The 57,671-nt window shown below is 47.6% G+C and carries 51 protein-coding genes, 1 other RNA gene and 1 pseudogene (1 of these 53 running past the window's edge); 13 read left to right on the forward strand and 40 right to left on the reverse strand.

All coding sequences use genetic code 11. The annotated features are described in order from the left end of the window. Together Q0Z62_RS02610 and mnmD are read right to left on the reverse strand one after the other, a co-directional pair. Window positions 1–620, reverse strand: a pseudogene (locus Q0Z62_RS02610) (glycoside hydrolase family 31 protein); the annotation flags it as partial. A gap of 109 nt (window positions 621–729) precedes the next feature. After that, entirely contained in the window at window positions 730–2,556 is a 1,827-nt protein-coding gene (gene mnmD, locus Q0Z62_RS02615) for a tRNA (5-methylaminomethyl-2-thiouridine)(34)-methyltransferase MnmD (RefSeq protein ID WP_298050529.1), read from the reverse strand. Between the two features lie 97 nt (window positions 2,557–2,653). On the opposite strand from mnmD, the gene Q0Z62_RS02620 reads away from it, so the two are divergent. The 4 genes from Q0Z62_RS02620 to mgtE all read left to right on the forward strand — a co-directional run bounded on the left by Q0Z62_RS02620 (window position 2,654) and on the right by mgtE (window position 6,763). Further along, window positions 2,654–3,505, forward strand: coding sequence for an inositol monophosphatase family protein (locus tag Q0Z62_RS02620; RefSeq protein WP_298050530.1), 852 nt, complete (start codon window positions 2,654–2,656; stop codon window positions 3,503–3,505). 96 nt (window positions 3,506–3,601) lie between these two features. Beyond that, on the forward strand, window positions 3,602–4,798 hold the full coding sequence (locus Q0Z62_RS02625; RefSeq protein WP_298050531.1) for a M20 aminoacylase family protein: 1,197 nt from the start codon (window positions 3,602–3,604) through the stop codon (window positions 4,796–4,798). Window positions 4,799–4,884: 86 nt separating this feature from the next. Beyond that, a complete protein-coding gene (locus Q0Z62_RS02630) occupies window positions 4,885–5,286 on the forward strand; it encodes an acyl-CoA thioesterase (protein ID WP_269900387.1) in 402 nt (133 codons plus the stop codon). Window position 5,287: 1 nt separating this feature from the next. After that, complete coding sequence (gene mgtE, locus Q0Z62_RS02635; RefSeq protein ID WP_298050534.1) at window positions 5,288–6,763, forward strand: magnesium transporter; 1,476 nt, start codon at window positions 5,288–5,290, stop codon at window positions 6,761–6,763. Between the two features lie 129 nt (window positions 6,764–6,892). Here the strand turns inward: mgtE and secA are convergent, their stop codons facing one another. After that, window positions 6,893–9,619 (reverse strand): preprotein translocase subunit SecA, encoded by a 2,727-nt coding sequence (gene secA / locus Q0Z62_RS02640; protein WP_298050536.1) that lies wholly within the window; start codon window positions 9,617–9,619, stop codon window positions 6,893–6,895. Window positions 9,620–9,750: 131 nt separating this feature from the next. Then, a complete protein-coding gene (locus Q0Z62_RS02645; protein WP_269900393.1) occupies window positions 9,751–10,647 on the reverse strand; it encodes a M23 family metallopeptidase in 897 nt (298 codons plus the stop codon). Between the two features lie 16 nt (window positions 10,648–10,663). Between Q0Z62_RS02645 and Q0Z62_RS02650 the strand changes: the two genes are divergently transcribed. Beyond that, a complete protein-coding gene (locus Q0Z62_RS02650; protein ID WP_298050539.1) occupies window positions 10,664–11,155 on the forward strand; it encodes a DciA family protein in 492 nt (163 codons plus the stop codon). A 27-nt stretch (window positions 11,156–11,182) separates the two neighbouring features. On the opposite strand, the gene lpxC is transcribed toward Q0Z62_RS02650, so the two are convergent. The 16 genes from lpxC to rnpB all read right to left on the reverse strand — a co-directional run bounded on the left by lpxC (window position 11,183) and on the right by rnpB (window position 29,793). Continuing rightward, window positions 11,183–12,106 carry a UDP-3-O-acyl-N-acetylglucosamine deacetylase gene (gene lpxC, locus Q0Z62_RS02655; RefSeq protein ID WP_298050541.1) on the reverse strand — a complete coding sequence of 308 codons (924 nt, stop codon included), beginning with the start codon at window positions 12,104–12,106 and terminating at the stop codon, window positions 11,183–11,185. A 123-nt stretch (window positions 12,107–12,229) separates the two neighbouring features. Then, a complete protein-coding gene (ftsZ, locus tag Q0Z62_RS02660; protein WP_298050543.1) occupies window positions 12,230–13,432 on the reverse strand; it encodes a cell division protein FtsZ in 1,203 nt (400 codons plus the stop codon). 94 nt (window positions 13,433–13,526) lie between these two features. Then, entirely contained in the window at window positions 13,527–14,753 is a 1,227-nt protein-coding gene (gene ftsA, locus Q0Z62_RS02665) for a cell division protein FtsA (RefSeq protein ID WP_298050545.1), read from the reverse strand. A gap of 12 nt (window positions 14,754–14,765) precedes the next feature. Further along, entirely contained in the window at window positions 14,766–15,572 is an 807-nt protein-coding gene (locus Q0Z62_RS02670) for a cell division protein FtsQ/DivIB (RefSeq protein ID WP_298050606.1), read from the reverse strand. 5 nt (window positions 15,573–15,577) lie between these two features. Further along, window positions 15,578–16,522: a D-alanine--D-alanine ligase gene (locus Q0Z62_RS02675; protein WP_298050547.1), complete on the reverse strand. Its 945-nt coding sequence runs from the start codon at window positions 16,520–16,522 to the stop codon at window positions 15,578–15,580. Continuing rightward, complete coding sequence (gene murC, locus Q0Z62_RS02680; protein WP_298050549.1) at window positions 16,519–17,925, reverse strand: UDP-N-acetylmuramate--L-alanine ligase; 1,407 nt, start codon at window positions 17,923–17,925, stop codon at window positions 16,519–16,521. The genes Q0Z62_RS02675 and murC overlap by 4 nt, the downstream gene beginning before the upstream one ends. Continuing rightward, complete coding sequence (gene murG / locus Q0Z62_RS02685; RefSeq protein ID WP_298050551.1) at window positions 17,922–18,992, reverse strand: undecaprenyldiphospho-muramoylpentapeptide beta-N-acetylglucosaminyltransferase; 1,071 nt, start codon at window positions 18,990–18,992, stop codon at window positions 17,922–17,924. The genes murC and murG overlap by 4 nt, the downstream gene beginning before the upstream one ends. Beyond that, a complete protein-coding gene (ftsW, locus tag Q0Z62_RS02690) occupies window positions 18,989–20,176 on the reverse strand; it encodes a putative lipid II flippase FtsW (protein ID WP_269902199.1) in 1,188 nt (395 codons plus the stop codon). The genes murG and ftsW overlap by 4 nt, the downstream gene beginning before the upstream one ends. Before the next feature lie 5 nt (window positions 20,177–20,181). After that, window positions 20,182–21,645, reverse strand: a complete 1,464-nt coding sequence (murD, locus tag Q0Z62_RS02695) for a UDP-N-acetylmuramoyl-L-alanine--D-glutamate ligase (protein WP_298050553.1) — start codon at window positions 21,643–21,645, stop codon at window positions 20,182–20,184. Continuing rightward, window positions 21,642–22,814: a phospho-N-acetylmuramoyl-pentapeptide-transferase gene (gene mraY, locus Q0Z62_RS02700; protein ID WP_269900402.1), complete on the reverse strand. Its 1,173-nt coding sequence runs from the start codon at window positions 22,812–22,814 to the stop codon at window positions 21,642–21,644. The genes murD and mraY overlap by 4 nt, the downstream gene beginning before the upstream one ends. Then, entirely contained in the window at window positions 22,804–25,569 is a 2,766-nt protein-coding gene (gene murF / locus Q0Z62_RS02705; protein ID WP_298050556.1) for a bifunctional UDP-N-acetylmuramoyl-L-alanyl-D-glutamate--2,6-diaminopimelate ligase MurE/UDP-N-acetylmuramoyl-tripeptide--D-alanyl-D-alanine ligase MurF, read from the reverse strand. Before murF ends, mraY begins: the two co-directional genes overlap by 11 nt. A 2-nt stretch (window positions 25,570–25,571) precedes the next feature. Then, window positions 25,572–27,305 (reverse strand): penicillin-binding protein 2, encoded by a 1,734-nt coding sequence (locus Q0Z62_RS02710; protein ID WP_298050609.1) that lies wholly within the window; start codon window positions 27,303–27,305, stop codon window positions 25,572–25,574. Further along, window positions 27,305–27,613 (reverse strand): cell division protein FtsL, encoded by a 309-nt coding sequence (ftsL, locus tag Q0Z62_RS02715; protein WP_298050557.1) that lies wholly within the window; start codon window positions 27,611–27,613, stop codon window positions 27,305–27,307. Before ftsL ends, Q0Z62_RS02710 begins: the two co-directional genes overlap by 1 nt. Beyond that, window positions 27,610–28,680: a 16S rRNA (cytosine(1402)-N(4))-methyltransferase RsmH gene (rsmH, locus tag Q0Z62_RS02720; protein WP_269900405.1), complete on the reverse strand. Its 1,071-nt coding sequence runs from the start codon at window positions 28,678–28,680 to the stop codon at window positions 27,610–27,612. The genes ftsL and rsmH overlap by 4 nt, the downstream gene beginning before the upstream one ends. 11 nt (window positions 28,681–28,691) lie before the next feature. Further along, entirely contained in the window at window positions 28,692–29,120 is a 429-nt protein-coding gene (gene mraZ, locus Q0Z62_RS02725; protein WP_269900406.1) for a division/cell wall cluster transcriptional repressor MraZ, read from the reverse strand. 276 nt (window positions 29,121–29,396) lie between these two features. Then, window positions 29,397–29,793, reverse strand: an RNA gene (gene rnpB / locus Q0Z62_RS02730) — RNase P RNA component class A. Between the two features lie 58 nt (window positions 29,794–29,851). Here rnpB and Q0Z62_RS02735 point away from each other — a divergent pair. Then, on the forward strand, window positions 29,852–31,666 hold the full coding sequence (locus Q0Z62_RS02735; protein ID WP_298050559.1) for an ATP-binding cassette domain-containing protein: 1,815 nt from the start codon (window positions 29,852–29,854) through the stop codon (window positions 31,664–31,666). A gap of 75 nt (window positions 31,667–31,741) precedes the next feature. On the opposite strand, the gene pyrC is transcribed toward Q0Z62_RS02735, so the two are convergent. Together pyrC and Q0Z62_RS02745 are read right to left on the reverse strand one after the other, a co-directional pair. After that, window positions 31,742–32,800: a dihydroorotase gene (gene pyrC / locus Q0Z62_RS02740; protein WP_298050560.1), complete on the reverse strand. Its 1,059-nt coding sequence runs from the start codon at window positions 32,798–32,800 to the stop codon at window positions 31,742–31,744. A gap of 3 nt (window positions 32,801–32,803) precedes the next feature. Then, complete coding sequence (locus Q0Z62_RS02745; RefSeq protein ID WP_298050561.1) at window positions 32,804–33,394, reverse strand: M20/M25/M40 family metallo-hydrolase; 591 nt, start codon at window positions 33,392–33,394, stop codon at window positions 32,804–32,806. 219 nt (window positions 33,395–33,613) lie between these two features. Here Q0Z62_RS02745 and Q0Z62_RS02750 point away from each other — a divergent pair, with 219 nt between their 5' ends. Together Q0Z62_RS02750 and Q0Z62_RS02755 are read left to right on the forward strand one after the other, a co-directional pair. Continuing rightward, window positions 33,614–33,841 (forward strand): SWIB/MDM2 domain-containing protein, encoded by a 228-nt coding sequence (locus Q0Z62_RS02750; protein ID WP_298050611.1) that lies wholly within the window; start codon window positions 33,614–33,616, stop codon window positions 33,839–33,841. Between the two features lie 59 nt (window positions 33,842–33,900). Next, entirely contained in the window at window positions 33,901–34,701 is an 801-nt protein-coding gene (locus tag Q0Z62_RS02755; protein WP_298050562.1) for an alpha/beta hydrolase, read from the forward strand. Here Q0Z62_RS02755 and Q0Z62_RS02760 read toward each other — a convergent pair. From Q0Z62_RS02760 to mog, 6 genes are all read right to left on the reverse strand, one after another. Further along, on the reverse strand, window positions 34,694–35,698 hold the full coding sequence (locus Q0Z62_RS02760) for an L-threonylcarbamoyladenylate synthase (protein ID WP_298050563.1): 1,005 nt from the start codon (window positions 35,696–35,698) through the stop codon (window positions 34,694–34,696). The two genes, Q0Z62_RS02755 and Q0Z62_RS02760, sit on opposite strands and share 8 nt — an antisense overlap. Next, on the reverse strand, window positions 35,691–36,860 hold the full coding sequence (locus tag Q0Z62_RS02765; protein ID WP_298050564.1) for a 5-(carboxyamino)imidazole ribonucleotide synthase: 1,170 nt from the start codon (window positions 36,858–36,860) through the stop codon (window positions 35,691–35,693). The genes Q0Z62_RS02760 and Q0Z62_RS02765 overlap by 8 nt, the downstream gene beginning before the upstream one ends. Window positions 36,861–36,862: 2 nt before the next feature. Beyond that, window positions 36,863–37,366, reverse strand: a complete 504-nt coding sequence (gene purE / locus Q0Z62_RS02770) for a 5-(carboxyamino)imidazole ribonucleotide mutase (RefSeq protein ID WP_269900413.1) — start codon at window positions 37,364–37,366, stop codon at window positions 36,863–36,865. A gap of 4 nt (window positions 37,367–37,370) precedes the next feature. Beyond that, window positions 37,371–38,252 (reverse strand): phosphoribosylaminoimidazolesuccinocarboxamide synthase, encoded by an 882-nt coding sequence (locus Q0Z62_RS02775; RefSeq protein ID WP_269902202.1) that lies wholly within the window; start codon window positions 38,250–38,252, stop codon window positions 37,371–37,373. Window positions 38,253–38,302: 50 nt separating this feature from the next. Next, window positions 38,303–39,367: a class II fructose-bisphosphate aldolase gene (gene fba / locus Q0Z62_RS02780; RefSeq protein ID WP_269900414.1), complete on the reverse strand. Its 1,065-nt coding sequence runs from the start codon at window positions 39,365–39,367 to the stop codon at window positions 38,303–38,305. Window positions 39,368–39,447: 80 nt separating this feature from the next. Next, entirely contained in the window at window positions 39,448–40,062 is a 615-nt protein-coding gene (gene mog / locus Q0Z62_RS02785; protein WP_269902203.1) for a molybdopterin adenylyltransferase, read from the reverse strand. 152 nt (window positions 40,063–40,214) lie between these two features. Here mog and Q0Z62_RS02790 point away from each other — a divergent pair, with 152 nt between their 5' ends. After that, window positions 40,215–41,048: an NAD-dependent epimerase/dehydratase family protein gene (locus Q0Z62_RS02790; protein WP_269900415.1), complete on the forward strand. Its 834-nt coding sequence runs from the start codon at window positions 40,215–40,217 to the stop codon at window positions 41,046–41,048. A 3-nt stretch (window positions 41,049–41,051) separates the two neighbouring features. Continuing rightward, complete coding sequence (locus Q0Z62_RS02795; protein WP_298050565.1) at window positions 41,052–42,359, forward strand: MATE family efflux transporter; 1,308 nt, start codon at window positions 41,052–41,054, stop codon at window positions 42,357–42,359. Window positions 42,360–42,447: 88 nt separating this feature from the next. On the opposite strand, the gene Q0Z62_RS02800 is transcribed toward Q0Z62_RS02795, so the two are convergent. Genes Q0Z62_RS02800 through tkt form a run of 3 tightly spaced genes read right to left on the reverse strand, consistent with a single transcriptional unit; the run spans window position 42,448 to window position 46,778 of the window. After that, complete coding sequence (locus tag Q0Z62_RS02800; RefSeq protein ID WP_269900417.1) at window positions 42,448–43,644, reverse strand: phosphoglycerate kinase; 1,197 nt, start codon at window positions 43,642–43,644, stop codon at window positions 42,448–42,450. 57 nt (window positions 43,645–43,701) lie between these two features. Beyond that, window positions 43,702–44,718, reverse strand: a complete 1,017-nt coding sequence (gap, locus tag Q0Z62_RS02805; protein WP_269900418.1) for a type I glyceraldehyde-3-phosphate dehydrogenase — start codon at window positions 44,716–44,718, stop codon at window positions 43,702–43,704. A gap of 14 nt (window positions 44,719–44,732) precedes the next feature. Then, complete coding sequence (gene tkt, locus Q0Z62_RS02810) at window positions 44,733–46,778, reverse strand: transketolase (protein WP_298050568.1); 2,046 nt, start codon at window positions 46,776–46,778, stop codon at window positions 44,733–44,735. A 168-nt stretch (window positions 46,779–46,946) separates the two neighbouring features. On the opposite strand from tkt, the gene Q0Z62_RS02815 reads away from it, so the two are divergent. Then, entirely contained in the window at window positions 46,947–47,693 is a 747-nt protein-coding gene (locus Q0Z62_RS02815) for a 16S rRNA (uracil(1498)-N(3))-methyltransferase (protein ID WP_298050570.1), read from the forward strand. On the opposite strand, the gene Q0Z62_RS02820 is transcribed toward Q0Z62_RS02815, so the two are convergent. The 3 genes from Q0Z62_RS02820 to Q0Z62_RS02830 all read right to left on the reverse strand — a co-directional run bounded on the left by Q0Z62_RS02820 (window position 47,694) and on the right by Q0Z62_RS02830 (window position 51,659). Next, on the reverse strand, window positions 47,694–48,167 hold the full coding sequence (locus Q0Z62_RS02820) for a barstar family protein (protein WP_269900421.1): 474 nt from the start codon (window positions 48,165–48,167) through the stop codon (window positions 47,694–47,696). Between the two features lie 203 nt (window positions 48,168–48,370). Beyond that, window positions 48,371–50,665 (reverse strand): NADP-dependent malic enzyme, encoded by a 2,295-nt coding sequence (locus Q0Z62_RS02825; protein ID WP_298050572.1) that lies wholly within the window; start codon window positions 50,663–50,665, stop codon window positions 48,371–48,373. 118 nt (window positions 50,666–50,783) lie between these two features. Next, on the reverse strand, window positions 50,784–51,659 hold the full coding sequence (locus Q0Z62_RS02830) for a hypothetical protein (protein ID WP_298050574.1): 876 nt from the start codon (window positions 51,657–51,659) through the stop codon (window positions 50,784–50,786). A 61-nt stretch (window positions 51,660–51,720) separates the two neighbouring features. Here Q0Z62_RS02830 and Q0Z62_RS02835 point away from each other — a divergent pair, with 61 nt between their 5' ends. After that, window positions 51,721–52,878 carry a pyridoxal phosphate-dependent aminotransferase gene (locus Q0Z62_RS02835; protein ID WP_298050576.1) on the forward strand — a complete coding sequence of 386 codons (1,158 nt, stop codon included), beginning with the start codon at window positions 51,721–51,723 and terminating at the stop codon, window positions 52,876–52,878. Here Q0Z62_RS02835 and Q0Z62_RS02840 read toward each other — a convergent pair whose 3' ends face one another. After that, the gene (locus Q0Z62_RS02840) at window positions 52,879–53,712 is read right to left on the reverse strand and encodes a lytic transglycosylase domain-containing protein (RefSeq protein WP_298050578.1); all 834 of its coding nucleotides are present in this window, start codon (window positions 53,710–53,712) and stop codon (window positions 52,879–52,881) included. It abuts the gene before it with no gap. 77 nt (window positions 53,713–53,789) lie between these two features. Between Q0Z62_RS02840 and Q0Z62_RS02845 the strand changes: the two genes are divergently transcribed. After that, a complete protein-coding gene (locus Q0Z62_RS02845; protein WP_298050613.1) occupies window positions 53,790–55,334 on the forward strand; it encodes a UbiD family decarboxylase in 1,545 nt (514 codons plus the stop codon). A gap of 84 nt (window positions 55,335–55,418) precedes the next feature. On the opposite strand, the gene Q0Z62_RS02850 is transcribed toward Q0Z62_RS02845, so the two are convergent. The 5 genes from Q0Z62_RS02850 to dacB form a co-directional block, all read right to left on the reverse strand. After that, a complete protein-coding gene (locus Q0Z62_RS02850) occupies window positions 55,419–55,847 on the reverse strand; it encodes a hypothetical protein (protein ID WP_298050580.1) in 429 nt (142 codons plus the stop codon). Between the two features lie 2 nt (window positions 55,848–55,849). Further along, window positions 55,850–56,236, reverse strand: a complete 387-nt coding sequence (locus tag Q0Z62_RS02855) for a phage holin family protein (RefSeq protein ID WP_298050582.1) — start codon at window positions 56,234–56,236, stop codon at window positions 55,850–55,852. 60 nt (window positions 56,237–56,296) lie between these two features. Next, window positions 56,297–56,614 (reverse strand): YqjD family protein, encoded by a 318-nt coding sequence (locus tag Q0Z62_RS02860; protein WP_298050584.1) that lies wholly within the window; start codon window positions 56,612–56,614, stop codon window positions 56,297–56,299. A gap of 195 nt (window positions 56,615–56,809) precedes the next feature. Then, complete coding sequence (gene upp / locus Q0Z62_RS02865; RefSeq protein ID WP_298050586.1) at window positions 56,810–57,451, reverse strand: uracil phosphoribosyltransferase; 642 nt, start codon at window positions 57,449–57,451, stop codon at window positions 56,810–56,812. A gap of 87 nt (window positions 57,452–57,538) precedes the next feature. Continuing rightward, a protein-coding gene (gene dacB, locus Q0Z62_RS02870) for a D-alanyl-D-alanine carboxypeptidase/D-alanyl-D-alanine-endopeptidase (RefSeq protein ID WP_298050588.1) crosses the window boundary here: on the reverse strand, window positions 57,539–57,671 show its 3' portion. Its footprint extends 1,301 nt past the window's final position; the window shows 133 of its 1,434 coding nt (coding positions 1,302–1,434); its start codon lies off the right edge, out of view — the gene reads right to left on this strand; its stop codon occupies window positions 57,539–57,541.

A 57,671-nucleotide genomic window follows, 5' to 3' on the forward strand; every position in this document is an offset into this window, starting at 1 on the left:
GCATGTACTGTTGCCGTGTACGTGTCAGCTGCGGTTTGAGCCACATCATGCTCTACACGATCAAAGGTATTGAAATAAATACCCCAGCCCCGATTGCTCCAGGCCAGAGGTAATACTCGGTCAGCTGGATTATCCGAAACCAAACGAGTGCCCCGACGATTTAAGTCAGCAACGGTTTCGCCTAAGCCGTAAATCCCCTCGGTGGGTTCTAGGGCCAATGACAACGCCCAGTTCTCAGCATGTGTCAGTGCCTGGCTTTGCAGTAACAGTTGATCTGCACCATACACACGCAAAGCAAAGGTGTCTTTATCAATCTCAACAGCACAATCACCCTGCTCTACACGCCACCCTGTAGCGATTTCAGACAGCTCCAATTCACCTACCGCATCCAATCTAGCCAACAGCATTTCGGCATACTGTTGCGCTCGCGGCGTGACGCGATCCGGCTGAATATGTTTTAACGACCCGAAACGTAAGCGAAATACGCCGGGAGCATGGGCTTCGATACGAAGCAGCTGATCCTCTGCGGCCGCAAAATCAGCAGCAGAGGACTTAGTAGAAATAGAACTTAGAAGATTAAACAATTGCGTCACATCATCAGAGTGAGTTTTGGACGGCACAGTGCGATCCTCAAGGGCAAAGCCCAAAACCTTAGATTAAAAATACTATTTTGACGATCTATTTGCCACAAAGCAAACAAACCTCAAACCAATTGATCATTCATTACTATTATCGCAGGTATATGGATTGTAATAAATCACGTTCTACTACGGCTGGCTCTGCACAAAGATTTGTGCTAATCACATCTGCCGCTAACGCTGCCCAGCTAAATCCATACGAGCCATACCCCACGTTTATCCACAACCCCGGTTTGGCTTGGCACACCATTGGTAAATGATCTTTTACCGCAGCCCGCTGACCAAACCACATCGACTGAGGTTGAGCCAACGAATCCGCCACCGGAACTAATTCTGCTAGCTTATTCATAATGTCCTGATGAGCTGGCAGGCTCACATCACGATCTGTTAAGGAATAGGTACTACCCACTGCATAATGCGTATTCATTACGTTAATAACATAACCGTTCCCAGCGACAATCCCCTGAACAGAATCAGTCAGAACCTGTTTATCGATTACCTCACTTTGGCCACCCAGAATGTCCATATCAAATAATCGCGGAGCCAACGGAGCGAGTTCTGGAATAATAGTTGGAGCTGCACCCGCATTTGCGACCACCACCTGCGTGGTATCCCACATTATTTTATCATCCGTTACCAGTTGCCACTGATTTTCTGCGGCATGAATCGCCACAACCGACTGGGCCACCGTAGAGATCAACGGATGATCTAACAGTTGTTGTAGTAGTAACTCGGGGCATGCATACGCGCCATTCAAAAAAAACAACGCGCCTTGTCTCAATTCCGTTTGCGCCAACCGGCTGGCGCTATGCTTATCCTTATATTGTACCCAATCTGAAGCAAAGCCGAGCCCCTCTACTGTTTTTTGCGCTGTTTTTGCCTCTCCCTCTGTTGATTGGACGACTAATGAGCCACAAAAATGCAAACTAGAACCTATAAATGCATGCCAACGTTGCTTAGCTCGCCACAGCCCTGCTCGACTTAAACGAGCCCGAGGCGCATCATCGCTAGTAATCAATGGGGTAAGTGCAACCGCAGCATGCCCTTGATGTGCCGCGCCCAACCCCCGCGAAAAGACCGGATCAAAGACGACCGTGGCCACACCTCGTTGAGCTAAGGCGTATGCCGTTGCCGCTCCGGCAATGCCGCCCCCAATAATTAACACCGGTTTACTTGGTCGAGGGGCATAGTCGTGGCCTAAATGTGGTCGCAACCAAGCCCGTGTCATATGACGTTTTCCTGCAAAACCGGGATGACGCTCGACCACAAAACCCGAGTCCTGCAAATTTTTACGTACCTGAGCGGCAGAACACCACGTCGCCGCCGTCGCGTTAACTGCCGCCATACGGACCAATTGCCCAAACACCTCTTTAGACCACATCGCCGGATTCACCCGAGGCGCAAAACCATCTAAGTAAAACGCATCGGCCTTGCAGTCCATCCGTTTGGTGGCTTGGGCTATATCCCCAAAGAACAACGTTAAAGTCACGGCTGACTGCTCAAACTCTAAGCGATGAATTCCGGGTAACAAAAGTGGCCATTGTGCTATTAACTGATCGGCTAAGTCTCGTAACTCAGCCGGCGTATTTTGTAGCATTTGAATCAAATGCACTGCGGAAAAAGGATGCGCCTCAAAGGAGACAAAATGCAGACGACGGCTACGCTGCGAATCGGTTTTCCACGCATGCCATGTGGTTAAAAAATTATTCCCTAAACCAAAGCCGGTTTCAACGATGGTGAACTGATCTCGCCCTTGCCACCGCTCCGGTAAACCATTGCCCTGCAAAAATACATACTGAGCTTGCTCCATTGCTCCAGAAGCGGCGTGATATACATCTTCGTACTGATCGCTATACGCTAAGCCACTATCAGTAAAAGTAGGTGTAGCAGGGATAAGGGGTTGAAATGCGCGCGTCATATAATTACAGTTAAATGATAGGTTACCCGTATCATCTCATTTATCTGGATGTCACGAGGACACCACCACGTTAAAGTCATTCTATTTAGGTTGTGTTATGCAAACATCCTTAGCGTTAAGCAGCAGCTTAGAAGCTGCTGTTCAAGCCGCCCATGCAGGCGCAGCTATTTTACAAGCCTACGCCTCAAACCGCAGCGAATTAGTCATTGACGTAAAAATGCGTAATGATCTGGTTTCCCAAGCTGACCGCGAAGCAGAGTTTGCTGTAATCGATATTTTACGCAGTCAAACCCCAGAGTTTGGAATTATTGCCGAAGAAAGTGGGGGCCAAGCTAGCGGTCAAGCCTCTTGGTGCATTGACCCTCTGGATGGCACTACAAATTTTCTGCATGGAATTCCTCACTATGCGGTTTCTATTGCGCTCATTGCCCACGCAGGTACGCAAGTCAATGGCGAAATTCTCGCGGTTGACACGCCTGTGATTGGCGTAGTCTATGACCCCAATCGCGAGGAAATGTTTACTGCCATGTACGGTGCAGGCTCATGGTTAAATGGACAACGCATCTACTGCTCACATGCTGACTCACTGGCTAACAGCGTAGTCGCCACAGGATTTCCTTTCCGTGATTTTAGCTTTGCCGATCAATACATGCCCGCCCTCCATTATGCGATTGAGCATACCCGTGGCATTCGTCGCCATGGTGCGGCGGCCTTAGATTTAGCTTGGGTCGCATGCGGTCGTTTTGACGCCTATTGGGAAATGGGGCTCGCCCCGTGGGATGTTGCAGCAGGTACCATTCTCGTAAGAGAGGCCGGCGGCATCAGTGAAGATATCTATGAACAACTGCCTTGGCCTAGCCGTGGCTATGTTTACTCAGGCGGAAAAACAGTCGCCCCTGAACTACTTGATATGCTCAAGCCACACCTGAAATACCCACAAAAACCATAGGGTTTATGGTGAACACGGATTCCCACAGCAAATAACTACGGAATACTATAGGTTTCTTATCTATTTGTTCTGTACGCTAAAGCTCAAGGTGAATCCATGACCACACTCCCTCCGCTGTCTGACTGGCACGACGAATTCATTACCATACGTCGCGACCTACACCAATTTCCAGAACTGGGCTACGAGGAGCTTCGTACCGCTGACAAAATAGCCCAGCTATTACAAAGTTGGAATATCCCTATTCATCGTGGCTTAGGCATAACAGGTGTTGTGGGTATATTACAAGGCACACAAGGCCCAGGAAAAACGATCGGCTTACGCGCCGATATTGATGCTCTGCCTATGCCTGAGCAAAATAATTTTGCACACAAAAGCCAACATGAAGGCAAAATGCATGCGTGTGGCCATGATGGTCACACAACCATGTTGCTAGCCGCAGCTAAATACCTCGCCTCTCATAATGACTTTATGGGTACAGTGTATTTTATTTTTCAGCCTGCCGAAGAAGGCTTAGGCGGCGCCAAAAAAATGATCGAAGACGGGCTATTTACCTTATTTCCGATGGATGCGGTATTTGGCATTCATAATTGGCCTAATATGCCTGCAGGCCATTTTGGTCTACGTTCGGGGGCGATTATGGCCTCTAGCAATACGTTTTCCATTCAAATCCAAGGCAAAGGTGCTCATGGTGCCATGCCGCATTTAGGGGCTGACCCTATTTTGGCTGCGGTGCATATTGCCCAAGGTATTCAATCCATCATCAGCCGCAATATCGATCCCTTAGATCATGCTGTCGTCAGCATTACTCAAATCCATGCAGGCTCAGCCGATAACGTCATTCCTGATAGCGCTCAAATCCGAGGCACTGTACGCACCTTTAGTACAGAAACCTTAGATCTCATTGAGCAGCGCCTTCAGCTCATCTGCCAAAGCAGTGCCTCCGCACTGGGCTGCTCTGCGACCATGGACTTTGATCGTCGCTACCCCCCCACTATCAACCATGCCGCCGAAACTCTTTTTTGTGCTGATCTTTTAAAAGACTGGTTGGGGCCAGATCGTGTGATTGATCCTGTCACCCCCTCTATGGGGGCTGAGGACTTTTCTTTTATGTTAGAGCAAGTACCCGGTTGTTATTTATTTCTGGGGAATGGTTCTGGGGATCATCGAATCGCTGGCCATGGTTTAGGGCCATGCACGTTGCATAATGGCAGCTATGATTTCAATGACGACCTGATCCCTATCGGGGCGACCTATTGGGTCAAACTGGCGACTGAATGGCTAAAACCAGCCTAATTTTCAGCTTTAACAAAACTTTGGGGGCAACTCTGCTAGGCTTCTAGGTACAATAATAGCCATTTTCTTTGTATTTAGGAGTCCCCATGAGCTCAGCGCTAATTTCCATCCCCAAAGACCGCGACCCCGTCTTGCGCGTCATACCTATGCCTGGCGATGCCAATATGTATGGCGACGTGTTCGGGGGCTGGATCATGGCTCAGGTGGACGTAGGCGGATCGGTAGCCGCCTCACGACGCGCTCATGGCCGAGTTGCCACCATCGCGGTCAACTCCTTTACCTTTAAGCAGCCTGTTTTCGTCGGTGATTTGCTTAGTGTCTATGCCGAAATCATCAAAACAGGAAATACCTCTATTACGGTTTCCGTAGAGGTCTTTGCGGAGCGCAAATTACTCCCCGACGAAACGGTCAAAGTCACTGAGGCCGTCCTCACTTATGTCGCCACCGATGATCAGCGCCGCAGCCGCCCCCTACCCGCTATAGAATAATATGACTCAAACCGCTTCAGCCACCCCTTCCGCCCGTCCAAAACTTCGTCGATTAGACCCCGAAGACGCTCAGCTTGCGCTGCATCGCCTCCAAAGCATTTTAAAGCGCCAAGAGGTCGTCAACCTTCTCACTGAAAAACAGACGTCCGGGGATGATCGCTCTGAAATCCTCTCTAGTCTTACGCATCGTCGTCACGAAAATGAAATTCGTGCCATCATTAATAACCTGCACCCTGCAGATATCGCTTTTATTCTTGAGTCCTTACCCGAGGCGGAGCGCCAGCTTGTTTGGGATCAAGTTGAAAAAGAACATGATGCGGATGTATTACTAGAGATCGAAGACTGGGTTCGTGAATCCTTAATCAAAGCCATGGATGCCGATGAGCTAATCGCCGCTGCGTCCAACATGGATGCCGATGAGATTGCAGAGCTGGCCTCTGACTTGCCTGCTGATGTGATGGCAGAGGTGCAAAAAGGATTAACTGAGGCTGAACGAGCCCAATTAATAGCGGCTATGGGCTACCCCGAGGACACGGTGGGTGCCATTATGGACTTTGAGATGGTACGCGTCCGAGAAGACGTCTCTCTAGAGGTGGTGTTACGTTATTTGCGCCGCCTACAAGAACTACCCAACCACACGGATCAAGTATTTGTTGTAGATAGAGAAGACCGGCTCCAAGGCACACTATCTCTCACGACCTTACTGGTTTCTGATCCTGATAGTTTGGTCTCCTCGGTCATGAGCACCGATTATTTTAGTCTGCACCCTTTAGATCCAGACACAGATGCCGCCAGTGCATTTGAACGCTATGACTTGGTTTCTGCTGCGGTGGTTGATGATTTTGGGCGTCTAATTGGACGAGTCCCCATTGATGAGGTGGTGGACGTACTTCAAGAGGACTCTCAAGAACAAGAATTATCTCGTGCAGGTCTACAAGAAGAGGATATTTTTGCTCCGGTACTCAGTGCTTTGCGCAACCGAGCGCCGTGGCTACTCATTAACTTATGTACTGCAGCCACAGCCTCTTTTGTAGCCTCTCGTTTCGAGGACACGGTCAGCCATATCGTGATTTTGGCTTTTCTTATGTCTATTGTGGCAGGGATTGGCGGTAACTCGGGGAACCAAACCATGACGATGGTAATTCGTGCAATGGCAATGGGACGCATTACGGGGGTTAATATTTGGCCTTTAGTCAAACGCGAACTACTCGTGACCTTTTTAGTTGGTATGTGTGGCAGTCTGGTCACGGCAGGATTTGCTTGGTTTATTTCACGCTCCATTCCTATTGCTTTAGTGATGATGGCTGCCATGATTGGTAATATGCTTGTCGGAGCCACGCTGGGGGTTTTAATCCCTACATTACGTAGCCGCTTTGGCAAAGACCCCGCCATGGGGTCTTCGGTATTGCTCACCTTTGGTACTGACTCATTAGGCTTTTTCCTATTTTTAGGACTGGCAACCGTATTTTTACTGTAATGCGGGTGTCACTATACACAGCTCTTGCATCTGTTGCTGCAAGAGCTGTAGAGCCGCCTCATTACCACCAATAAAAAGCCCCGATTGATATATATCAATCGGGGCTTTTTACCAAAACAAGGGTACTAATTAGGCTAAACGACCATGACAATGTTTGTAGCGTTTGCCACTACCACAAGGACAATCGTCATTACGACCGACTCGGGGGATATCTGTATCGTTAGCATCGGCTGTCGCTATCCCGGGGTCTTCACCACTGAGAGCCGCATCATAATCAGAGTGATGATAACTGACGTTTTCTAATTCCACTGCTGGTGTTGGTTCTGGTTGAGGTGCTGTCTGAATCTGCACCGTCAACAATGTTTTAATCACCTCATCACGGATACGATCTAACAAATCAGAAAACAGCTCAAAAGCCTCACGCTTGTATTCTTGCTTAGGGTCTTTTTGAGCATACCCACGTAAGTGAATACCTTGACGCAAATGATCCAATGCCTGTAAATGGCCACGCCATTGCGTATCAATGGATTGCAGCATAATAGAGCGCTCAAAACCACCCCATTGCTCTGCTCCAACCAGTGCCGTTTTTTGCTCTAGAATCTCTTTAGATAGATCTAAAACACGATCCAAAAGGTCTTCTTGAGTTAGATGCGTCTCTTTTTCGACTAAGCTAACTAAATCAATATCCAAGCGGAACTGTTTAGCCAAAGCGTCTTGTAGGCCTTTAATATCCCATTGCTCCTCCATGCTTTCTTCGGGCACATACTGATGGAATAAATCCGTTACAGACGCCTCGCGCATAAAAGCAATATTTTCGGTGATATCAGAAGACTCTAGAACCTCATTACGTTGTGCGTAAATGACCTTACGCTGATCATTAGCCACATCATCAAACTGCAATAACTGTTTGCGAATATCGAAGTTACGGGCCTCGACTTTACGTTGCGCAGACTCAATCGAACGCGTTACCATGCGCGCCTCGATGGGCTCGCCCTCGGGTAAGCGTAGACGCTCCATAATGTTACGTACACGGTCTCCCGCAAAAATGCGCATCAGCGAATCATCTAGGGACAAGTAAAAACGTGAGGAGCCCGGATCACCTTGTCGCCCCGCCCGACCACGTAACTGATTATCAATACGACGCGATTCGTGACGCTCTGTCCCAATAATACGTAAACCACCTGCCGCTTTTACCTGTTCGTTGATGGGCTTCCACTCAGCTTGAATGGCATCGATGGCTTGAGTTTTTTGCTCTGGCGTTAGGCTTTCATCATGTTGAATTTCAGCAATTTGACTAGCCAAAGAACCACCTAGCACAATATCTGTACCCCGGCCCGCCATATTAGTGGCAATGGTGATACTGCCAGGTTTACCGGCGTCCGCCACGATTTGTGCCTCGCGTTCGTGTTGCTTTGCATTCAACACCTCGTGTTTTAAACCGGCTTTTTGCAATAGGCCAGACAACAACTCGGAGTTTTCAATACTGGTTGTACCCACCAATACAGGCTGACCGCGTTCGTGACAATCTTTAATGTCAGCCAAAATAGCATTGTATTTTTCTTGATCGGTTTTAAAAACCTGATCATTTTGATCGATACGAACCATCGGTCGGTTCGTTGGAATAACGACGGTTTCTAGGCTGTAAATTTCTTGGAACTCAAACGCCTCTGTATCCGCTGTCCCTGTCATACCCCCCAGTTTTTCGTACATACGGAAGTAGTTCTGGAACGTAATCGACGCCATGGTCTGATTTTCGTTCTGAATGGCGACGTTTTCCTTGGCCTCTACGGCTTGGTGTAGGCCCTCGGACCAACGGCGACCCGACATCAACCGACCCGTAAACTCGTCAACAATCACAATTTCATCGTTTTGCACTACGTAGTGTTGATCACGATTGAAAAGGGTATGTGCGCGCAATGCCACCATAATATGGTGCATTAGCGAAATATGACGCGGCTCGTATAAGGACTCGCCCTCGGGGAGCAAGCCTAAATCAGACAGAATTTTCTCTGCCTTTTCGTGCCCAGCCTCTGAGATATGGACCTGCTGTGCCTTTTCGTCAACCCAGTAGTCCCCCTCGGGTTCAGGTTCTTGGGGCTTAGGCTCCTCTGTCATGCGCGTTAGCATGGGCGGAACGGCATTAATCGCCTGATATAGCACCGTATTATCATCTGCCTGACCGGAGATAATTAACGGCGTACGGGCCTCATCAATAAGAATAGAGTCCACCTCGTCAACAATAGCAAAGAACAAGCCACGTTGGCGACGTTCTGCCGCGTGGTATTCCATATTGTCACGTAAATAGTCAAAGCCAAACTCGTTGTTCGTACCGTAGGTAATATCTGACTGATACGCCGCCTTTTTTTCCTCGTTAGGCTGGTTAGGGACGACTACACCTACCGACAACCCTAAAAAATTATAGAGTTTCGCCATGGTTTCGGCATCTCGGCGAGCTAAATAATCGTTCACCGTTACAACGTGAACGCCTTTACCTGCGAGAGCATTCAAATAAACGGCTAAGGTCGCCATTAGGGTTTTACCCTCACCCGTGCGCATCTCTGCAATTTTACCGTTATGTAAGGCAATGGCCCCTAACATCTGCACATCAAAGTGACGCATGTTATAGACGCGTTTAGCCGACTCTCTTACCACGGCAAATGCCTCTGGCAATAGGGAGTTTAAGGACTTTCCATCCGCTATACGTTGGCGAAATTCGTCTGTTTTAGCCCGTAGCGCCTCGTCACTAAGTGACTGGTATTCGGGTTCAAGCGCGTTGATTTGTGCAACTTGCTTGCGGTACTGTTTAAGCAGCCTATCGTTGCGACTGCCAAAAAGCTTTCTGAGCAAAGAAACCATTCTTGTATCGTCTAGGTAAGATTCACAGTACACACAAAAAAAGTGTGTACCTACTCCCATTCCTATTATTCGGGTTAAGAGAAAACTGGCAACATAACAATACAGTTTAACGCAGCTTGATGCCAATGGTATTATTCTGTTTTTTCAGCCTGTGCAATCAAACTGTCAGAATGACCTCCTGGTAAAAACAACATTGGGTCTAAAGGCTGATTTTCAAGGCGCACCTCGAAGTGCAAATGCGCCCCTGTAGTACGACCTGTGGCCCCGACCCGAGCAATCATTTGTCCTTTTTCAACCACATCACCCAAGCGCACTAAAATAGATGAAGCATGCGCATAACGGGTAATCAATCCATCACCATGTGCAATTTCAACCGTTTTACCATAACCGCTAAGATAACGAGCCTCTGTCACTATACCACCCGAAGCCGCCACAATTGGGGTACCTACAGGGGCTGAAAAATCAATTCCCTCGTGCATTTTTTGACGGCCCGTAATCGGATGTCGGCGCCAACCAAAATTAGAGGTGGCATAGCTGACATCCACAGGGTGCGTGGTGGGAAAGCGAGCCTGATTAGCTAAACGATGACTCAAGACCGTATCCAGCATAGTTAGCCAATCTTGCCGTTGTGATAAGCTATGATTTAGATCATCTAATTGTCGACCTAAGTCTTGGGCATTACCTATGAGCGGGTAGTCCTCGCCCATCTCCATGTGATTGGTGACCTCGGGGTCTGTGTACATGACCCCAGCACTATCCGCTACACGTCGTCCCAGTTGTTCCATTTCGATGACTTTAGCTTGTAAATCACCTACGCGTTGGGCTAAGTGCTGCACACTTTGTTGTAAATACAGTGCATCGCGCTCTTGGGCTTGATTGAGCAACTGCAACTGTTCAGGGGCTAATTGCTTTACACCTAGTTTGGACTGCACCAAAGCCCCTGCTGCTGCCGATAAGCTCAGCCCCACTACGATCAGCACTAAGCGGCTCAAAAAGCCATTGTGTGCCGTCCTTGCTTTTACTTTCATTAAATAAATAATCCTTATGTCTAGGGCTTTTTTCCAACGATTTAACTCTCGATCCAGTGAACCGGCTAGTCCTGTGATGGGATGGCTGGAAAAAGATCCCCAACAACTACTGCAAACAGCACAACGCTATTTGCAACTAGAGCAATTGATCCAACAAGCCTTGCCTGACGGATTACGTCATTGCCGCGTGGCTCAGATAGATAGACAAGCCGTAACGATTGCAGTTCCCAGTGCTGCCCACGCAAATAAGTTACGCCAACTCACCCCTAGCCTTTTGCTTCATTTGCAACAGCATAAATGGCAGATTAATCAACTACAGATACAAATCCAATCCGTACTTTTCACAGGGGTTAAACCCTTAGGTGAAGTCCGCAGGGGAGGAGCAGGTATTGATGCGACTGGACTCGCGGCGTTTGAGGAGTTAGGACAAGGTCTGAGTGAAGGACCTTTGGCTGAGGCAGTACAAAAACTATTACAACGACACCAAAACAAAAAGGCTGAGCCATAAATGACCCAGCCTTTTAACTTGCTGTTTTTACGAAAATTTCCACTCGCGAACATAAGGTTGAGAGGCGACCTCATGCTCGGCATAGTTAACTAGCTCCCAGCTATCCTGAGCCGCTAATAAGGCGCGTGCCAACTGATTGTTCAGCCCATGCCCTGATTTACACGCCACATAGCGTGCAACCAATGGATGACCAATTAAATACAAATCACCAATCGCGTCTAGAATTTTGTGTTTTACGAATTCATCATCATACCGTAATCCATCTGCATTTAGGACTCGATACTCATCCATCACAATTGCGTTATCTAGGCTGCCACCACGGGCCAACCCTGCAGCACGCATCGCCTCTACGTCACTAGCAAAACCAAAGGTACGCGCACGCGCAATGGTTTTCACATAGGACTCTTTAGCAAAATCGACCTCGGCAAAATTAGCTGTCGCGTTGATCGCAGGATGTTGAAAATCAATAGAAAACTGTAGAGAAAAACCTTCGTAGGGCTCCAAACGAGCCCACTTTAAGTTTGCCCCCTCACCCTCTCGAACCTCGATGGGTTTAAGCACACGTAAGAACTGTTTAGGAGCCTCTTGCTCTGCTAACCCAGCTGAACGCAATAAATAGACAAATGTCCCAGCACTCCCATCCATAATAGGAACTTCTTCGGCTGAGATATCAATATGCAGGTTATCAATACCTAAGCCCGCTAATGCTGACATGAGATGCTCTACCGTGGAAACGCGAACGCCGTCTTTCTGCAAAACAGAAGCCATCGTCGTGCCACCCACTAAATGGGCCTGAGCAGGTATATCAACTACCTGAGGCAAATCAATTCGATGAAATACAATACCGGTATTAGGGGCGGCGGGGCGAAGCGTAATTTCGACCAAACGGCCTGAGTGCAACCCTATCCCTTTAGTACTTACTGTTTTAGATATAGTGCGCTGACGTAACATAAATGGGAGCAAATAAGAAAATGACAAACAACTGAAATAGACAAACACACAGTGCAACGGTAGCCAACCGGGGCCTTAGCCCCTGTTGGCTATGCGAGAGCACACCTATCGGGGAATAGGTGTTTAGTCTGCCTGCTTGCGTAGGTACGTTGGAATATCAAACCGATCCATGCCTGAGGTTTCTAAGGCACGAACCTGTGTTGATGCATCTGTACTACGTGTACGCATCACGGAAGGTACAGCGGGGATCTCTGGTTCTTCGACTTTAGCTGGCTCAGGTATCGTCACCTCTGGAGCAACGGACCTATCATCTGTTCCAGTGCGCGACACAGGCTCTGCTACGGGAGTCACAACCAATTGAGGACGAGCCTGTTGACGGCCTAAACCTGTTGCTACTACGGTAACGCGTAAACTATCGCCCATGCTGTCATCGTAGGCTGTACCAAAGATAACGTGTGCATCCTCGGCAGCGTAGCCTTGGATAATATCCATGATTTCACGTGTCTCACGCAATTTCAGATCGCGACCAGCCGTAATGTTAACTAACACACCACGAGCACCATGCAAATCCACCCCTTCGAGTAGAGGACAAGCAATCGCACGTTCAGCAGCCTCGCGAGCACGGCCTTCGCCAGAAGCAACGGCAATACCCATCATGGCTTGACCTTGCTCACCCATAATGGTTTTCACGTCTTCAAAGTCGACGTTAACGTTACCCTCTACGTTAATAATTTCGGCAATACCAGCACATGCATTATGCAACACATCATCAGCGACTTTAAAACAGTCTTCTTGGGTCGCATCATCGTCCATTAAGTCGTATAAATTTTCATTTAATACCACAATTAATGAATGCACATGTTTAGAGAGCTCTTCGATACCAGCATTCGCCGTGTTCATGCGGCGGCGGCCCTCGAAATTAAACGGTTTTGTCACCACACCTACTGTCAAAATACCTAGCTCTTTGGCAACCTCAGCCACAATAGGGCTTGCGCCGGTGCCAGTACCACCACCCATGCCGGCAGTAATAAAGACCATATGAGCACCGTCAAGAACTTTACGGATTTCATCGCGAGCGGTTTCTGCTGCGGCACGGCCTTGTTCAGGTTTAGCCCCAGCACCTAAGCCAGAACGACCCAAAGCAATCTGAATAGGTGCTTCGCTGCTGGCTAGAGCCTGTGCATCCGTATTAGCACAAATAAACTCTACGCCTTGCACTCCAGAGTGAATCATGTGGGTCACTGCATTACCACCAGCACCACCCACACCGATCACTTTAATAACGGTGGAGTTACCGTTAGTATCTAGTATTTCAAAGTTCATCATTTTGATTCCCTCGCATATTTATCATGGCAAGAAACTGTCTTGCCGCCCCGATCAGTCGTCCTACGATCTGTTACTATTTTTTACAAAAAGAGGGTCAATTCATAAACCACTCTTTGGCTCGTGAAAGCAAGGTTTGCACTCGCCCTTTTTGTTGGGCGACTTTGCGCCCGCGCCCGTGCTCATTTCGCGCCTGACTCAATAAACCCATTGCAGTAGAGAATCGAGGGTTACGCATCATGTCAGCTAAGCTGCCATGGTAAATGGGCATCGCCACCCTAACCTGTTTAGAGAACACCTCTTCGGCGAGTTCAACAATGCCGGGCAATAATGCTGAGCCTCCTGTGATTACCACACCAGAGGCCAATAGGTTTTCATAACCTGATTCTTTTAAGCTGTGTTGAACTAATTGAAACAATTCTTCAACCCGAGGTTCAATCACGGCACCTAACTCATGACGTTTTACCTGTCTATTTGGTCTATCTCCCAGCCCGGTGACCTCTATGAGTTCCTCTGGGCTGGCATTGGCTTCGCGTGCCAATCCATAGCGTAATTTGATTTCCTCTGCATCAGGCATCGGTGTACGCAACATCGTGGCGATATCACTGGTAATCTGATCGCCAGCTATAGGTATTACATGGGTATGACGAATTGCACCACCGGTATAGATGGCAATATCCGTAGTGCCGCTGCCTATATCTATTAAAACCACCCCTAACTCTTTTTCATCATCAGTAAGGCAAGCCATACTGGAAGCTAAAGGGGCTAGCATCAATTCCTGAACATCTGAGCCACAACGGCGTACACAACGTTCGATGTTTTGTACCGCAGAAGAGGCCGCTGTCACAATGTGTACACGAACCTCTAGCCTAAAACCGCTCATGCCTACTGGCTGTTTGATTTCTTCTTGGGCATCAACAAAGAACTCTTGCTCAAGCACATGTAGCACTTGTTGGTCCATAGGAATATTAACAGCTTGAGCAATTTCGACTACCTTAGAGACGTCAGCAGATGTGACCTCTTTATCTTTTATGGCAACCATTCCACTGGAATTTAAACTAGCAATATGACTGCCAGATACTCCAGTATAAACCCCGCCTATTTTACAGTCAGCCATCAACTCAGCCTCTTCGAGGGCTCGTTGAATAGAGTTAACGGTAGCTTCTATATTGACTACAACCCCTTTACGCATTCCCATGGACTCGTGCTGGCCTAAGCCTAAAACCTCAAAGCGCCCTTCAGGCAGCACCTCTGCTACCACCGCCACTACTTTACTAGTGCCAATATCTAATGCAACGATAAGATCCTTATTATCACGGGCCATATATTTTTATGTTCACTCAATAGTTTTTGGCGGGGCCAAGCTAATGGCAAAACCGTTGCCATACCGTAAATCAGCACTTTTTATAGCTCGACCATCTAGTCGCTCGGTTAAGCTAGGCCATGCCTGCACAAAACGCTCTAATCGTAGAGCAAAATCTCGGGTACGCGATGTACCATGTAAATCTGCAATATCTGCAGCCGGGTCACGGCCTAGCTGTAAACGCATTCCATCGGACAAAACCACCTCCCAGGCATATCTGGGGCTTAGGTGAAATTGCTGAATACTCACCCCCAATGGCGTTAACCATTGAGTTACCTCGGCATAACGTTGTACCGCTAATCGTTCCGAATTAGCAGGGCCACTTAATTGTGGTAGGGTTGTACCCTCGGTAAGTACTGCCTCGTTGGCTGCAAAAGGCTCACCCCATGTATTAATCATATCGGTCTCATTCCAATATGCCATCGGTTGATGCTCTTCTATTTTAACCTGTAATGTATTGGGCCATACCCGCCTAACTTGAGCTTTACGCACCCAAGGTGCACTTTCGATTAAAGAACGAGACTCATCTAAATCTATTGTAAAGAAATTACCGTGTAATTGGCCTGCAATAGTAGCGCTAACTGTTGTGGGCGTTACATAAACCAGCGCCTCGTTATTTACCCCTTCGATTTGAACCGTATTTACCACAAAATAGGGCAATCGAATGACCCACACTATTACACTGCCTAATAGCGCAACCACGGCCAATAGTGCTAACAAATTAGCAAACTGGTTGATGTGGCGATGGTCAATTTTAAAACCAGATAAATAGCGGCGCATCACAATTACAACCTAGCCACCGCTTGTAGTTTAAGGTCTGCAGTTTGGATCAGTTGTAAACACAACTGCTCATAACTGGTGCCTTCGGCTTTTGCCGCCATGGGAACTAAAGAGTGACTGGTCATACCAGGAGAGGTATTCACCTCTAGGAGCCACGGCTGGTTATCGGCGTCCAACATAAAATCCACACGCCCCCACCCCTCACACCCAACAGCCAAATAAGCCAATCGAGCATACTCGCGTATCGTTTCGCTTAAAGCATTATCCAATGGTGCAGGACAAAAATACTGTGTGTCATTCGTGTAATACTTATTTTCAAAATCGTAATTACCATCAGGTGCTGCTATCTCAATTATAGGCAATGAACGTGCTTGTTCCCCAGAGCCAATGACAGGTACTGTTAATTCTCGGCCCTGAATAAAGCGTTCTGCCAAAACAGCACGGTCAAATTTAGCGGCCAAAGCATAAGCTGGCTCTATTTGATCGATTTGATCAATACGACTAAACCCAACCGTTGATCCTTCGTGTGCCGGTTTCATAATAAATGGCATCGGTAAACGATCTGCTAAGCCCACTAAATCCTGCGTTGTTTTCAATACGGCAAAATCAGGTGTAGGCAGGCCATGTTGCAGCCAAATCCGCTTCGTCATGACTTTATCCATCGCCACTGCTGATGCCATTGGGCCGCTGCCCGTGTAGGGAATATGTAAAAGCTCCAAGGCGCCCTGCAAGGTGCCGTCTTCGCCGTATCGCCCATGCAATGCAATAAAGACCCGATCAAAACCCGCCTGAGCTAACTCAGCTAAACTTTGACTCTGTGTGTCAAAGAGATGCGCGTCCACCCCTAATTGACATAAGGCCTGATGAACGCCGGCTCCGGACATAAGGGATACTTCTCGTTCCGCAGATATCCCACCATATAACACGCCTACTTTACCTAAATCTGTCATGCTAAATCCTTTAACTGAGTAGCGACTCGGCTGATAGACCCAGCCCCCATTAACAGGACCACATCACCATCGCGCACAAAATTATGGATGGCTTCGGCAAGTTGTGCAACATCCTCGATAAAAACAGGCTCTACCCGACCCGCTACACGAATAGCCCTAGATAATGCTCTGCCATCTGCCGCTACGATGGGGGCTTCTCCTGCCGAATAAACCTCGGTCAGCAAAACCGCGTCAGCTTGGCTTAATACACTCACAAAATCCTCGAAGCAATCTCGAGTTCGTGTGTAGCGATGTGGCTGGAACGCCAAAACCAATCGACGATCAGGCCAAGCACCACGAGCCGCTGCCAATGTGGCCTGCATTTCAACAGGATGATGCCCATAGTCGTCCACGACGGTATAAGTGCCACCAGTTGCACCAGGCACATTCAAATCCCCGACTTGAGAAAAACGACGACCTACGCCAGTAAAATCATCTAAAGCCGCTGCAATTTGCGCATCAGATACGCCAAGTTCTGTCGCAACCGCTATTGCCGCCAAGGCATTTAATACATTATGTAGCCCGGGTAAATTTAGACTAACGGATAGTAAGGGCAACTCACCCACACTACTTTGACGAATCACATCAAACTGCATCTTTGTGCCTACATGACGCACATTGACGGCGCGAACTTGCGCATCTTCTGTTTCAATCCCATAAGTCGTGACTGGACGTGAAACAAAAGGAATAATTTCACGTACATTCGCATCATCAACACACAGCACAGCACTACCATAAAATGGCAGACGTTGTGTGAAATCAATAAATGCACTTTTTAACTGTGCCACATCATGACCATAGGTATCCATGTGGTCTACATCAATATTGGTAATGATGGCCATAACAGGCAGCAAATTCAAAAATGAGGCGTCTGACTCATCGGCCTCAACCACGATGTAATCGCCTTGGCCTAACCGAGCATTTGCTCCGGCTGAATTTAATCGACCACCAATGACAAAGGTGGGGTCCAAGTCTCCAGCAGCCAAAATACTAGCGACTAAACTTGTGGTAGTGGTTTTGCCATGAGTACCAGCCACGGCTATACCGCGCTTTAATCGCATGAGCTCTGCCAACATAAGGGCTCTAGGCACAACAGGGATGCGCAAAGCTCGAGCCGCTAAAACCTCTGGGTTATCATTACCGATGGCTGTGGACACCACAATGGCACCCATTCCGGTCACGTTTTCGGCCTGATGGCCAATCACAATACGCGCGCCTAGTTTTTCTAAGCGTTGCGTTACTGCTGAGGCCTGAATATCTGACCCACTAATCGCGTAGCCTAGATTTAACAATACCTCGGCAATGCCGCTCATTCCAGAGCCGCCAATCCCTACAAAGTGAATATGTTGGATACGATGTTTCATGAATTTCCTTTGGCGACGCGTATACACGTATTCGCTATTTTCTCTGTTGCCTCTAGTTGTGCGTGCTCTTGGGCGTGCACTGCCATCTGCATTAGTTGTTCTCTATTCGTATTCTGTAACCACTGCGCCAGCCACTCAGGAGTCAGTTCACTTTGTGGTTTTAAGAGTGCTGCGTCACAATCACTCAAGTAACGCGCATTTGCCGTCTGATGATCATCAATCGCATGAGGCAAGGGGACAAATAATGCCGCTACGCCAACTGCAGCAATTTCAGCGACAGTCATGGCTCCTGCCCGACAAATCACCAAATCAACCGTCGCCATGGCATCCGCCATATCATCAATAAAACTAACTGGATCAGCAATTACATTTAGTGCTTCATAGGCAATCTGTACATGATGTATATGATCTGCCCCAGTCTGATGCACTAATAAAGGCTGCTTTTCAAATGGAATCAAAGCCATCGCATCTGGCACTAAATGATTCAAAAAAGATGCCCCTAAGCTGCCACCCACCACTAAAACACGTAATGCCCCTGTACGTTGGGCATAACGTTGTGCGGGTGGGGTTTGCGTAGCAAAATGGCTGCGTACAGGATTACCTACCATTACTGCACCAGGTAATGCGCCGGGAAAACCCACCAAGACTTGACGTGCAATTTTCGCCAAGTAACGATTCGCTGTACCACCAATCGCATTTTGTTCGTGGACGACCAGTGGGATACCTGCCAGTTTGGCCATTACACCACCGGGAAAGGCCACATAGCCCCCCATCCCTAACACCACATCAGGCTGACAGGACTTAATGGCCTTTCTGGCCTGTAAACACGCCTGCAAAAGCCGAAAAGGCAGTTTGAGTAACGCCCCTATCCCTTTGCCTCGTAAGCCTGAGAAATGCAGCGGCAACAAAGAAAAGCCATGCTCTGGCACTAGCTTGCCTTCCATTCGATCGGGATTTCCTAACCAGTGAACACGCCAGCCCTGAGCTCGTAGATGATGCGCTACGGCGAGCCCTGGCATAATATGCCCACCCGTTCCCCCAGCCATAATCAAGATTGAACGACTCATTGTTGTTTGCCCCGCATTAAATTCCGGTTTTCATGATCCACACGCAACAACAAAGCGATGGCGACTAAATTCATAATGATGGCGGAGCCCCCGTAGCTTACTAAGGGTAGAGTTAGGCCTTTAGTGGGCAACAAGCCCAAACAAACACCAATATTAATAAAGGTTTGAGCGCCTAACCATACCCCTACCGCCTGAGCTACCATGGCGTTGAACAAGCGTTCCATCGCAACAGCTTGACGACCTATTTCAAAGGCACGCCACACCACAAAGGCAAACGCTAAAATCAATAAGGTCACACCAACAAAGCCTAGCTCTTCACCTATCACGGCCACAATAAAGTCCGTGTGCGCCTCGGGCAAGTAATGCAGTTTTTCAATACTAGAGCCCAAGCCCACCCCAAACCACTCGCCCCGACCAAAAGCGATTAAGGAATGTGAAAGCTGATAAGCACTGCCATATACGTTTTCTGGTTTCCACGGGTCTAAATAAACAAATAGTCGTTCTCTGCGCCAAGGAGCAAACCAAATTAAGGCCGCGCCTGCGCCACCGACTAACCCCACCATGCCAACCATCCAACGCAGCGCAATACCACCTATAAATAGCACCCCCATAGCAATAGAGGCGATGACGACAAAGGCCCCTAAGTCGGGCTCTAGCGCCAGTAATAAGCCCACTACGCCAACGACTACCACCATGGGCAGAAAGCCACGTAAAAACTCTGACATATTGTCTTTTTTACGCACTACGTAACTAGCTGCAAATAACATCATGGCCACTTTCATTAACTCTGAAGGTTGAAAGTTAACCAAGCCCAATGGAATCCAACGTCTAGCCCCGTTTACTTCGCGTCCTATGCCTGGAATCAAGACAGCCACCAACAATAAGGTAGCAACCACAAATAGGGGTAGAGCCATTTTTTCCCACGCTTTCATGGGAATTAAACCCGCTACCCCTGCCGCCAAGACACCTAATCCCAAAAATAGCGTATGGCGAATCACAAAATAATAGTGGCCATAGCTTTTGTATTGAGGGCCATCAGCTAAGGCAATGGACGCAGAATACACCATCAGTAAGCCAAAGACTGCCAGCAATGCAATCACCGTTAACAGCGGCACGTCTACCGTGGGACTGGTTGTGCGGTCAGGTCTGCGTGCACGCAATACCCGAGGGCTAAAGAGAGTCATTAAGCTCATGCCACCTCTCCTTGATCTAGCGCCAATTCTGTCACGCTCTCTACAAAACGGTGGCCTCGTTCTATGTAGCCAGAAAACATGTCAAAACTGGCACAAGCGGGTGACAACAATACGGCATCACCAGCTACCGAGAGCGCAAAAGATTGTGAGACGGCATCATCTAAGTCGCTAGCAAACTGTAAAGGAACAGAAGTGTTTTCTAACTGTTGCGCAATACGTGATGCATCTCGTCCAATCAAAACCACTGCCTTGCAGGAACTGGACGTAATGGCCTGAGCTAACGGTTCAAAACTTTGTCCTTTATCCACCCCGCCCACAATTAATACTAAAGGACGATCTAAGCCCTCTAGAGCTGCTACTGTAGCCCCTACATTTGTACCTTTACTATCATTGATAAAATCAACGCCTGCTATATTACGCACAAACTGACAGCGGTGGGGCTCACCATGGTAGGAACGTAGGGTCATTAATAGTGAGGCCCACTCTAGACCTGCAGCATGTGCCAACGTCAACGCCGCCAATGCGTTACTCAGATTGTGTTTTCCCGCTACAAGTAAAGCTTCGGTAGGTAATAAACACGATACCTGACTCGCTGTGGTGTCCTTTGTACAAATCCACGACTGACCTTGCTGATCCACCACGCCCACATCATGAGCCTGAATGACTGAGTCCAGACCAAAGCTACGGATCTGGGCATGACCTGCAGCCAATTGTTGCGTATAGGAATCATTGCGATTCACTACCGCAACAGTGCTCATAGCAAATAAGCGCGCTTTGGCTTGCGCATACAACGCCATCGAACCATGCCAATCAATATGGTCTTGGGTGATATTTAATACAGTTCCTGCCAATACAGGCAGACTAAATGTATGCTCTAGCTGAAAACTAGATAGCTCTATAATCCAAAAATCCGGTAATGCATTCGCATCAAGGCATTGCATCAGTGCCTCTAGGGCGGCTGGACTGATATTACCAGCAGCTTGTACGCGGTAATTCGCATCCGCCACCATATGCTTTAGCATTTGAGTAACGGTGGTTTTCCCATTTGTACCGGTTACAGCCATTACTTTTGTCTGATAGCCTTGTTTTATTAAGTCATGTAATGCCTGCGCAAACAGCTCAATTTCGCTAATAACCGCAATTTGCTGTTTTTTAGCCTCTAGTAATAATGCAGCCACGGCGGTATCTGTTAGAGCTAGGCCAGGGCTTAACACCACCGTTTTCACCCCATCCAAAACCGAGCTAGCTAAGGCTTGTTCTCCTAATACTATCTCGATGGCTGCTGTCTGGTATTGCGCCTGCACTGCCTCTAGTTGAGGCTGATAAGACACCCGCGTGTCTGCCAAACGGACTGGTAGCTGTTGACGCAAATACCAATGTGCCGCAGCCAAGCCCGTCTCCCCTAAGCCTAAGATCAGGGTATAGCCATTGTCGGAGGTGCTAAATACAGGGGTTTTCATCGTAATTTTAAGGTTGATAAACCAATTAAGACCAACATCATGGTGATAATCCAAAAGCGCACCACAACTTGGGTTTCTTTCCAGCCACTGACTTCAAAATGGTGATGCAAAGGTGCCATTTTAAAAATACGCCTACCTTCGCCATATCTTTTCTTGGTGTACTTAAACCACGTCACCTGCAGCATGACAGAAAGGGTTTCGACGACAAAAACACCGCCCATAATAAAAAACACAATCTCCTGTCGCACGATAACCGCAATGGTTCCTAGCGTCCCACCTAAAGCTAAAGCACCTACGTCACCCATAAAAACCTGAGCTGGATGCGTGTTAAACCATAAAAAGGCTAAACCTGCACCAGCTAAAGCAGCACAAATCACCATGAGTTCAGACGCACCGGGGATATAGGGAAAGAGTAAATATTTAGAGTAATCTACCCGTCCAACCACATAGGCAAAAATCCCTAAAGCACTTCCCACCATTACCGTTGGCATGATGGCTAAGCCATCTAAGCCATCCGTTAAATTTACGGCATTACTGGAGCCAACAATCACAAACCAAGTCAATGCAGCAAAACCAAAAACACCTAAAGGGTAACTAATGCTTTTGAAAAAAGGCACAATTAAATCAGCTTGTGTAGGCAGTGGCATCGTAAAACCACTCAACACCCAGCTTTTAAACAAAGGCCATAAATCAACAGTGGCAGGAGCGGATACAGCAAAGGTCAAATACACCGAGGCAATGATGCCAATTAAGGCCTGCCAAAAGAATTTTTGACGCGAAGACATGCCCTCTGGATCACGATGAACTACCTTTTTATAGTCATCAGCCCAACCAATCCAACCAAAGCCAAACGTAACCAGCAACACAACCCATACAAAGCGATTGGTCCAATCGGCCCATAATAAGGTACTGATACCAATAGAAATCAGAATGAGAACGCCACCCATTGTTGGCGTACCATTTTTTTGCAAATGAGACTCGGGTCCATAAGATCGCACTGCCTGACCGATTTTCATCTCAGTCAGACGGCGAATAACCCATGGTCCACACCATAAGCCAATGATTAACGAGGTAGCGCTTGCCAGCACCGCACGTAACGTAATGTACTCAAATACGCTAAATGTACGAGAGTATGAATCAGCAAGCCAACGTGCTAACTCAAGAAGCATGGTGGTTCTCCGTAAAATGATTTTCTAATGCCTCTACGACTCGTTCCATACGAGCACTACGAGAACCTTTCACCAATACCTGCGCAGGCATAGCTAACAACAACTGTTCAATCAATTGATCCAAATCATCAAAACTACTGGACTCAGAGCCAAAGGCTTCGGCTGCTTTTTTAGCGTCCTGACCTAAAACAAATAAAGTAGTGATATTGTGCTCACGCGCGTAGGCTCCTACCTCGGAATGCACCGCCCCACTATTGATACCTACCTCGGCCATATTGCCTAAGACCAGTATTTTTTTGCCAGGCAATTGAGACAACACATCAATAGCAGCCCGTACTGAATCGGGATTAGCGTTGTAACTATCATCAATGAGCTGCATGCCGTTTGGTAAATGTTTGAGCTGCATACGACCGGCAACGGCTTTAAAAGACTCTAAGCCTTTTATAATAGAGGCCAACGGCGCACCTGCAGCATAAGCACATGCCGCCGCAGCCAAGGCATTACGTAAATTATGTACGCCAGGCACTGGCAAATGCACTGCCCCACTGTCTTTATCAATAAATAAACGGAAACGCGTCACGGTCGGGTCGGCATGGATATCATCAGCACGCACGATAGCATCTTGGCTAAATCCAAAACATACGGTTTTTTTATCGCCAGCGAGCTCTTTCCAAAATGAGCTGTAATGATCATCAGCCGGAAAAATCGCTACACCTTGCTCTGTTAGTGCTGAAAGCACCATCCCATTTTCAGCCGCCACAGCATCCACAGAGTGCATATATTCCTGATGCTCTCGTTGTGCATTATTAACTAAAGCAATTGTTGGCGCTGCCACTGCGGCTAAGGGGGCGATCTCACCAGGGTGATTCATACCTAGTTCAAAAACGGCTGCTTTATGTTGGGGCGCTAAACGCAATACAGATAAAGGTACGCCCAATTGATTATTGAGATTACCTGCGGTTGCTAAATAGCTATCAGCACCCAACCATTCTGTAAAAATAGCGGCAATCATCTCTTTGGTTGTGGTTTTCCCATTACTGCCTGTAACCGCTACGACAGGAATAGGAAAGCGTTGACGCCATAAGGTCGCGACTTTGGTTAGCACTGTCTGTACATCACCTAAGACAAACTGAGCGATATCCACATCAACGGCATGAGAAACCAGTGCCATTGCAGCGCCCTTTTCTTTGGCTGCCTGCAGGTAATCATGACCATCAAAGCGATCGCCACTGATTGCGGCAAAGATCTGCCCGGGCTGTATAGAGCGTGTATCCGTTGATAACGTCACACCGCGTAGCCACGTCAAGGCAAATGCACCCCAATGGGTATCATCAAAAACAGAACGTTGGCCTTGAATTTCCTGATAGGTCTCGTGCCCCTTACCGGCGATCAATACAATATCGCTGGGCTCTGCTGACCAAACAGCCTGTAAAATCGCTTTAGCTCGATCTAGTTCAAGATAAGCCGATTCTGCTTTCATGCCAGACTGGATTTGTTTAGCTATATCTGCTGGGTTTTCAGAGCGTGAATTGTCGGTTGTAATAATGACTTTATCAGCCAAACGCTCTGCAATCTCGCCCATCAAAGGACGCTTTGCTGTATCACGATCCCCACCACAACCAAATACACAAGTGACCTTGCCATTGCGTACTTTCGCCACATCACGTAGAGATAATAAAGCGCGCTCTAGGGCATCTGGTGTATGTGCATAATCCACCACCACCAAGGGTAGAGGTCGATGCGTGCCAACAGTTGCTGAGCGCACTATTTGTAAGCGGCCCGGCACGGGGCCTAAGGTCGCCATTAAACGAGCAATTTTGGCAATAGGCCAGCCAAGCTCAAGCAAAACAGCAGAAACCAAAAGCAAATTAGACACATTATGATCGCCTAATAAGCGCGTCAAAATCTGCGCTGTGCCATGCGCCTCAATCAAATTAAAGACTTGTCCATCACCGCCCGTATGCACATCATCCGCGTACAGGTCTGCACTTTTATCCAGAATGGAGTAACTAAGAATACGTGCGGCTTTTGCGGTCGTTAATAACTCGCGACCAAACGCATCATCCTTATTTACTACAGCTAAACGTAAATGAGGCCAGTTAAATAAAATCTGTTTTGCGTTTTTGTAATTTTCTGTGGTGTGGTGATAATCCAAGTGGTCATGGGATAAGTTTGTTAGGGCCGCCACATCGATCTCTACGTGATCTAAACGCCCTTGTTCTAAGCCTATGGATGACGCCTCTAAAGCAACTAGATTTGCCCCCGCCTGATGAATGGCCGCCAAACTACGATGCATCGTCAACACATCTGGCGTTGTGAGTACACCACCTAAATTTGAGCCATCCGGCAAGGTCACACCTAATGTGCCGATCGTACCGCATGCAATGCCCGAATTATTTAACATTGCGGCTAACCACTGCACACTGGAGGTCTTACCGTTCGTACCCGTGATAGCAATGGTCGTCATCTGTGCTGATGGCTTGCCATACCACTCGTGAGCGATCTCACCCAATAACTGGCTGAGCCCTTCGACCTGCAATGTCGGTATATCTAAGGCTATAGCGCCAGCCGCATCTTGGACTACAGCGGCTGCGCCAGCAGCAATCGCCCGATCAATATACGCATGACCATCCGAAACTAAACCAGGACAAGCAAAAAACACATCTCCGGGAGTAATAACTCTTGAGTCCAAACATAGGTGTGCCTCTGGGGCACATTGTTTTTTTAACCAATTAACGACTGCTGTTGCTTTCATTATTATCTTTTCTCCTGATTGGGGCTCGTTGCCGCCAACGCATCCACCGGCTCATCCGGCTCTATATCTAAACGACGCAAACTACTTGCCACAATATCGGCAAACACAGGAGCCGCCACCCGGCCACCGTAGTAATGCCCTTTAGGCTCATCAATAGTGACTGCAACCACTACTCGTGGATTAGACACTGGAGCAAAACCGACAAAGGAGCTGCGATAGTTTGATTTACTATATTTTCCATCTACAATTTTTCGTGCTGTACCACTTTTCCCTGCTACACGATAGCCTTGAACCTGAGCTAACTTCGCCCCATCTGGCCCTGCAGCAGCCTCCAGCATTTTACGCACGGCTTGGGCAACCTCAGGTCTATACACCTGAATGCTGGTAGGTTGAGTATCTCGACGTAACAACGACAAGGCGACCATATCACCATTACGGGCAAATACCGTATAAGCCTGGGCCATCTGCATTAACGAAACGGACAGACCATAGCCGTACGCCATGGTGGCACGTTCAATGGGTCGCCAACGATCCCATGGTCTTAATCGTCCAGAGACTGCACCCGGAAACCCTATTTGTGGTGCACGCCCAAAACCCAAGGCGGTAAATTTCTGCCACATTTCCTCGGAGGTCAACATTTCGGAAATCATGGTCATACCAATATTGCTGGAGCGCCGTAAAATGCCCTCGGCATCCAGCACCCCATTAAATCGGCTTACATCTGTAATCGTATGCCCTTGGTAACGATACTGACCATTACCGGTATTAAATTTAGTATTCAATCCAATGCGCTGAATATCTAAGGCCAGCGCCACCACAAAAGGCTTCATAGTGGAACCTGGCTCAAAGGTATCGGTTAGGGCTCGATTACGCATGGACTCAGGTTTGATCGTGTGACGCTGTATAGGATCAAACGTTGGCAAGTTAACCAAAGCAAGAATTTCACCGGTTGTCACATCCACCACTACCGCACTTGCTGCAGCGGCATTATTGTCTTTTATGGCCTTGTCTAGGGCTATGAACGTGTCGTACTGCATCCCTGCATCCAAGGACAGATAAATATCTTTACCATGCACAGGAGGGGTGACCTCAGCTAAGTCTTCGAGCACATGACCCAAGCGATCCCGTAATACTTTGCGTGAGCCAGCCTGCCCAGAGAGTTCCTCGTTAAAGGTCATCTCTAGACCGGCTCGACCTAGCCCATCAATATCCGTAATACCTATGATTTGCGATACGGTTTCACCCTCTGGATAAGAGCGTCGTAGCTCATCACGTGTATCAATGCCCGGTATACGTAATGCCATGACTTTTTCGGCTAAGTCTAGCTCTACCTGCCGTTTAATATAGGCGAACTCACGCCCTCCATTTGCAATGGAGCGTTTAACCTCAGACAAGGGTAGACTCAGTAACTCTGCAAGCTGCGTCAATTGGGCATCGGTGGCATTTGACGCATTAGGTGGATTAGCCCACACGGCTTTAACTAAAACAGAAGAAGCTAAAACGACTTTACCCGTACGATCAAAAATTTTGCCACGAATAGGTGGCAGGCTAATGTCTTGTACGTATCTTTTTTCACCCTGAGCCTGCAAGAAATCAGTCGTAAGCCCCTGCAGATGCAGGGCTCGCCCAATAAGGGCTGCAAATGCCACCATAATTAAGAGCAAAATGGCTCTAGCCCGCCATAGCGGGACGCCAATGGCAGGCTGTTTTTGACGTATCTTATGATCGCGCGGCATCATGGCTGCGCCTCCATGGGAGGTAAGGCCGATGGTTTACCTTGGATATAATGGGTACGACTTAGCTCTGTGGGTGCTAAATTTAACTGTTCTCGTGCAAGCCGATCAATTCTTGAGTTTCGCGTTAACTCAGCTCGATCTGACTGTAAGTGACGCCAAGCAATATCTAGCTCTTGAGCTTGTAGCAGTAATTGCTCACTTTTAATGAATAAGACTCTGGATTGATACCGAGTATTCACAAGATAAATCGCCGACGCCATCACCAACACAACTAAAATAGGCACAGGCACCCAAACCCGCAAGTTCATCGACGCCCTCCGCGCTTTGAGTGTGCCCCCGCGTTAGCTGCATGAGCCGACGCCTCAAGCAAATCGTGTTGCCATCCGTCTAATAACGGAGCGTCGGTACGAGCAGCCACACGCAGCACAGCGGAACGCGCGCGTACGTTATGACTAATTTCCTCGGGTGTAGGTAAGACCCGACCCAAACTGTCTAACCATGCAGGAGGTAGATCCTTATCTGCAATAGGCATGCGTGCGTATTGCATTGCCGGTTTAGAGGCGCCCGTGATGAACTGCTTAACAATCCTATCCTCTAGGGAGTGAAAACTGATCACGGCCAAGCGTCCCGCTGGTTTTAGCAGACCTAAAATTAACGGGAGCGCATCCGTAAGCTCCTGGAGCTCGCGGTTGAGGAAAATCCGTATAGCCTGGAAGGTCCGAGTGGCTGGGTGATGATTCTTTTCCCGCGTGCGGACGGTGCTGGCGACCAGCTCGGCGAGATCATGCGTGGTGCATAGCGGACTGGATTCGCGGCGAGCTGTAATCGCCTTTGCAATCTGGAAAGCAAACCGTTCTTCGCCATAATCAGCAATGACCTCCTTAATTTCGTCTTGGTCAGCGGTTGCTAACCATTCTGCGGCCGTTGGGCCTGTTGAGTTGTCCATACGCATGTCCAATGGGCCATTGCGCATAAAAGAAAATCCACGATCAGCGTCATCTATCTGGGGGGAAGAGACTCCCAAGTCCATCATGACACCATCAATCTGCTCTATACCTAAATCCGTTAGGCGTTGAGCAATATTTACAAAACCAGCGTGAACGACTGTGACTCGGGCATCCTCACGCTGAAGCTCTAGGGCAAATTCAATCGCAGTAGGATCTTTATCGAACACAATTAAACGTGCATCTGGAGCTAAAAACTGTAATAGGTAGCGGCTGTGCCCGCCACGCCCAAAGGTCGCATCAACAAAGATGCCTTGGACCGGAGCAAGCGTAGAGGAGTCAAGCACAGGCCAACGTCGCGCCGTAAAGTTAGGAGCGAGTAAAGCTGAAACCGTAGGTTCCAGTAAAACGGAACGATGTTTGAGTTCCATGGTGAGCCGACTCAGAGTGAAAAATGATCTAACGCTTCGGGGAGAGCTTGAGCTAGGTCTGCGGCTTGGCGTAGTTCTAGTTGCTGAGCGTCCCAAAGCTCAAAATGGCCACCTAAACCTAATAACATCGTGTTCTTAAGTAAGCCTGCTGCCTGTCGCAGCTCTGGAGCAATGAGAATTCGCCCAGCAGAGTCTATCTCTACGTCTTGGGCAGATCCGAGCATTAAGCGCTGTAAGGCTCGAGCAGACATAGGTAATGCCGCGATTTGTTCGCGCTTTTGTTCCCATGTAGAACGAGGATAGAGAATTAAGCAGCCATCAGGGTGCCGTGTAAGGGTGAGGCATCCTGATTCAGTAGCCAACAGGTGATCCCGATACCGTGTGGGAACCGTCATACGACCTTTGGCATCTAGGCTGAGCGCACTGCTACCTTGGAACACTTGACCCCATCCATTTACACTAAAACCCACTTTTCCCCACTCTAAGCTATGCGCGCTTTAGGGTCAAGACCGTATTCCATTTTTTTCAATTACAACAAATACTTAGCCCCAAGTGCTAACTTGATTTAATTTTAAAAAAACCTATAAAATCAATAAATTGAGCTCTAAAGCAAATGTAAACTGTAACGTATGGGCGTGCGTCCATCTACGTAATACAAGATACGCTTATTACAATTCATAACATTTTAGTTTTTTGTCGGAGTCGACAATAAGAAAGTGTGGAACAGGTCTATAGGCCGGATCTTGTAAACCTATAAATAGGTTGGCAATCATTCGTCTAGGCGTATAGTTGCCTATACGCTCGAGCCATCTACCCGCGTATTCGGACGAGCCGCCCTTTAGATTGATAGAATCAATCTGCATACGCCTATTTGATGTTGCTCCAGATAGAGGTTACCGCGTTTCACCCTACATCATTATAACGGAAAACCGTTAAACAGTACGGAGTCGCCGTACCAGTGCATATACAATAGATATGCCCCCGACGCAGTCTCGTCTCTGTGGCCCTAGTCCTTGGCTTGTCTTTCGAGTTACCAGACGGCTGTTAGCCGCTATCTTGCTCTATGGAGTCCGGACCTTCCTCGGAATTCACCGCGATTGCCCGACCTGCCCCACGACACCATTGTAACCTGCGATAATACAAACATTCATCTTTTATTTTCATTTAGCCTATGTCTATTCATCTTGTGACCCTTAACCGAGTGCAACTCGCCTTCGGCCACCATCCCCTATTAGATAATGCTGATCTCATTATTCATGACAATGAGCGCTGTGGCCTTATCGGGCGCAACGGCACAGGCAAATCTTCTTTATTAAAACTGATTGACCAACGTCTACAACCTGACGAGGGCGAAATCATGTTCAAAAGCGGTTTGCGTGTGGCTACCGTAGAACAAGAACCTGATTTGCCTGAAAACACGACCATCTACGATTACCTATGCGGGGACTATGCTGAAACCGAAGACTGGCAACGTGTGGGTCGTGTTGGTGCGTTAATAGATCAGTTAGGTTTAGATCCTGATGCGCTAACCGATGCACTCTCTGGCGGAACGCGTAAGCGAGTCGCTCTAGCTAAGGCCATGACCGATGAGCCAGACCTATTGCTTCTGGACGAGCCCACCAACCACTTAGACTTTGATGGTATTTTGTGGCTAGAGCAACAGCTCAAACAGTTCAAAGGCAGCATCGTTGTCATTACTCATGACCGAGCCTTCTTGGACTCGGTCGCTACCCGCATTATTGAATTAGACCGCGGCCATATTTTCAGCTTCCCCGGTAACTTTACTCGCTGGCAAGAACGCAAAGCCGAGTGGCTAGAATCCGAAGCCCAACAAAATGCTAAGTTTGACAAATTCCTCGCCCAAGAGGAAGTCTGGATTCGTACTGGCGTACAAGCACGCCGTACCCGTGACGAGGGTCGCGTGCGTCGATTAGAATCATTACGACGCGCCCGTGCAGAACGCAGAGAGCGCTCCGGTAACGTTAACTTTGCCATTGCCGAAGGCCGAAAATCGGGCAAAATTGTGATTGAGGCCGAAAACCTCAATCAACGATTTGACGAGCGTGTATTAATTAATGATTTCTCAACCATTATTATGCGCGGCGATCGTATCGGCTTTATTGGTCCAAATGGGGCAGGTAAAACCACATTATTACGTATTTTGCTGGGTCTACTTGAACCATCTGATGGCACCATCAAACATGGTACGCAGCTCAATATTGGATATTTTGATCAGATGCGAGCCAATTTAGATGAAAATGCCACACTAGCCCAAACCATTAGCCCTGGTACTGAGTGGATTGAAATTGGTGATCAACGTAAACACGTTATGAGCTACCTAGAGGACTTTCTGTTCCCTGCTGCTAGAGCTAATTCACCTGTCAAAACACTTTCCGGTGGCGAGCGAGCTCGTTTAGCCTTAGCTCGTATGTTTGCTCAACCTACTAATGTGCTTGTTTTAGACGAACCCACCAACGACTTAGACATTGAAACCTTAGAACTACTAGAAGGTTTGCTGACCGAATACACGGGCACAGTTATGCTAGTCAGCCACGATAGAGCCTTCCTAAATAACGTAGTGACTCAGGTTATTGCCGCCGAGGGTGATGGACATTGGGGAGAATACGTGGGCGGCTATGACGATTGGCTAGAACAACGTCCTGCGCCTGTGGTACAGAAAACCAAATCAGGCAAAGGGAATCCAAAACCTGCTGCTAAGGCCGCGGCGGCCCCCACGCCTACTAAGACCGTCACCAAAAGTCGTTTGGCCTCGTGGGAAGAAAAAGAACTGGCCGAGATCCCTGAAAAGATCGCCACAATAGAAAAGCAACAAGTCCAGTTAGCCGAACAGCTCACAGACCCAGACCTTTACACCGAAGGCACTGCCAAAGCAGATGCCATCAATGCCCAGCTTGCCGGTTTAGATGAGGATCTGACAGAGCTATTTGCTCGTTGGGAGGCCTTAGAAGAGAAAAAAGGCGGTTAATTTACGATTTCTTATCGCCGCAATCTAAGTAAAAATAAGCCCGAGTCAATGATTTAATTGGCTCGGGCTTTAGTTTTATTCTACAAAACGCCAATTAAGTGATTCACCTGCCGCTAAAGGTACGATCTGATCATTGGCCATATCTAGCACATCAGGAATCATGGTCTCGGTACGCTCAAGCGTGATAAAACTATCATTAACAGGCAAATCATAAAAAGCAGGGCCATTCAAACTAGCAAAGGCCTCTAATCTATCTAATTTACCTACCGACTCAAAGGCAGCAGCGTATAACTCCATTGCATGGTATGCAGAATAACAGCCTGCACAACCACAGTCTTTTTCTTTTTGTCCTTTCACATGAGGCGCACTATCAGTACCTAAGAAAAAACGATTGCTATCGCTCGTTGCAGCAGCCAGTAAGGCCTCTCGGTGAAGTTCACGTTTTAAAATCGGCAAACAATACCAATGAGGACGTAGCCCACCACTAAAAATAGCATTGCGATTATAGAGTAAGTGCTGCGGGGTAATGGTCGCCGCCACCGGGCCCTCGGCGGTAGCTACATAATCAGCCCCTTCTTTGGTCGTGATGTGTTCAAAAACGACTTTTAAATTAGGAAATTGTTTACGTAAAGGCAGCATCACCCGATCAATAAAAACAGCCTCTCTGTCAAAGACGTCAATAGTCGGATCGGTAACTTCCCCGTGCACCAACAAAGGCAAATTATGTTTTTGCATGGCCTCGAGCACTGCTCCACAATGCTTGAGCAGATCAGTTACACCAGCATCAGAGTTGGTTGTTGCCCCTGCTGGGTATAATTTAACGGCATGAACCACCCCAGACTCTTTCGCTTTTGCTATTTCGTCTGCAGGTGTCTTATCGGTTAGGTACAAGGTCATCAGGGCAGTAAAATCAGGGGCCTCTGTATGTGTGGCTAAAGCCGCCATAATACGTTGCTGATAGGCAATCGCCTGTGCCGTAGTAATAACGGGGGGTGTCAGATTAGGCATTACAATAGCACGCGCAAACTGCCGTGCTGTATGTGCCACTACCGACTGCAATACCGCGCCATCGCGCAAATGAACATGCCAATCGTCAGGTCGTCGTAGTCGTAATTGCTGTGTAGCCACCGTCATCTTTTATCCTAAATTCAATGTAGTTGTCGTAGTCTGAGCTAAAAAATTTTGTGCAATACGCACAAACATGGCCGCCCCCTGTGGGATCACGGCATCATTAAAGTCGAAATTAGCATTATGCAATACCCGCCTTTGTTCTGCACCACCTTGCCCTAGTCGAAAATAAGCCCCCGGCCGTTGACGCAGCATAAAATGCACTATCCCAGCAAAATCACGGTGTTTAGCCAAATAAGCGGCAGTGGCTAACAGCACTGCAGTATGACCATCATGCCCGCAAGCGTGCATCTGTCCAGCAATCGTGGACTGGTATGGCAACTGAGTTTGCTCATGGATGGGCAAGGCATCCATATCTGCTCGTAAGCCAATGCTTCGGGCTGAGATACCTGCGGTCCCTCTCAAGACACCCACTACACCCGTTTTCCCAACTTGCTCATGAACCTCTATATCAAGTTGACGCAAATAGTCAGCGACCAATGCGGCAGTAGCCAACTCCTGAAAGCCAAGCTCTGGATGAGCATGAATACGCTGTCGAATGCCTTGGATTTCAGGCAACAAGCTGTAAAGTTCTGTTAACAAAGACTTTTGTGGTGTCATTCTTACAATTTATAGGGCTAAGATAGATAAATGTCGTGCTAAACAAGATCTAGCACAGACGAACCACACATAGCATGCTATGTTTTGTTAAGGCTGACAACTGCCCTTTTCAATCTGTGCGACTTACTACAGGAGCAAGCCATGGCTAAAGCCACTAAAACCACCTCTGAAACAACGACTAAAGTCTCTAAGGCCAGCAAAGCCACCGGCACTGGATTCATGAAACCCATGACCCCTAGTGCAGATCTAGCTGAAATCGTAGGCAAAAAACCGCTTCCCCGCACCGAAGTAACTAAGAAAATGTGGGAATACATCAAAAAACATGATTTACAGGCCCCTGAGAATCGCCGTAATATCAATGCTGACGCCAAACTGAAACCCATTTTTGGCAAAGACCAAATCAGCATGTTTGAACTGAGCAAATGTTTAAATGCTCATCTAAGCTAAACGCTTAGGCTGCTCACCTAGCGACTGCTGTGCCAGTCGCTTTTTTTATATGTATAGCCATGAAAAAAAAGAGTGAAGTAATCCATCTACAGTGGAACGGAAAGCAAAGGGATATTGAGTACCAATGGGTTGGTGTAAACAACACAACCGCCCCGCTTATGATTTTTTTACACGAAGGCTTAGGCTCCATAGCGCATTGGCAAAACTGGCCAGAGCGCCTATGCCAAGCGCTAGGCTATCGCGGACTCATCTACTCTCGTTATGCCTATGGCCAAAGCACGCCACGACCAGCCACTGAAAAATGGCACGGTGACTACCTGCACATTGAGGCACAACAAGCTCTACCAGCATTATTAAAGGCCCTCAATGTCACAGAGCCTTTTACACTATTTGGGCATAGTGACGGTGCCACCATTGCACTACTTTATGCAGCCATGCCCAAGCACCTAGCAAAAAACATCATTGTGCTTGCCCCCCATCTTTATATAGAACCCATGACGACGGCTGGCGTACAACAAGCCATCGAATGGTATAAGCAAGGGGATTTGCGCCAACGACTTAGCCGTTATCATGCCGATGTGGATTCTGCTTTTTGGGGCTGGGCAGGTGTTTGGGGTGACGAATACTATTTACATCACTGGAACATAGAGCAAGACATCAAACACATAAAATGCCCCGTATTAGCCATACAGGGCACTGATGATGAATATGCCTCATTGGCACAAATTTATGATCTCAAAAAACACATACCGCACACAGAAACCTGCGCTTTAGAGGTCTGCCGCCATTCACCTTATATTGACATGCCTGATCGAGTGATAGACCTGGTTACTCAATTTTTAGCTAAACAACCTATGTAATATCTGTGTCTAGCTCAAACGCAGCTGCGGCTCGCCCTAGACGATCATTGACTGCATCCCAGTCTGGCGTCTGAGGGGGACGCTGCACGTAGATCGCTTTATAGCCCTGCTGATCTAAACTACGTAACATGGCATACAGTTGACTGGCATAATGAGTAGGAGTCGGTGGTGCTTGATAGTTATGCACCCCTACCGGAGCCAACCCCTCAAAACTAACCGCAACCACATTGCCAGCGGGTAAAACAGATATCTGCTCTGCAGACAATAAAAACAACGGGGTGCGTGGCGCATAATGCGCCTTTAATGAGCCGGACACACGAGGTGTATTCTCTGCCTGTTGATGGCCCAAATCGCGCTGCAAAACCTCGGCAATTTGGGTCGCAGTAATATGCCCTGGTCGTAAAACAACTGGGGCCACACCTTGGGCTAGTCTAGACACATCTACAATCGTTGATTCAATACCTACATCTGAGCTACCGCCAGACAGCACATACAACTCTGAGCTATCCACATCAGGAAACTCATCACGTACATGCTGTGCCTGAGTCGGAGAAACCTGCCCAAAACGATTAGCTGACGGGGCCGCTACCCCTGCCCCAGGCCCTTTAATCTGCTCAAAGGCCTTTAACATGGCCTGCGCTACAGGATGTGAGGGACAACGTATCCCTATGGTGTCTTGGCCACCACTAACCGCCGCTAATGCCTGCACGGAGCGAGGTAAAATCAGTGTTAGAGGCCCTGGCCAAAATGCGTCCATTAACTGCTGGGCCTCTTTGGGTATGTCCGAGACCCAGTACGATAAGTCCGCCTGAGGCGCCACATGCACAATCACCGGATGATTGGATGGACGCCCTTTCGCTGCAAAAATCGCCGCTACAGCCTCTGGATTAGAGGCATCTGCCCCTAATCCATACACCGTTTCGGTAGGAAATGCGACCAATTGCCCTTTAGCAAGACGTTGAGCCGCATCATGAATTTGAGCATCCAGATCACTCATACCAATCAAAGCCTAAAATATCGGCTACTTGCTGAGCTTTAGCCTGTAATTGCTTGGCATTTGGAGCTAACAATGTCACATGTCCCATTTTTCGACCTTTGCGCGCTTCTGCTTTGCCATACAAATGCAAATATACGCCTGGAACGGCCAACAATGCTGGCCAGTTAGGCTCAATGTAGTCGTCTTCAGCGTTAAACCACATATCACCCAGCACATTAAACATCGTAGAGGACTGTAGCTCTTGGCTTGAGCCCAACGGCAACCCAGCCATCACCCGCACCTGTTGTTCAAACTGACTGCTAAGGCAAGCCTCTATAGTAAAGTGACCACTATTATGAGGACGTGGAGCGACCTCGTTAGCTAAAAGCGTCCCATCCGCCAAGATAAAGAACTCTACACACATGACACCGTAGTAATCAAGCGATTCTGCAATCGCTACGGCTGCGGTCTGAGCCTGTTGATGGTAGTCTGTGAGTCGACACGGATTCGCCGCCGTAGACACAGCCAAAATCCCATCACGATGTTGATTATGTGAGGGAGTATAAATCGCCGTAGAGCCATCCAAAGCACGCGCTACGACTACTGATATTTCGTCCTCTAGTGGCTGTAAAGCCTCTAGTACACAGGCAACCTGACCAAAATTAGCAAAAGCCTCTAGGGCCTCTTGTTTGGTTTGTACCCGAGCCTGCCCTTTACCGTCATAACCAAAACGAGCGGCTTTTAAAATACCGGGAAAGAGAGAAGCCTCTGCATTCAGCAGATCCTCGATGTTATGTACCGCACAATACGGCACAACAGGAACTCCGGCTTTAGCGATAAATTGCTTTTCTCGAATACGATCCTGCACCACAGAGACTGCCTCGCCACTTGGGGTAACGCGACTGATCTCCGCTAAGCGAATTAAACTTTGAGCCGGTACATTTTCAAACTCAGTGGTAATAGCAGGGCAAAGCTCTGCTAACTGCAGTAAAGCCGCACTATCATCATACGAAGCACAAATATGCTTATCAGCCACTGCACCGGCAGGACTGGCTCGATCAGGATCTAAAATAGCGACCTTATAGCCCATCCGATGGGCCGCGTAACAAAACATACGGGCTAATTGGCCACCACCCACCATGCCTAACCACTGCCCTGGTAGAAATGTGTTTACAGTAGACATAATTAACTCGACTCACCCACCGCTGGCAAATGCATGGCGCGCGCATTTTCTGTTTGTTGCGCACGAAACGCCTTTAACTTTTCCTTTAGATCAGCATCATGAACTGCCATCGTTGCAATCACATGCAAGGCCGCATTAGCAGCCCCTGCCTCGCCTATCGCAAAAGTAGCCACTGGCACACCTTTAGGCATTTGCACTATAGATAACAGCGAGTCCTCGCCTTTTAGATAGCGTGAAGGAACGGGAACCCCAAAAACGGGAACCTCAGTTAAAGCGGCTAACATGCCGGGTAAATGGGCTGCACCACCCGCCCCAGCAATAATGGCGTGATAGCCCTGTTCGGACGCCTGAGCACCATAATCCACCATATCTATGGGCATACGGTGAGCCGAGACAACCTTTGCCTCGAAGGGCACACCAAAATCAGTCAGAATCTGTGCTGCGTTTTGCATCACAGGCCAGTCCGAAGACGAGCCCATCACAATACCTACTTTTATCTTGGACATGGTACTAAGCCCCTAAACGAGTCACAGCCTCGGCATATTTAGCCGCGGTTTGTTCAATCACGTCTTGCGGTAAGCGCGGAGCAGGGGCAGTTTTATCCCAGTCTTGGGTCTCTAGCCAATCACGCACAAACTGCTTATCAAAAGAAGCTGGGTTACTGCCTACCGCATAGGTCGCCGCATCCCAAAACCGTGATGAGTCGGGAGTCAGGACCTCGTCCATTAAATGCAGCACCCCATTTTCATCTAAACCAAACTCAAATTTGGTATCCGCAATAATAATGCCATGTTGAGCTGCATAATCAGCTGCTGCCTGATAGAGCGCTAAGGTCGTATCACGAAGCTTTTCGGCGAGCTCTTGACCTAATTCATTGACCACATAATCAAAACTGACGTTCTCATCGTGCTCACCCACCTCTGCCTTTGCTGCTGGGGTAAAAATAGGCTGATCCAGTTTTTGAGCCTGTTGTAACCCTGCAGGTAATGCAATCCCACAAATCGTACCTGTTTTTTTGTAATCAGCCCAACCTGAGCCCACCACATAACCCCGTGCCACGCATTCGACCATAATCGGTTTTAAGCGTTTTACCACCATTGATCGATCTTGAACCAAGGCGTGTTCCTGAACAGGAACTACATCTAATGGACTGACTGGTGTGGAATGATTAGGAACGATATGACCTAGTTTTTTTAACCAGAACTCGGTTAAATGTGTCAGCACAGCCCCTTTACCTGGAATGGGATCATCTAAAATCACATCAAACGCAGATAAACGATCTGAAGCAACAATTAATAGTTTGTCGTCACCGACAGCATACATATCACGAACTTTGCCACGACCGAGCAAAGGCAACGATTGCAGCGTGCTTTGGTATAGAGCTTGCACGATATATCCTATAAAACAAAGGGCGGTGTATTACACCGCCTCTGGAACACTAATTATTCAACGCGTTGAGCTAATTCACCGGCAGCATATTTTGCTGCCATCTCATTGAGCGTAATAGGCTTAATTTTAGACGCGTTCCCTGCCGCACCAAACTGCTGGTAGCGCGCCACACAAATGGCCTTAGCGGCTTCGCGAGCTGGCTTCAGGAACTCACGAGGATCAAATTTTTCTGGGTTCTGGAATAAGAAACGACGTACAGCAGCAGTCATAGCCAAACGAATATCAGTATCGATATTCACTTTACGCACACCATACTTGATCGCCTCTTGGATCTCTGCCACAGGCACACCGTAGGTTTCTTTCATGTCACCGCCAAACTCACGGATCTCCGCTAAGAGTTCCTGAGGCACACTGGAACTACCGTGCATGACCAAGTGCGTATTAGGTAAACGAGCATGAATTTCTTTTACGCGTTCGATGGAAAGAATATCGCCGGTGGGTTCACGAGTGAATTTGTATGCCCCATGACTTGTCCCAATAGCAATAGCTAATGCATCAAGTTGAGTGCGTCGTACAAATTCAGCGGCCTCTTCAGGGCTAGTCAACAACTGATCCATGGTCAACACACCATCAAAACCATGACCGTCTTCTTTATCGCCTTGCATGGTTTCTAAGGAACCCAAGCAACCTAACTCGCCCTCTACGGTCACACCTAATTTGTGTGCCATTTCGACCACTTTACGAGTCACCTCTACGTTGTACTCAAAATCAGCAATCGTTTTTCCGTCTTCTTTGAGTGAGCCATCCATCATCACGCTAGAGAAGCCTAGGTCAATAGCACCTTGACATACCGCAGGGGACTGACCGTGATCTTGGTGCATCACAACAGGAATATGGGGGTAGGATTCGACGGCAGCCTGAATCAAGTGTTTTAGAAAGCCTTCGCCCGCGTATTTACGTGCACCAGCAGAAGCCTGCATGATTACAGGGCTATCTGTCTCATGGGCGGCTTCCATAATGGCCTGAACTTGTTCAAGGTTGTTGACGTTAAACGCCGGAATACCGTAACCATTTTCAGCCGCATGGTCGAGCAACTGACGCATGGAAACCAGAGCCATGATGAATTCTCCTAGATAAACAAATAATGAATAAAGTAATTTTAAGGTGGAATGAAGTTTTTTGCTCGTGTAGTTTAGTTTTATGCGCTACGTCGAGCTGATTTTGGTCTAAATGACATCACAACCTGCTCGTGGGTCTCTATATACGGCCCACCAATCAGGTCAATACAATAAGGAACTGCGGCAAAAATGCCCGGCACAAGACTTTTGCCTTGATCATCTTTTAAACCAGCTAAGGTTTCCGCAATCGCCTTTGGTTGACCAGGCAAATTAATAATAAGAGCGGCATGATCGTTCGTCTCTCGAATCACAGCCACCTGACGCGACAAAATAGCCGTTGGCACAAACTGCAAACTAATCTGACGCATTTGCTCACCAAAGCCAGGCATTTCTTTAGTGCCTACAGCTAGGGTGGCCTCGGGAGTGATGTCTCTACGTGCAGGGCCTGTGCCTCCTGTGGTGAGCACCAAATCACAACCTAAGTCGTCAACTAGCTCTATTAACGCCGCTGACACTTGCTCGGGCTCGTCTGCGACTAAACGTGTCGCATACTGGGACGGCTGCACAATGGCCTGATCTAACCAACCCTGCAGCGCAGGTATTCCTTGATCTTCGTACTGTCCGCTGGAAGCACGATCCGATATAGAAACCAGCCCCACTAAAAGTTGATCAGGGTGCTGTCGATGTAAACGCAAAGAGCTCATAGTCATCCTAAAACAAAAGCTATGTCATATTAATGATGTTGTCTTATTCTACACTGAGCTTGCCTTAGCTGCTGTACGAGGGGCTGCAACAAAAATTAACTACGTTATGATGAATGCTTTGCTTTTTATTTTTGAGCGTAACCATGAAATCATTACTTTGGATTGGAGCCGGTGACTTGGCTCAAAAAAGCGTATCTCAGTTAGGAACCGACTGGCAAACCACAGCTCTACGCCGTCACCCTGCTACACAGGGGTTTCAACACACCATATCCGCCGATATAACACAAGCCGAATCACTGCGTGCGATCCATGATTCTTATACTCATATGGTCTATAGCCCCACACCAGCCCAACGCGACGCACAGAGCTACGAAGCTATTTACCAACAAGGGCTAGAAAACCTGTTACAACAAATCGATCTTAGTGCTCTGACCCGTTTTGTTTTTATCTCCTCCACCGCCGTGTATGGGGCGGATCCTGTGCCCCAAGATGAGTACTCCATGTTACGCCCTCCTTCCTTTAATGGAGAGTATTTACTTAACGCCGAGCAATGGCTACAACGCGAGCTAGGTGACAAGCTCTGTATTGTACGATTTAGTGGCCTTTATGGGCCTGGACGCCACCGCATTTTTGAGCGCCTTCGCCAACAACAGCTACGAATCAACCCTGCCATGGATAACTATGCCAATCGAATCCATAGTGAAGATGCGGCTCGAGTCTGTACTCATCTGCTAACGCTGGAGGCTCCTTTGCCTTGTTATGTAGCTACCGATAGCACCCCCTTGCCTGCACGTAGACTGTACGCCCATATTACGCAACAACTGCAGGTGCCCGCGCCAACACTTGACCCTACTATCCCTTATGAAAGCAAACACTTTTCTAATCAGCGATTACTAAGCAGTGGCTTTTTATTTCACTACCCCAATACCCTAGAGGGATATACCGCGCTATTGGCCTCGCTTTCCCCTGATTCCTAAGATATGCAGCACCCTTCCTACCCCGAGCTAATCCGACTCGCCCTACCTGTCATAGTAGCTAATGCCGCTGTCCCCTTATTGGGCTTAATTGATACCGCTGTCATTGGGCAGACAGGCTCTGCCTCGGATTTAGGTGCTATTGCTCTAGCCGCATTAATCTTTAGCTTTGTGTACTGGGGGTTTGGATTTTTGCGGATGGGCACCACGGGTTTTGTAGCGCAAGCCTTAGGGGCCAAAGATAAGCGTGAGCTGCATGCTTTACTCTTTCGTACCTTACTCGTGGGATTCAGCATTGGCGTTGCACTCATCCTGTTGCAATACCCCATAGAAAAAATGGCTACTCATTTCCTCAGTGCTAGCCCTGAGGTCAACGAGCGAGTTCGAGACTATTTTTATATTCGAATTTTAGGGGCGCCAGCTACGCTAATGACCTTCGCCTTACTCGGAATCCTGATTGGCATGGGTTGGACGCAACAGCTACTGTGGGTACAGCTACTCTTAAATGGCCTCAACGTAGTCTTAAATATCCTATTTGTAGTGGGGATGAGTTTGGGTGTCGCTGGGATTGCACTTGGCACGGTGCTTGCTGAATGGGTGGCTCTGTTTTTTGCGTTGTGGATTGTCTTCAAGAAAATGGGGATTCACCATCCTCAACAACGTCTCTGGCAGCTACGCAACACCATTTTTGATCGCACCCGTCTTATGGCTCTATTGAAAGTGAATAGTGACATTATGATTCGCACCCTAGCGCTGATCTCTGGCTTTGCTTGGTTTGCTAAACAAGGAGCGCAACTTGGGGACCAAACCCTAGCTGCTAACCATATTTTGCTGCAGCTAATCTCATTATCGGCTTTTTTTCTGGATGGTTTTGCCAACGTTTCTGAAATGAAGGTTGGTCATACTTATGGAGCTAAAAACAAATTACAACTACAGCTCATTGTAAAAAAAACCACTGTGTTAGCAGTTATCAGCTCTTCTGTTTTAAGTTTACTCTTTTTATTTTTTGGGCCGACTATTGTTTCTTTATTAACTCAAGACTCTCTAGTCCAAGATATAGCCAATCGTCACCGCCATTTTGCTGCCATTTATATTTTTACGTCTTTCGCTGCTTTTCAATTAGACGGTATATTTATCGGACTTACTAAAACCCAGCCAATGCGAAATTCAACCGTTGCGGCATTAATTCTTTTTGTTATTTTTAGTGTTTGGTGGACTCCTATTTTCGCCAACACGGGGTTATGGTGGGCACTAATCAGCTATATATTATTTAGAGCTCTTTTTTTATATTCCTATTATCGATCCTTGTTCTAGCACCGGGGTAAAATATAAAAGCGCTAAAAAGCACACCCACCAAACAAATCGATTGATTCGTTTGTGGGTGTGCTTCATTTAAAACCCTCTACGCCTCTGAGCGCTGCTCCAGTACAGCTACAGCCGGTAGTTTTTTACCCTCTAAAAACTCCAAGAAAGCACCACCACCTGTAGAGATATAACCTACTTTATCTGCAATACCGAACTTTGCAATTGCAGCTAACGTATCACCTCCGCCAGCAATAGAAAATGCGTTAGAGTCAGCAATAGCATTTGCAATCACTCGGGTTCCACTAGCAAAAGCAGGAAATTCAAAAACCCCTACAGGGCCATTCCAAACAATAGTACCAGCATTACGCAGAATTTCGGCTAATTCATGCGCAGAGTCAGGCCCGATATCTAAAATCAAATCATCTTCTGCCACTTCGGCTGCTGCCTTAGTGGTTGCCTCAGCATCCGTAGAAAAACTTTTGGCACACACCACATCTCTGGGAACGGGAACGGCCGCGCCACGCTCTTGCATATGTGCAATAACGGCGTTTGCCTCGTCAATCTGATCCGTTTCCGCTAATGATTTACCAATAGCCAAACCATTTGCAGCCATAAATGTATTGGCTATACCGCCGCCTACAATTAACTGATCTACCTTATCTGATAAAGCGCGCAAGATAGAAAGCTTAGTAGAGACCTTGGCCCCACCCACAATAGCGACTAAGGGACGCGCAGGGTTTTTTAATGTTTTGCCTAAAGCATCTAATTCTGCGGCTAATAAGGGACCTGCACACACAATAGGAGCAAAGCGAGCTATGCCCTCTGTGGTCGCTTGTGCTCGGTGAGCCGTACCAAAAGCATCATTAACAAATACATCACACAATGCTGCCATTTTTTTAGATAGCTCAATATCATTAGCTTTTTCACCTACATTACAACGGCAGTTTTCTAGCATCACGACATGACCGGGCTCAACATCTACCCCATCAACCCAATCACGACGCAAAGGCACTGGCAACGCTAACATTTTGGATAAACGCTCAGCCACAGGAGCCAAGGAATCCTCGGGCATCACAATGCCCTCTTTAGGACGACCTAAGTGCGATGTCACCATCACGGCCGCACCCGCGTCTAAGGCCATACGAATCGCAGGCAACGAGGCTTTGATACGAGTGTCTTCGGTAATTTCGCCATTACTGAGAGGCACATTCAGATCTGAACGAATAAAAACGCGTTTGCCTTGTAACTGGCCTGCGGCAACAAGGTCCGCCAAAGTGGTAATGTGTGTAGTCATGAAAGAGGTATAGACAAAATAAAGGCGGGGCAAGCCCCGCCTAGATGGTAATGAGAATTACTTAGCTGCCATCATCGCGGCTGTAGTATCGAGCATACGAACAGAGAAAGCCCACTCGTTATCGTACCAAGCGGTGACTTTAACTAAGCTACCAGATACTTTAGTCAATAACGAATCAACAATACTAGAGGCTGTGCTGTGATTGTGATCAATAGAGACTAATGGCTCATCACAATATTCCAGCACCCCTTTTAGACGTCCTTCGGCTGCTGTCTTTAAGATACCATTCACTTCTTCAACCGTCGTAGCGCGACCAGCCACAAAGGTCAAATCAACCATCGATACGTTCACAGTAGGCACACGTACCGCAAAACCATCTAGCTTGCCATTTAATTCAGGCAACACCAAACCCACAGCAGCGGCAGCGCCAGTTTTTGTTGGAATGATGCTTTCTGCTGCGGCGCGAGCACGACGCAAGTCTTTATGAGCCACATCAATCAACACCTGATCATTGGTGTAAGCATGAATTGTGGTCATCAAACCATTGACCAAGCCAAGCTCTTGGCTTAGTGGCTGAACCAAAGGAGCCAAACAGTTTGTGGTGCAAGATGCATTTGATACAACGGTATCCGTTGCCTTTAGTACATCGTGGTTTACACCGTATACCACGGTTGCATCTACGTCTTTGCCACCTGGAGCGGAGATCAAGACTTTTTTAGCACCAGCGACCAAGTGAGCACTTGCGGCTTCTTTGGTGGTAAAGCGACCGGTACAATCTAGCACCACGTCTACATTTAAATCACCCCAAGGTAATTTAGTTGGATCACGCTCAGACAACAAACGAATACGATCACCATTGATAATCAAATACTGATTGTCTTCAGATAACTCCACGTCGGCATTGAATCGACCATGAACAGAATCATAGCGAGTCAAATGACGAGCCACTACATCTTGACCAGGGGCATTAATAGCAACGATCTCGATACCATGTTTTTTACCGTACTCGTAGTGAGCACGTAGAGTCATACGGCCAATACGACCGTAACCGTTAATTGCGACACGAATGGTCATTATATAAGTCTCCTTTACAGAATATTCTCTACGGCTTCAACAAGTTTTGCCGCTGTAATACCAAAATGTTCAAATAATACACCTGCGGGGGCAGACTCACCGTAGGTGTCTAAACCTATTACGGCACCATCCAAGCCCACATATTTGTACCAACCTGATGTTGAGCCCGCCTCGATAGCAACACGTGGCACATTAGGCAACAACACGCTATTACGCCAGTCTGCTGACTGCTCATCAAATACATTTGTACATGGCATAGATACAACCCGAACCGCAATACCTTTAGCTGCTAATTGCTGTTGCGCATCTAAAGCGAGTTCGACCTCGGAGCCGGTAGCAATCAAAATAGCTTGTGGGTTTTCAGCATCTCGCAGTACATAACCACCACGCGCAATTGCAGCTGTTGTCGCCGCGTCACGCTCTATAAAAGGCAAGTTCTGACGAGACAACAACAAAGCACTAGGTCCACCAGCTTTTACATTCATACCCACGCTTTGTGGACGTGCTAAAGCATGAACCCAAGCTGCGGCTGTCTCTGCGGTATCGCATGGACGCCATACATGCAAATTAGGAATTAAACGTAAGCTAGCCGCATGCTCTACCGACTGATGGGTAGGTCCGTCTTCGCCCAAACCAATAGAGTCGTGCGTAAAGACATGAATAACGCGTTGACGCATCAATGCAGCCATACGAATAGCATTACGCGAGTAGTCTGAGAAGGTCAGGAAAGTACCGGCGAAAGGAATATAACCACCATGCAACGCCATGCCATTCATCACAGCAGACATACCAAATTCACGCACACCATAATTGATGTGACGACCAAACTCGATGCCGTCCGCACCAACGCGTAACGGTTTTACATCAGGCCAATTGGTTAAATTTGAACCGGTTAAGTCAGCAGAACCACCTATCATTTCAGGTACAACATCAACCAAGGCAGTAATTGCTAATTGCGACGCTTTACGTGTCGCCACGGTTTGAGCGTCGGCATTTGTTTTTTCGATGAAAGCGTGAGCTTTTTCAGCAAAATCAGCGGGTAAGTCACCACTCATACGACGAGTTAACTCGGCGGCTAACTCAGGAAATTCAGCCTGATACGCTGCAAACACCTGATTCCATGCAGACTCAACCTGAGCGCCACGAGAGGTTGCATCCCATAACTCATACACATCAGCAGGGATTTCAAACGCAGGGTGCGGCCAATTAATAGCCTCGCGTGTTAAGGCGATTTCCGCATCCCCTAAAGGAGCACCATGGGATTTTTCAGAGCCAGCTAAATTAGGAGACCCTTTACCAATTTCAGTGCGGCAACAAATTAATGTAGGACCATTTTTATCTGCCGCCATGGCTTTGGCCTGGCTAATTGCTGCATTAATCGCATCCGCATCATGGCCATTAACCGCTGGGATTACATTCCATCCATAACTACGAAAACGTGCGGGGGTATCATCGCTAAACCAAGGCTGTACCTGACCATCAATGGAAATCCCATTGTCATCATACAAAACAATTAGCTTAGATAGCTTCAAGGTGCCAGCTAATGAACAGGCTTCGTGCGAAATGCCTTCCATCAAGCAACCATCACCCGCAAAAACATAGGTAAAATGGTCGATAATTGTGTGATTAGGACGGTTGAACTCTTTGGCTAACATGGCTTCGGCCAATGCCATACCCACCGCATTAGTAATACCCTGCCCAAGCGGGCCTGTCGTGGTTTCGACTCCGGCGGTATAACCTACCTCTGGGTGACCAGGGGTACGTGAGTGCAATTGACGGAAATTTTTGATTTCCTCTATAGGCAAATCGTAGCCTGTTAAATGCAGTAACGCATAGATCAGCATAGAACCATGACCATTTGACAAAACAAAACGGTCACGATCAAACCAAGCTGGATTTTTTGGGTTATGTTTTAAATGCCGATTCCATAAAACCTCGGCAATATCAGCCATCCCCATCGGGGCTCCGGGGTGCCCGGATTTGGCTTGTTGAACGGCATCCATGGCTAAAGCGCGAATCGCATTGGCCATAGTCGTAGCGGTGGAAGATGGAAGATCCATGAGATGCTCACAAGGGGGCTATTAGCAAAAAGCTACTACACCCATTTAGTCAATCAGAAGTTCTAAAGATGATGATTTTACCATTATTGCGCAGCACAAAGCGCCGCCCTGTTCTGCACAGAGGGTTCAGCCCTAACTTTAACGCATTTACTTTGTTTTTGTACAACTATGAGCCTACCCCGTTTTTACTTTGAGCACGACCTAATCGCGCAGCAAACCGTAACCCTAACCAAAGAGTTAGCCCACTACATGCAACGCGTTTTACGCTTAGCAGACCAAAGTCTAGTCACCTTATTTAATGGTAAAGGGGGCGAATATCAAGCCATTTTGCAATACGATGGCAAAACAGTACAGGCACACATTCAGTCGTTTAACGCCATAGAGCGAGAGTTGCCCTGGCGTCTTAGCGTCGCCCAAGGTTTAGCCACAGGTGACAAAATGGATTGGATCTGTGAAAAGTCAGTAGAAATGGGCGCAACGGAACTACTGCCTATTGCTGCCAAGCACAGCACGTTAAAACTTGCTGGAGATCGACTCGAAAAACGCTTGCAGCACTGGCAACGTATCGCTCAGGCGGCTAGCGAACAATGTGGTCGCAATCGCTTGCTGCGAGTGCATCCTGTGCAGACCCTTGCTGAGCTTACTGAGCAACTTGAGCCTCAAAGCCAACTGTTATTTTGTGATCCTGACGCAGAGCTAGACTTTCCAGAGGCCTTAAATCAGGCCGCCCGTCTAAATCAACACCACTGGATCTTATTGATTGGCCCCGAAGGAGGCTGGTCTGAAGAAGAAAAGAAAATGGCACTCAATGCAGGTGCCATTTCTATGCGCTTCGGTGCCCGAGTCTTGCGTACCGAAACAGCTGCTATTGCACTAATTGGCGCTATTCGCGGCCAATTAGGCTGGATCAATTAATTATTCTTCATCTATGCTTGCGCCTGAATAAGGCGTAGGCGCTACCCCTGGATCTGGCTCTGGGTGTTTACCTGCATGAATCACGGTATAACCAAAATAGCGGTCTTTAGTGCTTGCGAAATCTGATACATCATTACATACGCTAATAATAGCCGCCGCATCATCGGCCAAAGCGGGGTCGCCTGTATGTAATTTCTCTAGCCATAAATACAAGCCGACCTTTTGATCTAACACCGTATCACACAGACAGTCATACAAAGCATCTAAATCATTACCAAAAAACTCTGGAAAATCAACGGCCTTAACAATAGCACGTAGTACAGCGGAACGACTTCGAGCGCGATCGCACTCAACTTTCAACGCTGTGATTTCAGCAGCCTGTGCTAGAGCAAATATCCCTTCGTGTTGGGCTTCGGTGGCCTCGATAAGACCGCCGCTTTGCAATAGAGCTTGCAGCGTAGGCGCTTGGCTCATTACAAGGCCTCCTGAACAATATGAATCAACTGGGTTCCAATCATGGTGGTATATATCCTGCTTTAATAAAGTATTGCATATGCAATAAAGATTGGCATTTTTAATCTATTTAGACGGGTTTAGGCAAGTAAAGTCAGCAATAACTTTACTTGCACAAGGGTATTGCTGTTTTTTATGTACAACTTGCCCTTTATCTGACTGTCTTAGTTGCTACTTTTAGCATTAGCCTCAAGAACCGTCAAAGCCGTCATATTGATAATACGACGTACGGATGAGGTCGCTGTAAGAATGCTAACGGGGGCATTCGCGCCCAACAAAAATGGTCCAATTGCAACCTTACCACCCCCATCCGTTTTGAGAAGGTTGTACGCAATATTGGCTGAATCAGCGTTGGGGCAAACCAACAAATTCGCTGATCCTGACAAGGTAGAGTTAGGCAAAATGCTTTTGCGCATTTCCTCATCTAATGCGCAATCACCATGCATCTCTCCATCAACTTCAAGATCAGGAGCCTGAGCACGAATTAAGGACAATGCCTCGCGCATTTTGGTGCTAGAAGGCGTGACCTCAGTACCAAAATTTGAACGCGACAATAAGGCTGCTTTGGGCTCTAGGCTGAGTTCTTTCATGCGCTTAGCGGCGGCAATCGTTAACTCCGCAATTTGCTCCGCGCTTGGGTTGTCGTTGACATGCGTATCAGTAATTGCAATCGTACGCTCGCCTAACAACAGTATATTCATCGCACCATAGGTTTTAGCACCCGGAGCCTTGCCAATGAGCTCATCCACATAACGTAAATGGTTTTCATAGGTGCCTACTGTGCCACAAATCATACCGTCAGCCTCGCCTAAGCGCAGCATCATCGCGCCGATCAATGTAAAACGACGACGCATTTCGACTCGGGCCATTTCTCGGGTTACGCCATCACGGCAGCGTAGTTCCCAATACTCTTTCCAATAGGTATCAAATCGATCGTCTTGTTCTGGGTTGGTGATTTCCACATCCACCCCAACACGAATACGTAAGCCATAGCGTTGAATACGTTGCTCGATGACCGAAGGACGCCCTACTAAAATAGGCTTAGCTAATTTATCATCAACCACTACTTGTACTGCACGTAAGACACGCTCGTCCTCGCCCTCAGCAAACACAATACGCGCTTTGCCACCGTCTCGGACAATGCCTTTTGCCGTCCCATACAACGGTTTCATAAATGCGCCAGAACGGAACATAAACTGTTGTAACTGGTAGATATAACTGCTGAAATCGCTAATTGGACGAGTGGCTACGCCCTCTAGCATCCCGGCCTGAGCCACAGCAGGAGCAATGCGGGAAATCAATCGCGAGTCAAAAGGCTTAGGAATAAAGTAGTTAGGCCCAAACTCTACGTCCTCTAGGCCATAGGCTGCAGCAACCAGTTCATCTTGCTCCTCGCGAGCCAACTGACAAATAGCATGCACAGCCGCCTTTTCCATACCACGAGTAATAGTGGTCGCCCCGATATCGAGCGCTCCACGGAAAATATAAGGGAAACACAATACGTTATTAACCTGATTCGGGTAATCAGAACGCCCCGTTGCCATCACCACATCATCACGCACTGCATGCGCAAGCTCTGGCAAAATTTCTGGATTTGGGTTTGCCAACGCTAAAATCAATGGTCGATCGGCCATTTGGGCAACCATTTCCGGTTTTAATACACCCCCTGCTGATAAACCCAAAAACACATCGGCGCCAGCAATCACGTCTGCTAAGGTACGAGCATCTGTGTCTTGCATATATTGGGCTTTTTTCTCGTCCATTAGCGCTGTGCGACCGGTGTAAACCACACCTTCGATGTCAGTCAGCCAAATATGCTCGATAGGCAGACCTAAATCCACCATTAAATCCACACATGCTAAGGCTGCTGCGCCAGCCCCCGAGACCACCACTTTCACTTTTTTAGGGTCTTTTTTTACAACAGCTAAACCATTTAGAAAAGCCGCTGCTACACAAATAGCCGTACCATGCTGATCGTCATGAAACACGGGGATTTTCATGCGTTCACGTAATTTACGCTCTACCTCGAAACACTCTGGAGCTTTGATATCCTCTAGGTTGATTCCCCCAAAGGTAGGCTCTAAACCCGCAATAATATCAACGAGCTTATCCGGATCTGTTTCGTTGATCTCAATATCAAAAACATCAATCCCTGCAAAATTTTTAAATAAAACGGCCTTACCTTCCATGACAGGCTTAGAGGCCAAGGCACCAATATTGCCTAGGCCCAACACGGCCGTACCGTTAGTAATAACGCCTACCAAATTACCACGACCAGTATAGCGATACGCGTTTTGTGGATCGGCTACGATCTCCTCACATGCAGCGGCTACACCTGGCGAGTAAGCTAGAGCTAAGTCGCGTTGGTTGGCTAATTGCTTGGTGGGCGTGACTGACAATTTACCGGGGCGCCCTTGCTCGTGATATTCCAGCGCGGCTTTACGAAGATTTTCATCCATGATGCTAACAACCCTACAAGTGTGAATGCTGATTACGGGGAAAAAGTAAGAATATGTCTTTTTTATTTATTTTACCTGCTAGTGCCTAATAACACATGCTGCGCCACAGCATAAAGCCCTAGTAAAACAAAGCATCTGGATCAAACTGCTGTCGAACGACAGCATCTAGATCCTGAGCGGCGATCAGTACGGTACTATCTAGCGCTAAATCAGGCATGACCCCTGCGGGCTTAAGCTTATGATTATCCAAAACAACCCATTCTAAAATGCCTAAATGACCAGTATGCCCAAGCAATAAATGCGACAAGTTTAAGTCCGTATTGCTTGCCTGAAAAATATCCCATCTATAACGCCCCGCCCACTCTTTTTGAGCTAAAACTACTTGGGCTAACTCAGTCTGAGCCAATTGGAAAAGCTGTGGCACTATTTGCCTAAGTAAAGCGGTGTTAAGTGGCTTAGTATTTTTTGCCCCAAATGGCCCTAAGCTACTCACTGTACCATCAGCCATCAACAACGAAGCATGCACAAGTCCTGACTGTGCTAAATCATGAAACGATCTATATTGATAGCGTGGGTCCGCTAACCAATTAGTCACTAACAACTCGTCGGGCAAATGGGCAACCGCATCGAAACCAGCTGCTTTTAGCTGCTCCATTCTTACCCCTGCCTGCATAAACCATTGTTTTTTTTCTGCATCCACAGGCATTAGCTGATTCAACGCACTCACATCTAACCATAATATAGGTTCGGCACTGTCCTCGGTGTGCTCTTGCGCACCCCACAAATAGAGCTTTATGTCAAAGGCATGGCATAATTGTCTAGCATGATGCAAATCAGCGATAACGCTTGCTGTAAATACCGCTTGATCGTCACTTTGATCAAGTTGACGTAATACACCTTGTGTCTTACGTTGGATCTGTAACAAACACTGATCCCAGTTACTGATTTCGGGGGGTCTCCCACCAAAAAAAGCGCGTCTAGATGGATTCTGCATTCACTCCCCCTGTGGGTTTACCCACTATTCGATTTTACTTAATTAACGAGACATACTTCCTATGCCCCGCCTTGCCAAACGCACAGAGCTGGCTGTGCCATTTCATGCAGTAGAACTGTTCAAAGAAGCCAACACCTTAATCGCCCAAGGCAAAGACATTATCAGCCTTGGTATTGGTGAACCTGACTTTACAGCACCACCATCGGTGGTTAAAGCCCTACACCGAGCGGCGGCGGCAGGAAATGCTCAATATACCCCACCCTCTGGGACTGACGCACTGAAACAAGCCCTCTGTGATTACTATCTGGATCATTTTAATGCAGAGGTGCATCCTGACCAAATCATGGTAACAGCTGGTGCCTCTGGCGCTTTAAGTCTTGCGACATTAGCCTTGATTAACTCTGGCGATGAGGTCCTCTTACCCGACCCCTCCTACCCAGCCAATCAAAACTTCATTCTTGCCGCTGGTGGCGTGCCTCGCCTAATTCCTAGTACGCCAGAAAAGCGCTATCAGCTCACCGCCGAAGACGTTGAACAACACTGGACAGATAAAACCCGAGGGGTGTTGATTGCATCCCCCAGTAACCCCACTGGGGCTACCATTGATACCGAAGACCTAAAAGCATTGATCAAAGCGGTCAAAGCGCGTAATGGCTTCATCATTATGGATGAAATCTACTTGGGCCTTTATTACGAAGACAAACCACAAAGCGCGCTATGTTTAGACCCTAGCTTAATTATTATTAATAGCTTTTCTAAATATTTTCATATGACAGGCTGGCGCTTAGGTTGGATGATCGTCCCTAAAGCTATTCGCCCTCCTATAGAGAAAATGGCTGCCAGTTTAGCTATTTGCGCCCCTTCGTTAGCTCAACACGCCGCCCTAGCCTGTTTTGAGCCTGAAGCTATGGCGATCTACGAACAACGTCGCTTAGCCTTTAAAGCACGCCGTGATTTTCTTCTGCCTGCTTTTGAATCCCTAGGATTGCATGTTCCAGTCATCCCAGATGGTGCTTTTTACATTTACGCCGATATCAGTCAACACAGTAACGATAGTGATGATTTTTCGCACCGTCTATTACACGAAGCCCATGTTGCTGCCGTGCCTGGCCTAGACTTTGGCCCCACGTATGCGAAAAAAATGCTGCGCTTTTCTTACTCCACCTCTTTAGATCGATTAGAGCAAGCCATAGAACGTATGCATAAATTTTTAGGCTAATTAGTCTTTAATGGGAATTCCGGACGCCAAAGCAATACGACGGCGTTCGGCGAGAACTTTGGCCCCATACCCCCCATCACTGGGGCCTGTCGCCCCTACATAACAAGCCAGCGCCCCAGGAATAGACCCCCGCCGTTTGCGGCAATCATATAAAATCTGTGTTCCAGCTCGGATATTTGCCTCTGGACTAAACACCGCCAGGTTTCCCTCGGAGTACACCTCTAGTTTGTCTTGATGAACCCGTGTCATTACCTGCATCAGACCTTGGGCCCCTGCATGACTCTCTACAAACGGATTATAGGACGACTCAATGGCAATCACCGCCAAGATCAACAACGGGTCTATATCCTTTTCAAGCCCATTGACATAGGCCAGATGTATCAATGCACCGGTTACATGATTAGCGACTTTATATTTACGTGAAATATAACTGCGTAAAGCTTGTAACTGCGCACGGGATACCCCGTTAATTGTTAAGTTATTCGTGGTTTGCTGCAGCACATGAGCAAAACTTGAGTAAGCCGAAGGGGAGGGTAAAGCAACCCTATCCGATCCTGTTTCATTTGGTACTAAACCCCCTGCCAAGTCTTGCTGTCCAAACCAACCCAATGTGACATAGTGGTCGCTGCTGAACGCCTCTGGACGAATCGCCTCTACGACGACTTGGTAAATCTGTTTTGCTTGATCTCTGCTTGAGGGCACAATCGCCCCTGCCGCTAAAGTGACTAAGACAGCAATACCTAAATAAATCGCACATAAATGAATAAATTCGCCTAAACGCGAATACATCGCACGCAAACTGCGACCTATCCATGGATGGCTAGCTGTAGACATAGCCCTATTCCTCTAAAATGACTTAAACTGATCATACCCTTAACGCCCCTAGAGTGAAACTGGAGCTAACAATCCCTGTGAAATACCGAGACTTACGAGACTTTATTGCCCAACTAGAAAAAGCGGGCGAACTAAAACGCATCAGCCAGCCTATTTCTACTCACTTAGAGATGACGGAAATAGGTGATCGCGTTTTACGTGCCGAAGGCCCTGCGTTGTTATTCGAAAATCCCATCCATCTAGGCCAGCCAGCTAAAATGCCCGTCCTAGCCAACTTATTTGGTACTCCAAAACGGGTGGCATGGGGTATGGGAGCCAACGATATCACGGCTTTACGTGATGTAGGTGAGCTACTCGCGAACCTTCGAGAGCCTGAGCCTCCACGAGGCCTACGCGATGCATTTTCTAAAGTGTCTATGCTCAAAGCCGCGCTGTGGGATATGGCCCCTAAAAACATCAAAGGCCCAGCGTGTCAAGACCTAGTCATCGAGGGCAAGGACGTTAATTTAGACGACATTCCTCTACAACATTGTTGGCCTGGCGATGCTGCTCCACTATTAACCTGGGGGCTAGTTATCACCAAAGGGCCCCATGCTAAACGACAAAACCTAGGTATTTATCGTCAACAGCAAATTGGCCGCAACAAGCTCATCATGCGTTGGCTATCTCATCGTGGTGGTGCTTTAGACTTCAGAGATCACGCCTTAGCTAATCCAGGTCAGCCTTTCCCTATCGCTGTTGCTTTAGGTTGTGACCCTGCGACTATTTTAGGGGCCGTCACCCCTGTACCGGATAGTTTGTCCGAGTACCAATTCGCAGGTTTATTACGAGGCTCTCGTACAGAGCTAGCTAAAGCGATTGGCAGTGACTTATCGGTACCGGCCTTCGCTGAAATCGTACTCGAAGGGCATATCTTGCCTGCCAGTCATCCCGATGCGATCGCTCCTCACGTACCGGAGGGCGTCAACGCCCTACCCGCTTCGGACTATGAAATGGCCCTCGAAGGGCCTTACGGTGACCATACCGGCTATTACAACGAGCAAGACTGGTTTCCAGTCTTTACCGTTGAGCGCATCACCATGCGTAAAAACCCTATTTACCACAGCACCTACACAGGCAAACCACCCGATGAGCCAGCGGTACTTGGTGTGGCCCTCAATGAAGTGTTTGTGCCGCTACTAAAACGTCAGCTACCTGAAATTGTCGATTTTTACCTCCCTCCCGAGGGCTGTAGTTATCGATTAGCTGTGGTATCCATACGCAAACAATATGCCGGTCATGCCAAGCGCGTCATGTTTGGCGTCTGGAGTATCCTACGCCAATTCATGTACACCAAGTTCATCGTGATCGTTGACGAGGACATCAACACCCGCGACTGGAAAGAGGTGATCTGGGCGATGACTACCCGCATGGATCCGGTTCGTGATGCCGTATTAGTGGAAAACACACCCATTGATTACTTAGACTTTGCCTCGCCTGTGTCGGGCTTAGGGGGGAAAATGGGCATGGACGCTACTAATAAATGGCCAGGCGAAACTGACCGTGAATGGGGCCGTGTGATTAAAATGGATAAAGACATTGTACAAAAAGTGGATGATCTGTGGGCCGATCTAGGCTTATAGATTTCATTATTTAGCTACTAAAAAAAGCGATGCTCTTTATTGAGACATCGCTTTTTTGTAGTTAATTCTATTCTAGTCAACGAACTAAAAAGGCCCTATGATCCGACGGCTTTTAGGATCATCTGCCTGCACATAACTATCTCGTTTATTTTGTTGTATAGACTGATAAGCCCCAAATAAACGCCAAGCGGTCAATGCTATCGCACCTAAGCGCCACTTTTTCTTGCCTACTACAGTCCCAGCTAAGGCAGATGCCCCTGATACTAATAGTGGGTATCGTTTACCTAAGGACCAAATAAAATCCAACCAATGCCCTGTTTTACTGCTTGGGCCAAAACCAGAATTCAGGCCCTGAAAAAGCTGCCCTTTTAAGCCGGTCAACATAGAGCTAGGTTGCAGCGAAGCACCGATTTGCTGAGATAAATAACAGAGCTCTTTGCGCTCTAGAGCCGCACGCGCCCGTAACAATTCGATACGAACTTTTCGATCTATCTGGTTTTTTTGCGAACTCATAATTAACGCTCCCCATCATTCGAGCGCAAACGCTCTAGCATTTCAATGTCGCGTCCCAGTTCTTCGATAGTGGCTGAAAATGGGATAGGTCCTTTGTTGAGTCGATTGACTATAGACAAAAACATAATCGCCCCCAATCCAGCATAAATTACAATCAATACACCTATTGCCCAATACCGATATTCTGTAGGCCAAAAAAATAAAGCAATAAGTAAACTAAAGACTAATAACGCAAGAGTTGAAAATAATAATGCGCCAAATAATAAAGCCAATAGTTTTAATAAACTGGCTTTTTGCTCACCCGCCTCAAGTGCAAATAGCTCCAAGCGAGTGCGAACTATAGAAATAGCGATACTGCTTAAATCGCCCACACGTTGCCTTAATGACATGAGCTGCCCTTTTTATCATTAAAAAAGCCCTCTATAAATATAGAGGGCTGTACCACTTAATTATTTACGGCTAACAAGCATACCGAATAACAAGCCCACAATACCGGCTACACCAATAGCCTGCCATGGATTGTCATGTACATAATGGTCCGTTGCCTTTGCGGCCTCACGACCCTTTTCAACAATTGCTTCTTGGGTATCATGTAGTCTTTCGCGGGTTTGACGCAAGGAGCGCATAGCAGCCTCACGCATTTCGGTCGCTTTATCACCTGTGGATTCAGCGGCCTCGCGCATTAAGCGTTCAGCATCATCTAAGCTTTTTTTAACTTCTTCCATGAAATCGTCTTCAATGGATTCCGCTTTTTTTCGAGTAACCATAATCGAGCTCCTTGGGTAAATGAAAGAATTAAGTAATCTATATACACCATATCACTTTGTTTCATGTTTTGCTGCATGATCTAAAACAAATCGGCAGGTGCTATAGATTGATGCTACCTGATTTTTTTACAATTAAACGATTATTTGGGTACTAATTTTGTAAAAATTTACGGCAATACAAAAAACACACTGGCGTTAACCTTCGACCTTTTGGCGTGTACCGAAAATACGATCTCCCGCATCACCCAGACCTGGCACAATATAACCATGATCGTCTAAATGGCTATCCACGGATGCCGTATATATTTCAACATCAGGGTGCGCATCTTGAACTGCTTTAATTCCCTCTGGGGCGGCAACCAGCACTAAGGCTCGAATTGTTTTACATCCGGCCTTTTTTAATAGGTCAATAGTTGCAACCATTGAACCGCCTGTTGCCAACATAGGATCAATAATAAGAGCAAAACGTTGGTCTAATTCGCCCACTAAACGCTCTAGGTACGTTTGAGCCTCAAAAGTTTCTTCGTTACGTGCAATCCCAATAACAGAGACTTTAGCCCCTGGAATTAAGCTCAATACCCCATCTAACATCCCAATACCGGCACGTAATATAGGTACTACCGTAATTTTTTTACCTGCAATTTTCTCTACACTGACCTCGCCACACCAACCATCGATGACAGTGGGCTCTAGAGGTAAGTCTTTGGTGGCCTCGTAAGTCAGTAAGGCCGCAATCTCCTGAGACATTTCACGGAAATTTTTAGTACTCAGATCTGCTCTGCGCATCAGACCTAATTTATGACGAATAAGTGGGTGTTGAATTTCGTGTGTAGCCATCTTTAGCTCTTTGTATAAATAGTTAAGCTGTGCACCACATGCGCACTGCATATCAGCTGATTTTATGTCAGTTCAGCGATCAATAGATCATTGCTCGGCCAACCATTTGACCAATGCATCATCAAATGGACGCACAGCTGCTGTCCCTTCGCCATTGACCATCGTCACCATAATATAACGTTTACCGCTGGCCCCTAATACATAGCCGGCTAAAGCACGG

The sequence above is a fragment of the uncultured Paenalcaligenes sp. genome, assembly GCF_947630565.1.
GTDB classification, from domain to species: Bacteria; Pseudomonadota; Gammaproteobacteria; order Burkholderiales; family Burkholderiaceae_B; genus Paenalcaligenes; species Paenalcaligenes faecalis.

What these genes read in the sequence shown, in the direction of transcription:
- mnmD (WP_298050529.1), bottom strand. Translation starts at nt 2,556, where the DNA reads ATGACGCGCGCATTTCAACCCCTTATCCCTGCTACACCTACTTTTACT.
- Q0Z62_RS02620 (WP_298050530.1), top strand. Translation starts at nt 2,654, where the DNA reads ATGCAAACATCCTTAGCGTTAAGCAGCAGCTTAGAAGCTGCTGTTCAA.
- Q0Z62_RS02625 (WP_298050531.1), top strand. Translation starts at nt 3,602, where the DNA reads ATGACCACACTCCCTCCGCTGTCTGACTGGCACGACGAATTCATTACC.
- Q0Z62_RS02630 (WP_269900387.1), top strand. Translation starts at nt 4,885, where the DNA reads ATGAGCTCAGCGCTAATTTCCATCCCCAAAGACCGCGACCCCGTCTTG.
- mgtE (WP_298050534.1), top strand. Translation starts at nt 5,288, where the DNA reads ATGACTCAAACCGCTTCAGCCACCCCTTCCGCCCGTCCAAAACTTCGT.
- secA (WP_298050536.1), bottom strand. Translation starts at nt 9,619, where the DNA reads ATGGTTTCTTTGCTCAGAAAGCTTTTTGGCAGTCGCAACGATAGGCTG.
- Q0Z62_RS02645 (WP_269900393.1), bottom strand. Translation starts at nt 10,647, where the DNA reads ATGAAAGTAAAAGCAAGGACGGCACACAATGGCTTTTTGAGCCGCTTA.
- Q0Z62_RS02650 (WP_298050539.1), top strand. Translation starts at nt 10,664, where the DNA reads ATGTCTAGGGCTTTTTTCCAACGATTTAACTCTCGATCCAGTGAACCG.
- lpxC (WP_298050541.1), bottom strand. Translation starts at nt 12,106, where the DNA reads ATGTTACGTCAGCGCACTATATCTAAAACAGTAAGTACTAAAGGGATA.
- ftsZ (WP_298050543.1), bottom strand. Translation starts at nt 13,432, where the DNA reads ATGATGAACTTTGAAATACTAGATACTAACGGTAACTCCACCGTTATT.
- ftsA (WP_298050545.1), bottom strand. Translation starts at nt 14,753, where the DNA reads ATGGCCCGTGATAATAAGGATCTTATCGTTGCATTAGATATTGGCACT.
- Q0Z62_RS02670 (WP_298050606.1), bottom strand. Translation starts at nt 15,572, where the DNA reads ATGCGCCGCTATTTATCTGGTTTTAAAATTGACCATCGCCACATCAAC.
- Q0Z62_RS02675 (WP_298050547.1), bottom strand. Translation starts at nt 16,522, where the DNA reads ATGACAGATTTAGGTAAAGTAGGCGTGTTATATGGTGGGATATCTGCG.
- murC (WP_298050549.1), bottom strand. Translation starts at nt 17,925, where the DNA reads ATGAAACATCGTATCCAACATATTCACTTTGTAGGGATTGGCGGCTCT.
- murG (WP_298050551.1), bottom strand. Translation starts at nt 18,992, where the DNA reads ATGAGTCGTTCAATCTTGATTATGGCTGGGGGAACGGGTGGGCATATT.
- ftsW (WP_269902199.1), bottom strand. Translation starts at nt 20,176, where the DNA reads ATGACTCTCTTTAGCCCTCGGGTATTGCGTGCACGCAGACCTGACCGC.
- murD (WP_298050553.1), bottom strand. Translation starts at nt 21,645, where the DNA reads ATGAAAACCCCTGTATTTAGCACCTCCGACAATGGCTATACCCTGATC.
- mraY (WP_269900402.1), bottom strand. Translation starts at nt 22,814, where the DNA reads ATGCTTCTTGAGTTAGCACGTTGGCTTGCTGATTCATACTCTCGTACA.
- murF (WP_298050556.1), bottom strand. Translation starts at nt 25,569, where the DNA reads ATGAAAGCAACAGCAGTCGTTAATTGGTTAAAAAAACAATGTGCCCCA.
- Q0Z62_RS02710 (WP_298050609.1), bottom strand. Translation starts at nt 27,305, where the DNA reads ATGCCGCGCGATCATAAGATACGTCAAAAACAGCCTGCCATTGGCGTC.
- ftsL (WP_298050557.1), bottom strand. Translation starts at nt 27,613, where the DNA reads ATGAACTTGCGGGTTTGGGTGCCTGTGCCTATTTTAGTTGTGTTGGTG.
- rsmH (WP_269900405.1), bottom strand. Translation starts at nt 28,680, where the DNA reads ATGGAACTCAAACATCGTTCCGTTTTACTGGAACCTACGGTTTCAGCT.
- Q0Z62_RS02735 (WP_298050559.1), top strand. Translation starts at nt 29,852, where the DNA reads ATGTCTATTCATCTTGTGACCCTTAACCGAGTGCAACTCGCCTTCGGC.
- pyrC (WP_298050560.1), bottom strand. Translation starts at nt 32,800, where the DNA reads ATGACGGTGGCTACACAGCAATTACGACTACGACGACCTGACGATTGG.
- Q0Z62_RS02745 (WP_298050561.1), bottom strand. Translation starts at nt 33,394, where the DNA reads ATGACACCACAAAAGTCTTTGTTAACAGAACTTTACAGCTTGTTGCCT.
- Q0Z62_RS02750 (WP_298050611.1), top strand. Translation starts at nt 33,614, where the DNA reads ATGAAACCCATGACCCCTAGTGCAGATCTAGCTGAAATCGTAGGCAAA.
- Q0Z62_RS02755 (WP_298050562.1), top strand. Translation starts at nt 33,901, where the DNA reads ATGAAAAAAAAGAGTGAAGTAATCCATCTACAGTGGAACGGAAAGCAA.
- Q0Z62_RS02760 (WP_298050563.1), bottom strand. Translation starts at nt 35,698, where the DNA reads ATGAGTGATCTGGATGCTCAAATTCATGATGCGGCTCAACGTCTTGCT.
- Q0Z62_RS02765 (WP_298050564.1), bottom strand. Translation starts at nt 36,860, where the DNA reads ATGTCTACTGTAAACACATTTCTACCAGGGCAGTGGTTAGGCATGGTG.
- purE (WP_269900413.1), bottom strand. Translation starts at nt 37,366, where the DNA reads ATGTCCAAGATAAAAGTAGGTATTGTGATGGGCTCGTCTTCGGACTGG.
- fba (WP_269900414.1), bottom strand. Translation starts at nt 39,367, where the DNA reads ATGGCTCTGGTTTCCATGCGTCAGTTGCTCGACCATGCGGCTGAAAAT.
- Q0Z62_RS02790 (WP_269900415.1), top strand. Translation starts at nt 40,215, where the DNA reads ATGAAATCATTACTTTGGATTGGAGCCGGTGACTTGGCTCAAAAAAGC.
- Q0Z62_RS02795 (WP_298050565.1), top strand. Translation starts at nt 41,052, where the DNA reads ATGCAGCACCCTTCCTACCCCGAGCTAATCCGACTCGCCCTACCTGTC.
- Q0Z62_RS02800 (WP_269900417.1), bottom strand. Translation starts at nt 43,644, where the DNA reads ATGACTACACACATTACCACTTTGGCGGACCTTGTTGCCGCAGGCCAG.
- gap (WP_269900418.1), bottom strand. Translation starts at nt 44,718, where the DNA reads ATGACCATTCGTGTCGCAATTAACGGTTACGGTCGTATTGGCCGTATG.
- tkt (WP_298050568.1), bottom strand. Translation starts at nt 46,778, where the DNA reads ATGGATCTTCCATCTTCCACCGCTACGACTATGGCCAATGCGATTCGC.
- Q0Z62_RS02815 (WP_298050570.1), top strand. Translation starts at nt 46,947, where the DNA reads ATGAGCCTACCCCGTTTTTACTTTGAGCACGACCTAATCGCGCAGCAA.
- Q0Z62_RS02820 (WP_269900421.1), bottom strand. Translation starts at nt 48,167, where the DNA reads ATGAGCCAAGCGCCTACGCTGCAAGCTCTATTGCAAAGCGGCGGTCTT.
- Q0Z62_RS02825 (WP_298050572.1), bottom strand. Translation starts at nt 50,665, where the DNA reads ATGGATGAAAATCTTCGTAAAGCCGCGCTGGAATATCACGAGCAAGGG.
- Q0Z62_RS02830 (WP_298050574.1), bottom strand. Translation starts at nt 51,659, where the DNA reads ATGCAGAATCCATCTAGACGCGCTTTTTTTGGTGGGAGACCCCCCGAA.
- Q0Z62_RS02835 (WP_298050576.1), top strand. Translation starts at nt 51,721, where the DNA reads ATGCCCCGCCTTGCCAAACGCACAGAGCTGGCTGTGCCATTTCATGCA.
- Q0Z62_RS02840 (WP_298050578.1), bottom strand. Translation starts at nt 53,712, where the DNA reads ATGTCTACAGCTAGCCATCCATGGATAGGTCGCAGTTTGCGTGCGATG.
- Q0Z62_RS02850 (WP_298050580.1), bottom strand. Translation starts at nt 55,847, where the DNA reads ATGAGTTCGCAAAAAAACCAGATAGATCGAAAAGTTCGTATCGAATTG.
- Q0Z62_RS02855 (WP_298050582.1), bottom strand. Translation starts at nt 56,236, where the DNA reads ATGTCATTAAGGCAACGTGTGGGCGATTTAAGCAGTATCGCTATTTCT.
- Q0Z62_RS02860 (WP_298050584.1), bottom strand. Translation starts at nt 56,614, where the DNA reads ATGGTTACTCGAAAAAAAGCGGAATCCATTGAAGACGATTTCATGGAA.
- upp (WP_298050586.1), bottom strand. Translation starts at nt 57,451, where the DNA reads ATGGCTACACACGAAATTCAACACCCACTTATTCGTCATAAATTAGGT.